The sequence below is a fragment of the Methylococcus capsulatus genome, assembly GCF_036864975.1.
In the GTDB taxonomy this organism is placed as follows: domain Bacteria; phylum Pseudomonadota; class Gammaproteobacteria; order Methylococcales; family Methylococcaceae; genus Methylococcus.
In genome coordinates this window covers 173,014-229,588 of the sequence record NZ_CP104311.1, presented here as the reverse complement: position 1 = coordinate 229,588, position 56,575 = coordinate 173,014, and the positions used below count along the sequence as shown (strand labels likewise).

The 56,575-nt window shown below is 64.1% G+C and carries 49 protein-coding genes, 1 tRNA gene and 1 pseudogene (2 of these 51 running past the window's edge); 30 read left to right on the top strand and 21 right to left on the bottom strand.

Going from position 1 to position 56,575, the window contains the following annotated elements; translation table 11 throughout:
• The 5 genes from N4J17_RS00980 to N4J17_RS00960 form a co-directional block, all read right to left on the bottom strand.
• A protein-coding gene (locus N4J17_RS00980; protein WP_232470681.1) for a glycosyltransferase crosses the window boundary here: on the bottom strand, positions 1-567 show its 5' portion. 558 nt of this gene lie to the left of the window's left edge; the window shows 567 of its 1,125 coding nt (coding positions 1-567); it begins with the start codon at positions 565-567; its stop codon lies beyond the left edge, outside the window.
• 11 nt (positions 568-578) lie between these two features.
• A complete protein-coding gene (asnB, locus tag N4J17_RS00975; protein WP_198323888.1) occupies positions 579-2,393 on the bottom strand; it encodes an asparagine synthase (glutamine-hydrolyzing) in 1,815 nt (604 codons plus the stop codon).
• A gap of 89 nt (positions 2,394-2,482) precedes the next feature.
• Complete coding sequence (locus N4J17_RS00970; RefSeq protein WP_198323887.1) at positions 2,483-2,845, bottom strand: hypothetical protein; 363 nt, start codon at positions 2,843-2,845, stop codon at positions 2,483-2,485.
• A gap of 182 nt (positions 2,846-3,027) precedes the next feature.
• Entirely contained in the window at positions 3,028-5,112 is a 2,085-nt protein-coding gene (gene fusA, locus N4J17_RS00965; RefSeq protein ID WP_198323886.1) for an elongation factor G, read from the bottom strand.
• A gap of 157 nt (positions 5,113-5,269) precedes the next feature.
• Positions 5,270-6,409 (bottom strand): calcium:proton antiporter, encoded by a 1,140-nt coding sequence (locus N4J17_RS00960; RefSeq protein ID WP_198323885.1) that lies wholly within the window; start codon positions 6,407-6,409, stop codon positions 5,270-5,272.
• 107 nt (positions 6,410-6,516) lie between these two features.
• Between N4J17_RS00960 and N4J17_RS00955 the strand changes: the two genes are divergently transcribed.
• Together N4J17_RS00955 and N4J17_RS00950 are read left to right on the top strand one after the other, a co-directional pair.
• Positions 6,517-7,542, top strand: coding sequence for a hypothetical protein (locus N4J17_RS00955; protein ID WP_198323884.1), 1,026 nt, complete (start codon positions 6,517-6,519; stop codon positions 7,540-7,542).
• Between the two features lie 38 nt (positions 7,543-7,580).
• The gene (locus N4J17_RS00950) at positions 7,581-11,372 is read left to right on the top strand and encodes a sensor domain-containing protein (RefSeq protein WP_232470679.1); all 3,792 of its coding nucleotides are present in this window, start codon (positions 7,581-7,583) and stop codon (positions 11,370-11,372) included.
• On the opposite strand, the gene N4J17_RS00945 is transcribed toward N4J17_RS00950, so the two are convergent.
• A complete protein-coding gene (locus tag N4J17_RS00945) occupies positions 11,335-11,931 on the bottom strand; it encodes a pseudouridine synthase (RefSeq protein ID WP_198323882.1) in 597 nt (198 codons plus the stop codon). The two genes, N4J17_RS00950 and N4J17_RS00945, sit on opposite strands and share 38 nt — an antisense overlap.
• A 6-nt stretch (positions 11,932-11,937) precedes the next feature.
• Between N4J17_RS00945 and N4J17_RS00940 the strand changes: the two genes are divergently transcribed.
• Entirely contained in the window at positions 11,938-12,798 is an 861-nt protein-coding gene (locus N4J17_RS00940) for a TrmH family RNA methyltransferase (protein ID WP_198323881.1), read from the top strand.
• A gap of 19 nt (positions 12,799-12,817) precedes the next feature.
• On the opposite strand, the gene N4J17_RS00935 is transcribed toward N4J17_RS00940, so the two are convergent.
• The gene (locus tag N4J17_RS00935; RefSeq protein ID WP_277458506.1) at positions 12,818-14,329 is read right to left on the bottom strand and encodes a hypothetical protein; all 1,512 of its coding nucleotides are present in this window, start codon (positions 14,327-14,329) and stop codon (positions 12,818-12,820) included.
• A 15-nt stretch (positions 14,330-14,344) separates the two neighbouring features.
• On the opposite strand from N4J17_RS00935, the gene N4J17_RS00930 reads away from it, so the two are divergent.
• A complete protein-coding gene (locus tag N4J17_RS00930) occupies positions 14,345-14,566 on the top strand; it encodes a hypothetical protein (RefSeq protein WP_232470677.1) in 222 nt (73 codons plus the stop codon).
• 29 nt (positions 14,567-14,595) lie between these two features.
• Here N4J17_RS00930 and N4J17_RS00925 read toward each other — a convergent pair whose 3' ends face one another.
• The gene (locus tag N4J17_RS00925) at positions 14,596-15,159 is read right to left on the bottom strand and encodes a putative lipoprotein (protein WP_198323880.1); all 564 of its coding nucleotides are present in this window, start codon (positions 15,157-15,159) and stop codon (positions 14,596-14,598) included.
• Between the two features lie 147 nt (positions 15,160-15,306).
• Between N4J17_RS00925 and N4J17_RS00920 the strand changes: the two genes are divergently transcribed.
• From N4J17_RS00920 to rbbA, 3 genes are read left to right on the top strand one after another with little or no spacing between them, the layout of a single operon-like run.
• On the top strand, positions 15,307-18,492 hold the full coding sequence (locus tag N4J17_RS00920) for a discoidin domain-containing protein (protein WP_198323879.1): 3,186 nt from the start codon (positions 15,307-15,309) through the stop codon (positions 18,490-18,492).
• 45 nt (positions 18,493-18,537) lie between these two features.
• Positions 18,538-19,503, top strand: a complete 966-nt coding sequence (locus N4J17_RS00915) for an HlyD family secretion protein (protein WP_198323878.1) — start codon at positions 18,538-18,540, stop codon at positions 19,501-19,503.
• On the top strand, positions 19,500-22,223 hold the full coding sequence (gene rbbA / locus N4J17_RS00910; protein ID WP_198323877.1) for a ribosome-associated ATPase/putative transporter RbbA: 2,724 nt from the start codon (positions 19,500-19,502) through the stop codon (positions 22,221-22,223). The genes N4J17_RS00915 and rbbA overlap by 4 nt, the downstream gene beginning before the upstream one ends.
• A 45-nt stretch (positions 22,224-22,268) precedes the next feature.
• Here the strand turns inward: rbbA and N4J17_RS00905 are convergent, their stop codons facing one another.
• The gene (locus N4J17_RS00905) at positions 22,269-22,535 is read right to left on the bottom strand and encodes a hypothetical protein (RefSeq protein ID WP_198323876.1); all 267 of its coding nucleotides are present in this window, start codon (positions 22,533-22,535) and stop codon (positions 22,269-22,271) included.
• A 174-nt stretch (positions 22,536-22,709) separates the two neighbouring features.
• Between N4J17_RS00905 and N4J17_RS00900 the strand changes: the two genes are divergently transcribed.
• From N4J17_RS00900 to ald, 8 genes are all read left to right on the top strand, one after another.
• Positions 22,710-23,846: an ABC transporter permease gene (locus N4J17_RS00900; RefSeq protein ID WP_198323875.1), complete on the top strand. Its 1,137-nt coding sequence runs from the start codon at positions 22,710-22,712 to the stop codon at positions 23,844-23,846.
• A 37-nt stretch (positions 23,847-23,883) separates the two neighbouring features.
• Positions 23,884-24,300, top strand: coding sequence for a YbaY family lipoprotein (locus N4J17_RS00895; RefSeq protein WP_198323874.1), 417 nt, complete (start codon positions 23,884-23,886; stop codon positions 24,298-24,300).
• A gap of 141 nt (positions 24,301-24,441) precedes the next feature.
• Positions 24,442-25,068: a DUF1826 domain-containing protein gene (locus N4J17_RS00890; RefSeq protein ID WP_198323873.1), complete on the top strand. Its 627-nt coding sequence runs from the start codon at positions 24,442-24,444 to the stop codon at positions 25,066-25,068.
• Positions 25,069-25,127: 59 nt separating this feature from the next.
• The gene (locus tag N4J17_RS00885; protein ID WP_198323872.1) at positions 25,128-25,547 is read left to right on the top strand and encodes a secondary thiamine-phosphate synthase enzyme YjbQ; all 420 of its coding nucleotides are present in this window, start codon (positions 25,128-25,130) and stop codon (positions 25,545-25,547) included.
• A 26-nt stretch (positions 25,548-25,573) separates the two neighbouring features.
• Entirely contained in the window at positions 25,574-26,032 is a 459-nt protein-coding gene (locus tag N4J17_RS00880; RefSeq protein ID WP_198323871.1) for a DUF411 domain-containing protein, read from the top strand.
• A gap of 5 nt (positions 26,033-26,037) precedes the next feature.
• Complete coding sequence (gene glk, locus N4J17_RS00875) at positions 26,038-27,039, top strand: glucokinase (RefSeq protein WP_198323901.1); 1,002 nt, start codon at positions 26,038-26,040, stop codon at positions 27,037-27,039.
• A gap of 126 nt (positions 27,040-27,165) precedes the next feature.
• Positions 27,166-27,597 (top strand): host attachment protein, encoded by a 432-nt coding sequence (locus tag N4J17_RS00870; RefSeq protein WP_198323870.1) that lies wholly within the window; start codon positions 27,166-27,168, stop codon positions 27,595-27,597.
• Complete coding sequence (gene ald / locus N4J17_RS00865) at positions 27,594-28,694, top strand: alanine dehydrogenase (protein ID WP_198323869.1); 1,101 nt, start codon at positions 27,594-27,596, stop codon at positions 28,692-28,694. The genes N4J17_RS00870 and ald overlap by 4 nt, the downstream gene beginning before the upstream one ends.
• Positions 28,695-28,702: 8 nt before the next feature.
• On the opposite strand, the gene N4J17_RS00860 is transcribed toward ald, so the two are convergent.
• The 3 genes from N4J17_RS00860 to map are packed head-to-tail and all read right to left on the bottom strand — an operon-like array spanning position 28,703 to position 32,458.
• Positions 28,703-29,020, bottom strand: a complete 318-nt coding sequence (locus N4J17_RS00860; protein ID WP_198323868.1) for a DUF6763 family protein — start codon at positions 29,018-29,020, stop codon at positions 28,703-28,705.
• Between the two features lie 41 nt (positions 29,021-29,061).
• On the bottom strand, positions 29,062-31,695 hold the full coding sequence (gene glnD, locus N4J17_RS00855; RefSeq protein WP_198323867.1) for a [protein-PII] uridylyltransferase: 2,634 nt from the start codon (positions 31,693-31,695) through the stop codon (positions 29,062-29,064).
• Positions 31,673-32,458, bottom strand: a complete 786-nt coding sequence (gene map, locus N4J17_RS00850; RefSeq protein ID WP_198323866.1) for a type I methionyl aminopeptidase — start codon at positions 32,456-32,458, stop codon at positions 31,673-31,675. The genes glnD and map overlap by 23 nt, the downstream gene beginning before the upstream one ends.
• Before the next feature lie 233 nt (positions 32,459-32,691).
• On the opposite strand from map, the gene rpsB reads away from it, so the two are divergent.
• The 9 genes from rpsB to N4J17_RS00805 all read left to right on the top strand — a co-directional run bounded on the left by rpsB (position 32,692) and on the right by N4J17_RS00805 (position 41,019).
• A complete protein-coding gene (gene rpsB, locus N4J17_RS00845; protein WP_198323865.1) occupies positions 32,692-33,465 on the top strand; it encodes a 30S ribosomal protein S2 in 774 nt (257 codons plus the stop codon).
• Between the two features lie 93 nt (positions 33,466-33,558).
• A complete protein-coding gene (gene tsf, locus N4J17_RS00840) occupies positions 33,559-34,440 on the top strand; it encodes a translation elongation factor Ts (RefSeq protein WP_198323864.1) in 882 nt (293 codons plus the stop codon).
• A 95-nt stretch (positions 34,441-34,535) separates the two neighbouring features.
• Positions 34,536-35,255, top strand: a complete 720-nt coding sequence (pyrH, locus tag N4J17_RS00835) for a UMP kinase (protein WP_198323863.1) — start codon at positions 34,536-34,538, stop codon at positions 35,253-35,255.
• A 7-nt stretch (positions 35,256-35,262) separates the two neighbouring features.
• Entirely contained in the window at positions 35,263-35,820 is a 558-nt protein-coding gene (gene frr / locus N4J17_RS00830) for a ribosome recycling factor (RefSeq protein ID WP_198323862.1), read from the top strand.
• Between the two features lie 13 nt (positions 35,821-35,833).
• Positions 35,834-36,622, top strand: a complete 789-nt coding sequence (locus tag N4J17_RS00825; RefSeq protein ID WP_198323861.1) for an isoprenyl transferase — start codon at positions 35,834-35,836, stop codon at positions 36,620-36,622.
• A 45-nt stretch (positions 36,623-36,667) separates the two neighbouring features.
• A complete protein-coding gene (locus N4J17_RS00820; protein WP_198323860.1) occupies positions 36,668-37,654 on the top strand; it encodes a phosphatidate cytidylyltransferase in 987 nt (328 codons plus the stop codon).
• A gap of 37 nt (positions 37,655-37,691) precedes the next feature.
• A complete protein-coding gene (gene ispC, locus N4J17_RS00815) occupies positions 37,692-38,876 on the top strand; it encodes a 1-deoxy-D-xylulose-5-phosphate reductoisomerase (protein ID WP_198323859.1) in 1,185 nt (394 codons plus the stop codon).
• Positions 38,876-40,234 (top strand): RIP metalloprotease RseP, encoded by a 1,359-nt coding sequence (gene rseP, locus N4J17_RS00810; protein WP_198323858.1) that lies wholly within the window; start codon positions 38,876-38,878, stop codon positions 40,232-40,234. The genes ispC and rseP overlap by 1 nt, the downstream gene beginning before the upstream one ends.
• 35 nt (positions 40,235-40,269) lie before the next feature.
• Positions 40,270-41,019, top strand: a complete 750-nt coding sequence (locus tag N4J17_RS00805; RefSeq protein WP_198323857.1) for a DsbC family protein — start codon at positions 40,270-40,272, stop codon at positions 41,017-41,019.
• A 46-nt stretch (positions 41,020-41,065) separates the two neighbouring features.
• Here N4J17_RS00805 and mutS read toward each other — a convergent pair whose 3' ends face one another.
• The 3 genes and pseudogenes from mutS to N4J17_RS00790 all read right to left on the bottom strand — a co-directional run bounded on the left by mutS (position 41,066) and on the right by N4J17_RS00790 (position 45,800).
• Positions 41,066-43,630: a DNA mismatch repair protein MutS gene (gene mutS, locus N4J17_RS00800; RefSeq protein ID WP_198323856.1), complete on the bottom strand. Its 2,565-nt coding sequence runs from the start codon at positions 43,628-43,630 to the stop codon at positions 41,066-41,068.
• A 563-nt stretch (positions 43,631-44,193) separates the two neighbouring features.
• Positions 44,194-45,354 (bottom strand): annotated as a pseudogene (locus N4J17_RS00795) (IS256 family transposase).
• Between the two features lie 32 nt (positions 45,355-45,386).
• Positions 45,387-45,800 (bottom strand): hypothetical protein, encoded by a 414-nt coding sequence (locus tag N4J17_RS00790; protein ID WP_198322398.1) that lies wholly within the window; start codon positions 45,798-45,800, stop codon positions 45,387-45,389.
• Positions 45,801-46,020: 220 nt separating this feature from the next.
• Between N4J17_RS00790 and N4J17_RS00785 the strand changes: the two genes are divergently transcribed.
• Together N4J17_RS00785 and N4J17_RS00780 are read left to right on the top strand one after the other, a co-directional pair.
• Positions 46,021-46,398, top strand: a complete 378-nt coding sequence (locus N4J17_RS00785; protein ID WP_198322399.1) for a cupin domain-containing protein — start codon at positions 46,021-46,023, stop codon at positions 46,396-46,398.
• Positions 46,399-46,489: 91 nt separating this feature from the next.
• Positions 46,490-46,565: transfer RNA gene (locus N4J17_RS00780), tRNA-Thr, on the top strand.
• A gap of 250 nt (positions 46,566-46,815) precedes the next feature.
• Here N4J17_RS00780 and N4J17_RS00775 read toward each other — a convergent pair.
• Positions 46,816-47,346 (bottom strand): DUF29 domain-containing protein, encoded by a 531-nt coding sequence (locus tag N4J17_RS00775; RefSeq protein WP_232470351.1) that lies wholly within the window; start codon positions 47,344-47,346, stop codon positions 46,816-46,818.
• 579 nt (positions 47,347-47,925) lie between these two features.
• Between N4J17_RS00775 and N4J17_RS00770 the strand changes: the two genes are divergently transcribed.
• From N4J17_RS00770 to N4J17_RS00755, 4 genes are all read left to right on the top strand, one after another.
• On the top strand, positions 47,926-48,378 hold the full coding sequence (locus N4J17_RS00770) for a CBS domain-containing protein (RefSeq protein ID WP_198322400.1): 453 nt from the start codon (positions 47,926-47,928) through the stop codon (positions 48,376-48,378).
• 30 nt (positions 48,379-48,408) lie between these two features.
• Positions 48,409-48,969 (top strand): methylated-DNA--[protein]-cysteine S-methyltransferase, encoded by a 561-nt coding sequence (locus N4J17_RS00765; protein ID WP_198322401.1) that lies wholly within the window; start codon positions 48,409-48,411, stop codon positions 48,967-48,969.
• 306 nt (positions 48,970-49,275) lie between these two features.
• Positions 49,276-50,790 (top strand): protein adenylyltransferase SelO, encoded by a 1,515-nt coding sequence (locus tag N4J17_RS00760; protein WP_198322402.1) that lies wholly within the window; start codon positions 49,276-49,278, stop codon positions 50,788-50,790.
• A gap of 96 nt (positions 50,791-50,886) precedes the next feature.
• On the top strand, positions 50,887-51,201 hold the full coding sequence (locus N4J17_RS00755) for a Rieske (2Fe-2S) protein (RefSeq protein WP_198322403.1): 315 nt from the start codon (positions 50,887-50,889) through the stop codon (positions 51,199-51,201).
• 198 nt (positions 51,202-51,399) lie between these two features.
• Here N4J17_RS00755 and N4J17_RS00750 read toward each other — a convergent pair whose 3' ends face one another.
• From N4J17_RS00750 to N4J17_RS00730, 5 genes are all read right to left on the bottom strand, one after another.
• Entirely contained in the window at positions 51,400-52,959 is a 1,560-nt protein-coding gene (locus N4J17_RS00750) for an alginate export family protein (RefSeq protein WP_277458338.1), read from the bottom strand.
• 383 nt (positions 52,960-53,342) lie between these two features.
• Positions 53,343-53,777: a hypothetical protein gene (locus tag N4J17_RS00745; protein ID WP_198322405.1), complete on the bottom strand. Its 435-nt coding sequence runs from the start codon at positions 53,775-53,777 to the stop codon at positions 53,343-53,345.
• A gap of 84 nt (positions 53,778-53,861) precedes the next feature.
• Positions 53,862-54,437 carry an ANTAR domain-containing response regulator gene (locus N4J17_RS00740; protein WP_198322406.1) on the bottom strand — a complete coding sequence of 192 codons (576 nt, stop codon included), beginning with the start codon at positions 54,435-54,437 and terminating at the stop codon, positions 53,862-53,864.
• Positions 54,434-55,738 carry a CmpA/NrtA family ABC transporter substrate-binding protein gene (locus tag N4J17_RS00735; RefSeq protein WP_198322407.1) on the bottom strand — a complete coding sequence of 435 codons (1,305 nt, stop codon included), beginning with the start codon at positions 55,736-55,738 and terminating at the stop codon, positions 54,434-54,436. The genes N4J17_RS00740 and N4J17_RS00735 overlap by 4 nt, the downstream gene beginning before the upstream one ends.
• A gap of 39 nt (positions 55,739-55,777) precedes the next feature.
• Positions 55,778-56,575, bottom strand: partial view of a nitrate reductase gene (locus N4J17_RS00730; RefSeq protein WP_198322408.1) — the 3' portion only. The gene runs 1,851 nt beyond the window's last position; the window shows 798 of its 2,649 coding nt (coding positions 1,852-2,649); its start codon lies off the right edge, out of view — the gene reads right to left on this strand; the stop codon is at positions 55,778-55,780.

Here is a 56,575-nt window from a genome sequence, read left to right as displayed (position 1 = left end):
GGCCTGCCGTTCCAGTGCCGGGGTGATGACGGGATTGCGGATGACCCGGACTCGCTCGGAGGGCAGGCCGGTGATGGCGAGGATGTCATCTTTCACGCCCTGGGAGACAGCGACGATTGCATCCAGGTACGGATAAAACAAGCGCATGCCGGCATACCGGGTCAATTCGCGCATCCAGCCTTTGCCTTTGAGGGCGGCCGACACCGTGGTGCCCAGCCGTCCCACCAGCGGGGCATGCGAGCCGGCTAGCTTGCGGGCGAGCAGTGCGACCCGGATGGCTCGGTCCTTGGCGGCGAGGATGGCGTCCGGTTTCTCTGCGCGGAGGTATCGGACCAGACCCGGCAAGGCGGTGGAGGTGTGGTGGACGTTCAACCTGACGATACGCACGCCCGTCGGGATCGACTCGAGATGCTCGCCCTCGGCGCGTGCCAGCACCAGATCCACGGTGACGCCGGCATCGAGAAAGCCCGCAGCCAGGTTCGTGATCATCTTCTCGACGCCACCCTGGCCGGAGAACGAGGCGAAGACGGCCAAGCGGCGAGAAATGGACGTTCCGGAAACACTCATGGACTTCGGCTCTACAGGAATTCCAAGGGGTCGGTCAAGGGCGCCGGCCGCTCTCCGGAGCCTGCAATGAACAGCTGGTGCCAGATCGCGAACTGGAGGATGGCCCAGAGCATGGCGCTGCCCTGTCGCTCTTCGCGGCAGTCGGCGATCAGCATGCGGATGCCGTCGGGCTTGAGCCACGGGGTGAGTGCGGGGTGTTCCGGTAGGATTTGAGCCAGCCGTTTGAGGAAAGGCTCGTCCAGCCATTCGCTCAAGGGGACGTGGAAGCCGCGCTTCCTGGCGTAGAGCTGTTCAGGTGGCACCAGCCGCTCGCCCCAGCGTTTGAGGAACAGCTTGCCCTGGCGTCCCGCGACTTTGAGCCGGTCGGGCAGGCCCAGGCCGAATTCGACGATGCGGTGGTCCAGGAACGGCAGCCGACCCTCCACGCCCCAGGCCATCAGCATGCGGTCGGCCTTGACCAGCAGGTTGTCGGGCAGCGCGTGGCGGAGGTCGACGTACTGCATCCGCTGCAGATCGCTCCAGCCATGCGGCGCTTCTCGCCAGGATTCCAGCACGGGGCGTCGGGCATGTTGCGAGGCCGCCAGCAGCGTCGGGCCGAACAGCGTCTTGGGCCAGTGCCCGCGGAAGCTGCCGCGGGTCCGGAAACCGCCCGAGCCGGGTGCCAGCAGGCCCTTGAACAGGCGCTCGAGGGGTGATGTCCGGTAACGCCCGTAGCCGGCGAACACCTCGTCGCCGCCCTCGCCGGAGAATACCACCTTCAGCTCTTCGCCCGCGGCCCGCGCCAGCAGGGAGGTCGGCAGGTTGGCGTTGTCGCGCATCAGATCGTCCGCTGCCCACACGGTCAGCGGCAGGCTGTGGAAGATGTCTTTCGGATCGGGCCGGATCTCGCGGTGGCGGCTGCCAAAACGCCGGGCCAGGTCTTTGGCCAGCGGAAGTTCATTGGTCAGCGAGGTGCCGGGAAAACCGACCGAGAAGGTACGGATGGGCTGGTCGGAATAGCGGCTCAGGAGGGCGAGCAGCAGTGAGGAATCGACGCCGCCGGACAAAAACAGACCGACTGGCACGTCCGAGCGCATGTGCTCGACCATCACCCGCTCCATCAGCGTATCGAAGCGCGCTGCCGCTTCGTCGAAATCCAGCGGCTCCGTGCGTATGGCGAGCGGCGACCAATAGCGGAAGCGGCGGGCCACTCTGCCGGCTTCGATGATCACGGCTTCGCCCGGCAGCACCCGCTCCACGCCGCTGAAAACCGTCGTGGCGCCGGTGGAAAACTGGTTCTGGAAATACTGGGCCAGCCCTTGCGGATCGATCGCCGGGGGCTGGTCGAGCAGAGGCAGCAGGGCCTTGATTTCGGACGCGAAGGCGATGCCGTCCGGAAGCCATGCCAGGAACAGCGGTTTCATCCCCAAGCGGTCGCGGGCCAGGATCAGGCGTCCTTCGGCCGCATCGTACAGCGCAAAGGCGAACATGCCGTGAATGCGTTCGAGAAAGCTGTCGCCGAAGGCCAGATAGGCATGGAGGATGACTTCTGAGTCCGAATGGGTCTGGAAACCGTGCCCCAACGCTTCCAGCTCGGCGCGCAGTTCGACGAAATTGTAGATTTCGCCGTTCGCGATCAGTGCCAGTCCGCGGTCTTTGGAAAACAGCGGCTGGTGGCCGCCCGCCAGGTCGATGATAGCAAGGCGGGTATGCCCCATGCCGAAGCGGCCGTCGAGGAAGAGGCCCCGGTCGTCGGGGCCCCGGTGGGCCAGCTTGGCCACGGCTTGGTCGAGCCGGAGCCTGTCGGCGGGGAGATTGCAGTTGAACAGGCCGGCGATGCCGCACATGGTGGCAGGTTCTCGAACAGTCGGTATGGAAAGAGAGTGTCGCAGCCCCGTCGGGTCGGTGCGAGCAGGATTTGCGGCCGGTCGTGTTTTCAGTCCGAATTGCCGAACGGCAGTCCGAGCCATTCCGGACCGCTGTCGGATTTCACGCCCATGGCTTTTTCCAGAGCGCCCAGGCGGTTTTTCACGACGTTGGATTCATGGGTTTTGCGCAGTATGTCCAGCACATAGGCTAGGCGGGTGCCGTCGTTGCAGTCGATCCGTCCCGCGCGCATGTCGCGGTAGACTGCGGCCAGTTCCTTGCGGATCGCCTCGAGCGAGGCGTCCACCGCCGGTTCCCGGCCAAGCCGGTCATACAGGGCCTCGACGTCCTCGAAGTCGGTCCGTCCTGCCTTTTCCCTTTCCTCGTTAGCGCGCTTCTCCTTCCACCAGTCGGCCATGCTCTTTTTGCTCATGAAATCCCCCCTTGCATCATTCGTGGACAAGCCAGTACCGCGATTAGATTAAGTTATAACGGCCATGCGCCGAAGGATAGGGAGTTCTTGTGGCCGCCGAGCGCGCCGGGGAATCAAAAAAACGGGCCGCGAAAGGCCCCAGGGGAGCCTTTCGCGGTGCAACGCGCATGTGTGGGAGGCCGTTATTTCCTGGCCGCACGCTCCTGGGCTTCCTTGATGACTTCGTCCGCCACGTTCTTCGGGCAAGGCATGTAGTGCGAGAACTCCATGGAGAACTGGCCGCGGCCGGAAGTCATAGTGCGCAGATCGCCGATGTAGCCGAACATTTCGGACAGCGGAACCTCGGCCTTGATGCGCACGCCGGTCACGCCGGCTTCCTGGGATTTGATCATGCCGCGGCGACGGTTCAGGTCGCCGATCACGTCACCGACGTGGGCGTCCGGGGTGAACACGTCCACCTTCATGATCGGTTCCAGCAGCTGCGGCGCCGCCTTCGGCACGGACTGGCGGAACGCCGCCTGGGCCGCGATTTCGAAGGCAATCGCCGAGGAATCCACCGCGTGGAAGCCACCGTCGGTGAGGTTGACCTTGAAATCGACGCATGGGTAGCCGGCCAAAACGCCCTTGCCGAGCATGCTCCTGAAGCCTTTTTCGACCGCCGGCCAGAATTCACGCGGCACGTTGCCGCCGGTCACCGTCGATTCGAACGCGAACCCCGACCCCGGCTCGCCGGGTTCGATGACGTAGTTGATCTTGGCGTATTGGCCGGAACCGCCGGTCTGCTTCTTGTGCACGTACTCGTCTTCGACGCGCCGGGTGATGGTCTCCCGGTAGGCCACCTGTGGCTTGCCGACGTTCACCTCCACCCCGTGGGTACGCTTGAGGATGTCCACCTTGATGTCGAGGTGGAGCTCGCCCATGCCTTTGAGGATGGTTTCGCCGGATTCCTGGTCGGTCTCGACGTGGAAAGACGGATCCTCCTGCACCATCTTGCCCAGGGCGATGCCCATTTTCTCGTTACCCGCCTTGTCCTTGGGCGTTACCGCGATGGAAATGACGGGGTCCGGGAACACCATCGGCTCCAGGGTGGCCGGCTTGTCCGGGTCACACAGGGTGTGGCCGGTCTGGACGTTCTTCATGCCCAGCACCGCCACGATGTCGCCGGCCTGAGCCGAATCCAACTCGTTGCGCTGATTGGCGTGCATTTCGACGATGCGGCCGATGCGCTCGGTCTTGCCGGTCGCGGTGTTGAGGACGGTGGTGCCTTTTTCCAGCCGGCCCGAGTAAAGGCGCAGGAAGGTCAGGGCGCCGTAACGGTCGTCCATGATCTTGAAGGCCAGAGCGCGCAACGGGCGGTCCGGGTCGACGATGGCGAATTCGCCGGTTTCATGGCCTTCCAGGTCCACTTCGGGCTGCGGCTTGACCTCGGTCGGATCGGGCAGATAGTCGACCACGGCGTCCAGCACCAGTTGCACGCCCTTATTCTTGAACGAAGAGCCGCAGTAGGTCGGGAAGAAGTCCAGTTTGATGGTGCCTTTGCGGATCAGTCGCTTGAGGGTCTCGATATCCGGTTCTTCGCCCTCGAGGTACTTTTCCATGACCTCGTCGTCCTGCTCGACGGCTTTTTCCACCAAGTCGGAGCGCCATTTTTCGACTTCGTCGATCATGTCGGCGGGAACGTCCTTGATCTCATATTTCATCGGGTCGCCGGAGTCGTCCCAGATCCAGGCTTTGCGGGTCAGCAATTCCACCACACCGACGAAGTTCTCTTCGCGGCCGATCGGCAGGGTCATGACCAGCGGATAAGCCCCCAGGACGTCTCTGATCTGCTTGACCACGCGGTAGAAATCGGCGCCGACCCGGTCCAGCTTGTTGACGTAAATGATGCGCGCGACCTCGGAGTCGTTGGCATAGCGCCAGTTGGTTTCCGACTGTGGTTCGACGCCGCCGGAACCGCAGAACACGCCGATGCCGCCATCGAGGACCTTGAGCGAGCGGTAGACTTCGATGGTGAAGTCGACGTGTCCCGGGGTATCGATGATGTTGAAGCGGTGATCCTTCCAGAAACAGGTGGTGGCCGCGGACTGAATGGTGATACCGCGTTCCTGCTCCTGCTCCATGAAGTCGGTCGTCGCGGCACCGTCGTGCACTTCGCCGATCTTGTGGATCTTGCCGGTGAGCTTCAAAATCCGTTCGGTGGTGGTGGTCTTGCCCGCGTCGACGTGAGCGAAGATGCCTATGTTTCGGTAACGCGATAAATCAGTCATGTCGATACTTCTGGGGGTTGGAAAAAAATTCATCAATTATAGAATGCCGGTGCGGTGTTTGTCTTCCCCTCCTCGGGTGCCGCATCCGTCTGCCCCGGCCGGGGCCGATTGTACAATGGTCTGGTTGACGCCTTATTTACGGCCTGCCGCTATCCATTCAAGGGACGAACACCAAAAACAGGTAGGCGACGAACAGCATCAGGTGGACCACGCCTTGCAGCACGTTGGCGAATCCGCTGACGAAAGTCATCACCGAGACCAGCAGGGTGGCATACAACAGAGTTTCCTCCGCGCCGCTGAGGCCGAGGGTCAGGGAGTGCCGCTGTAGGCTGGCGGCGAGCAGGATGATTGGCACCGTCAGGCCGATGGTGGCGAGTGCGGATCCCAGGCAGATGTTGACCGCCCGCTGCATCAGATTCAGCGCCGCTGCCCGCTGTGCACCGACGCCTTCCGGCAGCAGCACCAGGGCGGCGACCACCAGGCCGCCGAGCGCGGGAGGGGTGTGGGACTCTTCGATCGCTAAATCGATGACCGAACCGAGGTGCTCTGCGAGGAGAATGATGGGCAGGAGTGCAGCCAGCAGGTGAAACGAGGCCCGGACGATCGCGCTGCGGCGTGGGCGAAGCCGAGGGGCGGTGTTGCCATTGGTCTCGGGATCTTCGTCGAGGACGGCGCTCATGTTGGCGAAATAGGACCGGTGCCTGCCGGTCTGTATGATCAGGAACACTCCGTACACGAGCAGACACAGCATTCCCAGGAACGCTCCCTGGACGGGGGCCAGGGTCGGTCCGTCCGTGCTGCTCGTATAGTTCGGGAGTACCAGGAGCAGCAGCGAGAGCGGGGCGATGAGGTGCAGGAAGGACAGGGCGCCGCGCAGGTTGAACGACTGTTCGACATTGATCCAGCCGCCGCTGACCAGGGAGACGCCGACCATGCCGTTGAGTACGACCATCAGGGTGGCGAAGATGGTGTCGCGCAGCATCGATGGGTTTTGAGCGCCGCCGGCCATGACCATCAGCATCAGGCTGACCTCGATGGCGGTGGCCGACAGCGTCAGGACCAGCGTCCCATAGGGTTCGTCCATCAGTTCGGCCAGTTGGTCGGCGTGCCGGACCACCGCGAAGACGCATCCCAGCATGGTGCAAAACGTCAGCGCCGAGCCCGCGGCCAGTACCGCAAGGCTGTCGGCTGGCCCGAACTTGTGGCCTTTGATTTGCAGGATGATCCAGATGAGCCAGCCCAGGATGACGAAAACGTGATCGCGGAACAGTTTTTGGAACTTTGAACGTTTGGGCACGGTTGTGATGCACTTTCATTGTGTTCTTTTGTCTTAAGAATACCATTCGCGGGCAGCGTCCCTGTCTCGGTGGTGCGGTCGGGCGGCGAAAACGAGGATCGAACGAAATGCCGGTATTTTGGAAATGTCATTGGCTTAGGCGGCTGCCCGCGTTGGTGCTGTTCGTCTTGCCGGCGATTGCCGCCACTGCCGGAGCTACTCCGCCGCCGACAGCGGTGCTGGGCGTCGCCGACCTCGCCGGTCTCGATCGGGGCGAAATCGTTTCCTACGACGTTAGCGAGCCGACCGACAAGACGCTGGCGGCCGGTTTGGCCATGTACGTCGTAGCACCGCCCGAGCGGGCGATCGCAGCGGTTCGGAATGGCGTGCTTCTGGTGGGCGATCCCGAGGTGATCGCCGCGGGCATCTTCCTCCCCGCCAGCGGTCCGCAGGCACTGGAAGGGTTCGAATTCGGCCCTGCCGATCTCGACGAGGCGGACGCCTTGAGCGAAGTCGAGCCCGGCTCGGAATTCAATTTCTCGGAGGCGGAAATCGCTGGATTCAGGATGCTGGGCCGGACCTTGGCGCGAGCGTCCGAGACGGAGAAACTGCGCCTCTTGTCGCGCCGGTATCGGGAGGTTTTGTGGCAACGGCTGGACGGCTATCGCAAAAACGGCGCGGCCGCCATCGCGCCGTATGCCCGCTCCGGCGGCAACAGCGTGGACGTGGCAGCAGAACTGAGGACGTTTACGGAGCAAAGTGCGCTGTTGCGGCACTACGCGCCCGAATTGCAGGCGGCTTTGCTGCAATTTCCGGCGCAGCCGCCTTCCGCCGCAGCCAGCACGCTGCAGTGGGTCGAGCGCAAGGTGGAGGGGAGGCCCACCGTCATCCTGGTCCACCAAATGATCCAGCCCACGTGCGGTGGGGCCCTCGTCGTGGTGCGCGATTTCTATGTCGGCCATTCTTTCAATTCCAGCCAGATGGTGTTTGGCATCCTGCCTTACCGAGAGGGAAGTCTGGTGTTTTACAGCCATAGCACGTCGACGGATCAGGTCGCTGGCATCGGCGCCGGCCTCAAGCACGCGATAGGGCGGGATCGGCTGCGGGCGGTCATGTTTGCGCGGATGGAGCGGTTCAGGGCGTCGGTGCGTTGACGCCGGCATTTTCCAGGTAGCGACGGAATTTGATGGGCATGGCTTTGCCATACGGACAGCCGGATCTGATTTATTTTTTCTATGGCCTGTCGTTCATTCTGCTGGCGGCCATCTGCGGGGCGATCCACGACAGAAGCCGCCAGCGTCTGCCCTGGCTGTGGCTGGGGATGTTCGGCGTGGCTCACGGTGCCAACGAATGGCTCGATTTGTTCGCCGCCTCGCTGGGGGATCATCCGGTCTTCGCCTGGGCGCGGTCGCTGGTTTTGACGATTTCCTTCCTCTGTCTGCTCCATTTCGGTGTCCATGGGCTGGTCAGCCAGGGTGTCCGGCTGCCCGTGCGGCGGGTTTATCTGGTCCTGGCGATCCTGTTCGCCGCCGCGGCAGGTGGGCACGCCGCGGCGGGGTTTACCTCGAACCCGACCGAAGGGTTGAATGGCATCGTGCGTTACGCCCTGGGGCTCCCCGGCGCCCTGGCGGCGGTCGGAGCGCTTGGCCTTGCGGCAAGGACCGAGCAAGGCCGGTACGACTTCGCCCTGGCGGCGGCGGCTGTTGCAATGGCGCTCTACGCCCTGAGCCTGGGGGGCGCCGTGACCGGCGCGCCGCCGTTTCCCCCGGCCTTGCCGCCCCTCCCCCTCCTGCGGACCGTCTGCATGTTGTCCCTGGGGGCGGGCATCTGGCTCCATTACCACCGCTCGGGCGAACTTCCGGTTCCCGCAGAAGAACTCAGCTCCGGCATCGGATTCGGCCTCAGGCTGGTCTTGATCTCATCGTTTGTGCTCGGGGCGGCGTTCGTATTGACGGAGCTTTTCGGGGATGCCGCCGATCGCGGTGTCCGCCGCGAATTGTCGATCCAGGCCGAAACCGTGGCTGCGTCGATCAACCCGGAGCGGATTCGCCACCTCCACGCGGAGAATGCGGATCTGCGGGAAAGAGACAAGCATTGGCTCGCCACCCAGCTCCGGCGCATCGATGCCGCGGATCCCAAACTCAAAGGCCTTTACCTCCTCGTTCCGGAGGAGGGCGGGGCGATGCGCTCCATCGGTTCCAGCGTAGACGACACCGGGCGGCCCCGCCGCGACGCCGACGGAGGGAGTTGGCCGAAGGCCGAGCATACGGAAGCCCTGGCCGGTCTCTTCGCCAGCGGCCAGTCGTCGGTGGTCGGTCTGTCCGGCGCGGACAGCCACGACACGGTTTCCGCGTTTGCAGCGGTGCGGGATACGGAGAGGGGGGAGATTCTCGCCGCCTTGGGCCTGGAGATCGATGGCACGGTAAGGCGGGAGCGGGTCGCGGGCTACCGCCTGATCGCCATCGCCATTGCCTTGCTGATCGCCATGGGTACGCTCGGCTTCGAGGTGAGCCGCCAGCGGCTGTGGTTGTCTTCACGGATCGCCAAGGCCGAGCGGCGGCGGTTGGCGGAGGCTCAGCGCCTCGCCCGGGTGGGGAGCTGGGTCTATGATCCGGCGAAGGACCGCATGACATGGTCGGAAGAAACCTGCCGGATTTTCGGCCTTCCCCCCGACGGTGAGGTTCCCCACAGGTATCAGGAGTTCGCGGCCCTGTTCGTGCCGGAAGACCGTGAGGTGGTCGGAGTCGCGCTGCGCGGGGGATGTGACGATGCGCTCGGGGTGGAACGGCCGCTGCGGGTCAAGCGGACGGACGACACGGTCCGGCATGTGAATTTCAAGGCCGAGCGCCTGGGACGGCGCGGCGATCGTGGTCCTGTGCTGCAAGGTACCTTGCAGGACGTTACCGAACTCTGGGAAGCCGGGCAGGCACTGCGACAATCCGAGGAGAGGCTGCGCCTGCACGTCGAACACCTGCCCCTGGCGGTGATCGAGTGGGACCTGGATTTCATCGTCAGCCGCTGGAATCCCGCAGCGGAAAGAATTTTCGGCTACGGCGCGGAGCAGATGATAGGCCGTTCCGCCGGCATCCTGTTTCCGCAGGACGTACTGGAGCAGGTGGAAGAGATCTGGCGGGATGTATCGGGAGGGGCCGGTAACCATGTTGTCACCGCCAATTTGACGGCGGACGGCCGCATCATACGTTGCGAATGGTACAACACCCCGCTGACGACTCCGGACGGCACGGTGATCGGCGTAGCCTCCCTGGTGGACGACATCACCCAGCGCGAGGCAGTCGAGGCCGAGCTGCGGTTGGCCGCGACGACCTTCGAGACCGACGAAGCCATTCTGATCGCCGCCGCCGACGGCAGGATTCTGAGAGTCAACGCGGCGTTCAGCCGGATCACGGGCTACCGGGAGGAGGAAGTGGTCGGCCGGAATCCTCGGTTGTTCAAGTCCGGCCTGCATGGCGCGGAATTCTACCGGGAGGTCTGGCGCAGCCTCGAGCAGACGGGGCGCTGGCATGGCGAGATTTGGAATCGCCGGAAAAACGGCGAGATTTATCCCGAGCGCAAAACCATCACTGCGGTTCGGTCGGCCGACGGGACAGTCACGCACTATGTCGCGATTTCTTCGGACATTTCCGAACTCAAGCGCACGGAAGAAAAAATCCGCCAGCTCGCCTACTACGATTCCCTTACCGGCCTGCCGAACCGGAGTCTGGTTTTCGAGCGGCTCACGCAGCAGATCGAGGCGGCGCGGCGCAGTGGTACCTACGGCGCGCTTCTGTTCATGGATCTGGACTATTTCAAGACCCTGAACGATTCCCTCGGCCACCACATGGGCGACCGGCTGCTGGTCCAGGTGGCCGAGCGCCTGAAAAACTGTATGGCGGACGAGGAAGCAGCGGCCCGCCTCGGGGGGGACGAATTCGTCATCGTGCTTGCGCCGGTCAAGCCCAGCGCCTCGGTCGCGGCCGGCCAGGCGATCGTCCAGGCGCGACGAGTGCGCGAGTTGCTCTCTGCGCCGTTCCAGCTCGACGACTACGTGCACTATGTCTCCGTGAGCATCGGCATCGCGCTGTTTCCCGATGGCGCGAACACCGCCGAGGACGTGCTCAAGCAGGCCGATACGGCCATGTATGTGGCCAAGAATGAAGGACGCGATGGCATCCGTTTCTACGAAACCGCGATGGAAACCGTCGTCCGCGGCCGGCTGGAGCTGGAAAAGGCCTTGCGGAAGGCGCTGGCCAACGATGAGTTCGAGGTCTACTACCAGCCGCAGGTGCTCGGCGACGGGCGGGTGGTCGGGGCCGAGGCTCTGATCCGCTGGTTCCACCCTGAACGCGGTGCGATCTCTCCCGATCAGTTCATACCGGTCTGCGAGCAGAACGGCATGATATTGCGGGTAGGCGCCATCGTGCTCAGGCGGGCCTGCGCCTGTCTGGCCGAGATCCGGGCCCTGGGGTTGGCTCTGCCCAAGCTTTCCGTGAACGTCAGTCCGCGCCAGTTCATGCGCAGCGACCTGATGACCCAGTTGGAGCAGCTCTGCGTGGAGAACGGCGTTTCGCCGGCGGACCTTTGCCTCGAACTGACGGAAGGTGTGCTGCTCAACCATACCGAGCTCGCCGTCGCGCAGATCGGCCGTTTGAAGAACCTCGGCGTGAGGTTTTCCATCGATGATTTCGGAACGGGCTATTCCTCCCTGGCCTATCTGAAACACCTGCCGCTGGACGACCTCAAGATCGCCTCGGCGTTCGTCCGCGATCTGGAACGGGACAGCAACGACGCGGCCATCGTCGAGACTATCGTCAGCATGGCGCGCCATCTGGGGCTCGACGTCATCGCCGAAGGCGTGGAAACCCAGGGCCAGGTCGAGATTCTGGAGCGCTACGGCTGCCGCCGGTTCCAGGGCAACTACTTCGCCCGGCCGCTCCCCAAGGACGACTTCATCCGCTTCGTCGCCGAACGTCAGCGCCTCGCTTGAGGCTTTTTCCGAGTGGGGGTGGCAGTTCCCGCCATGCCCCCGGCGCCAGTCCTTCCAGCGTCCAGGTGCCGATGGCCCAGCGGATCAGGCGCAGCGTCGGAAAGCCCACCGCCGCCGTCATGCGCCGTACTTGGCGGTTTCGGCCTTCGCGGATGACCAGTTCCAGCCAGGTGGTGGGAATGGTGGCGCGGAAGCGGACCGGCGGATCGCGCGGCCACAGTCCGGCCGGTTCGGGGATAATGCGCGCCTCGGCCGGAAGGGTGAGGCCGTCGTTCAGCCGCACCCCTTGTCGCAGCCTGTTCAGCGCCGCTTCGTCGGGCAGCCCCTCGACCTGAGCCCGATAGACCTTGGCCATCTTGTGGCGGGGATCGGCGATCCGGGCCTGGAGCCGGCCGTCGTCGGTGAGGACGATGAGCCCCTCGGAATCGCGGTCCAGCCGGCCGGCGGGATAGACTCCGGCGATGGGAATGAAGTCGGCCAGCGTCGCCCGGCCATGTTCACGGTCGGTGAATTGGGTGAGGACATCGTAAGGCTTGTTGAAGAGGATGATGCGGGACATGATCAGATGATACGGAAAACCAGGCCGCCCCGGGCGGGAGGTGCCCCCGGAAAACGCGGAGCCGATGCCGCAGTGCGGGCGGCGCGGCGGGGGGATGCCGGCGTGGCGGAAGAGAAGCTTAGCAAGATCGCCGGCCTGCCCGCCGTGGCTGCCGTGTTCCGGCATGAGGCCGAGCGCGTCGTGCGGCTTTACTACGATGACTCGATGAAAACGGTGGCCGGCCCCTTCTGCGCCGAACTGGCGCGGCTGCGCCGGCCGTACCGCCTGTTGTCGCCGGAGGAAATGGCGCGGGTCGCCGGCACCGTGCTGCACGGCGGCATCGTCGCCGCCGTCAGGCCGCGCGAGGTGCCGGAGCTCTCTCTCGAAACCGCGCAGCAATGGGCGAAAGCGGGCGCCGGCATGGTCCTGCTGGACGGCGTGGGCAATCCCCACAACCTCGGCGCCATCGCCCGAACTTTGGCTTTCTTCGGCCTGGGTCATCTGCTCCTGTCGAATCACCCGGCCCAGGCCGGCCTGTCCGACGCGGCTTACCGAGTGGCCGAGGGCGGACTGGAGTTCCTGGACGTCCGTCGCCTCACAGGTCCGGCGCAAGCCCTGAAAAAGCTGCGCTCTCATTTCCATGTCGTCGGTACTGCCCTGCATGCCAGAGGCGTTTCCCCGGAAGCCGTGCCGCTGGACCGACGTCCCATCCTGCTGGTGCTGGGCAACGAGGAAAACGGCCTGCCGCCGCCGACCCTTGCCGCCTGCGAAACCATAGTCACTCTCCCCGGCTGCGGCCAGGTCCAGTCCCTGAACGTCTCGGCCACGGCGGCAATCCTGACGTATTCGCTGCTCCTGCGGAAACCGGAGGCGCGTGGTCGCCAATGACGACGCTCTGGAAGTCGTCTCAGCGGAACGTCCCCTTGCGGATGTTGAAGAACGCCAGTTCCGGCAGGCTGACCAGCATGCCGCGGAGACCGTGGTGGAGGGTGCGGCCGGCGTCGAAGGGGAGGGTCAGGATACCGGCCAGGGCTTGGGCGGTACCGACGGCCAGATTGGCGGTGCCGAACAGGGGACGCGGCCACACTGGGGTATCGGTGAAGAACAGGAACAGCGAGTCCTCGTCGTTGCTACGGTAGATTGCGGAGCTCAGGGGGCTGAGTTCAGCGAGGTAAGCTTCGCTGTCGAGGATTTCGAGGAAAAGCTTGCGGCGCGAGGCGAGTTCGAGGGATTCCGTGACGCGGTAGTGATGTTCGACGCTTTGCGCCGAGACGAAGGGGATGGCGTCGGCCGCCGTCAGCTCGATGTGTCCGCCCAGCGCCCGGGTGTCGCTCTCGTTCAATCCGGCCAGGCCGTCGTGCAGCGTTCGGAACAGCTCGGTGACGCAGTTCCGCTCCACCAGGTGATAGCGGTAGATCTGCGCCAGCCGTTCCCGCTGGGCGCTCTCGGCTGCCAGGGAAGCCGCCGCGGCGTTTTGCAGTTCTTCCGTCGCCAACTCCGGGCGGACGATTTCCGTGGGGGATCCGGGACGCGAGGGCAAAAGTCCGGCGGGAATGCGCAGGCGGAACGGCGCCCTGCCCGCCAGCGCCGCGAGTGCCTCGAGCCGGCGGTTCGCTGCGTTTTCCAGCAGACTGTAACCGACTTCGTCGAGCTCTTGGCGGCTCGTCAGTTCCCGCCTGGCTAGGCGGAAGTCGGCGTCTGCGGTGGTGAAGGCCGGCGAGGCACTGCCCCAAAGGAGAACGGCCGGTTCCGGTTCGCCCAGCGTGTCCAGGAATACCAGCCGGCCGTAACGCAGGGTCTTGGCCAGAGCTTCCAGGCGGGCGAAGGCGACGAGGAGGCCAGGGCCCTGGTCGGGGCGGGGCCGGTCCAGCGCCGCCAGCACCGAATCTTCCAGTTTGCCGGCGAAGGTCCGCAGTGTCTCGATTTCGCCCGCTTTGATCGCAAATTCACGGCCGGCCGGCACGTGGCAGGCATCGCGCCGGAGCGGGGCGGCGCGTTCCAGCAGCCGATAGGCTTCCAGCAATGCGTGGAAGTCGTGGTAACGGTCGGCGAAACGGTAGCGCCAGGGCGGGGAGTGGTTGGCGTCGCTCGGCAGCGGGTCGTCCGGCGGGTCCGGGCGCAGCGCCAAGATAGCCTGACGGACTGAAGCCATGCGCATCCGAAGGCCCTCGACCCCATAACGGGCGAGGGCGCGGGTACGCAGGTCGGCGAGTGCCGAGTCTTCGGGACGGTCCGTCCCGGCCGGTTCGAACAGGCCGAGGGCTTTCACTGGGAGCGCCGGCGGGGGGGCGGGGCGTGCCAGCAGCGCCAGGAGTTCGGCGTCACGGTGGAGCGCTGCCGGCACCTCGAACTGGGCGTTCTGCCGGCGCAGCCGGTTCTCGAAGCTCTCGCGCAGAGCCGTATAGACGTCCGGCGTCACCGCGATCCGGCTGATGTGGAGGGTGCGGTTCTCGGTTTCGGTGTAGAGCCGGCGGAACGGTTCGAATCCCTGGCGGGCGACCCGGATCAGGCCGCCTTCCGCGTATTCGAAATGGTAGACCTCGTCGCCGAAGCGCAGCGCCGCATGGCCTCCCGCCGCCTGACCCTCGTTGGCGTCGAGATAGAGATAGTCGATCCGGGCGGAATAGGCTTCCTCGGCGCGGAGCGTGGCCGGTAGAGCCAGCAGGGCGAGAACGGCGAGCCGGATCAGCGGTAACCCTCGTCGATGTACTGCATACGGGTCGGATCGGCATTCGCCAGTAGCCTGCGCAGCGCCTCGTATTGCGGCTGGCCCAGCCTGGCGCCGGCGAGTCCCTTGCCGATGGCGACATAGGTGTCCTTGTCGCCGTCCCAGCCGGTGATGCCGTATTCCTGCGCCAGCTGGCTGACTCGGGCATAGAACGCCACGCTGTCGCTGCTGCCGGATTTTGCGAATTCGGTGGTGTATTCGGCGACGCTTTTCTCGTAACGCGCCTTCTTGTTCTGCGACGACTTCGAACTCGACGAGCTGGATTCGGAAATCGAAGCCGACGAGGTGAACGGGCTGGCGGAAGTCTTGACCGAGCTTTCCGAGCTGTAGGAGAAGGAGCAGCCTTGTAGCGCCAGGCCAACGAGCAGGGCGGCCAGTCCCGGCAGATGAAAGCGCCGGCTGGCCATGATCGTTTCCTCAGCCCCGCCCGTTCCCGCTGGCGGAAGAGTGGTGCGGCGCAACGCTCCATGTTGTTTCACGTTAATGACGGGGACGCGCAGGATCTTGGTTTTGAGTGGCATGGTCTGAACGGGTTCCGTGCGTGGGTCGGGAAGCTTTGCTCTCGCAAGATGTGATTCAATCATATGCCATGACCTCGCTCGATGCCCAATCGATCGCATGGAGCGTTGCGTCTCACTCAAGGGATTCGTTACCGTCTGGGAGATCGGATGATTGAAGTATCGCGCCGTCCCGCCTGGTTCTGGGGACTGGTGTTGTGGTGGGGGCTGGCGGGAGGTGGCGAGATCAGGGTGCTGGATGATTTCGAGACCCTGTCCGGCTGGACGGCGGAAGGCTCGCCCGGCACCCGCTTCGAACTGAAGCAGGACAGTGGCTTCGAGGGCAAGGGGCTGCGGCTGGATTACGAGTTCGCCGGCGGTGCCGGCTACGTGATTTTGCGCAAGCGTTTCGAACTGCCTTTGCCGGAGAACTATGCCTTCAGCTTCCGCGCCAGGGGCAGGGGGCCGGCCAATACCCTGGAGTTCAAACTGCTGGACCGGGGGGCGCAGAACGTCTGGTGGCACCGGCGTGAGGCCCAAGGTCTGCCTGCCGACTGGCAGCTCCAGCCCATCCGCAAGTCGGCCATCGATTTCGCCTGGGGGCCGTCGGGCGGTGCGCCGCTGCTGGCGCTGGGCGGCATCGAGTTCGCGCTGACGGCCTCCGCCGGCGGCCGGGGTACGCTGTGGCTGGACGACCTCCGCTTCGAGCGGCGCGATGCGATGGTCGACTACCGTGGCCAGCCCCGGGTTTCCGCGTCTTCGTTCACTGGCGAGGACCGTGCGGAGAATGCCTTGGATGGGCAGGCGCGGACCGTCTGGCGCAGCGCTCCCAGGCCGGCGCGCCAGTGGCTGGAGGTCGATTTCGGCCGGCTTCGCGAATACGGCGGGCTGGTCCTCGAATGGGACGGGGATTGCGCCGCACGGAGCTATGCGGTCGAGCTTTCGGACGATGGCCGGCGGTGGCGCGGTGTCTACCGGGTGGCCGAGGGCAACGGCCGGCGCGACTACCTGCCGCTGCCGGAGACCGAATCGCGCTACCTCCGCCTGGATCTACGCCGGAACGCCTGCAGCAAAGGCTATGGACTGCGCGAGCTCACCGTCGAACCACCCGATTTCGCCGCTTCCGCCAACCGCTTATTCGAACACATCGCCCGCAATGAGCCGCGCGGCGTTTACCCGCGCTATTTCCAGGGCGAGCAGATGTACTGGACGCTGGTCGGCGCCAACGGTGGCCACCGCAAGGGCCTCTTGGGGATGGATGGGGCGCTGGAGACGGAGCGCGGCGGCTTCACAGTGGAGCCGTTCCTGTATACGGACGGCCGCTTGCTGGGTTGGAACGAGGGGCAGATTTCGCAGTCGCTGGAACAGGGCGATCTGCCTCTGCCGACGGTGGAGCGCGACCACGGCGATCTGAGCCTAAAGGTGACGGGCTTTGCCGGTAAGCTCGGCGACGCTCCGCTGCTGCTCGCCCGCTACCGGGTGGAAAACCGTGCAGCGACCACCCGCCGGCTCAGGTTATTTCTGGCCATACGTCCGTTCCAGGTCAATCCGCCCTGGCAGTCGCTCAACATGAAGGGCGGGGTGAGTCCGATCCATCGGATCGAGACTTCCGGCCGCGTGCTCGAAGTGGATGGCGCCGATGCGCTGGTGGCGATGAGTCTGCCGGGCGGCTTCGGCGCCGCTGGTTTCGACCAGGGCGACATCACCGATTTCCTGGGCCAAGGCCGGCTGCCGCCGCGCACCGTGGTTTCCGATTCCGCCGGTTTTGCCTCGGGGGCCTGGGTGTTCGACCTGGCGCTGGCGCCGGGTGCGGCACGGGAGGTCTTCATCGCCGTTCCCGAACGCAAAAAGGATTCGTCCTCGGCCGTCGAAACGGCGCTGAAGGCCGAAGGCGAGACGCTGGGCAAGCGCCTGTGGCAGCAGGCCGTCCGTGACTGGCGGGAGATATCGGCTGGGCCTGATTTTCTGCTGCCGGAATCCGAACAGAGTTTGGTACAGAGTCTGCGCGCCAATCTGGCATACATCCTGGTCAATCGTGACGGTGCCGCGCTGCGGCCGGGTTCCCGGACCTATGCCCGCAGCTGGATTCGCGACGGCGCCCTGATGTCCTCGGCCCTGCTCATGCTGGGACGCGGAGGGGAAGTGAAACGCTTCATCGACTGGTATGCCGGGTTCCAGACGCCGGCCGGCGCCATTCCCTGCTGCGTCGACAGCCGCGGTCCGGACAGCGTGCCGGAGAACGACAGCCACGGCGAATTCATCTACACCCTGGCCGAGTACTACCGCTACAGCCGCGATCTCGCCACCGTGCGGACGCTGTGGCCGCACGTGGTTGCCGCTGTGGCCTACATCGAAACCCTGCGGCAGCAGCGAATGACGGCGGCTTACCGGAGCGGTGAGGGCAAGGCGTTCTACGGGCTGATGCCGGCCTCGATCAGCCACGAGGGCTATGCTTCGCAGCCGGTGCACGCGTTCTGGGACGATTTCTGGACCCTACGTGGCATCCGCGATGCAGTGATGCTCGCGAAGGCGCTGGGCGATCGGTCTCACGCGGAGCGTTGGAGCCACATGCTGGCGGAGTTTCGTGACCATCTCCATAGCGCGCTGCAAGCGACCATGCTCCGCAAGGGCATCGATTACATCCCGGCCTCCGCCGACCTGGGCGACATCGACCCCAACGCCGTTGCCATCATGGTGTCGATCGCCGGCGAAGCCGGAAGGCTGCCACAGGCCGCGCTGGCCAAGACCTTCGACGATTATCTCGCGCATTTCCGCAAGCGCCGCGACAACGATGGCGACGACGGTTATACCCCTTACGAGGTGCGCATCGTCGAGGCGCTGGTGCGGCTGGGACGGCGTGAGGATGCCTGGGAGGTCCTGCGCTCCCTGCTGCGCGACCAGCGGCCAGCCGCCTGGCGTCAGTGGGCCGAAGTGGTCTGGCGTCATCCCGAGGCGCCACGGTTCATCGGCGACATGCCGCATTCCTGGATCGGCGCCGAGTTCATCCGGTCGCTGCGCAGTTGCTTCGCCTACGAGGACGATGCCGACGAGTCCCTGGTGCTGGCGGCCGGCATCCCGGCCGAGTGGCTGTACAATAAGGCCCAGACCGAAATCGGTGTCCGCCGGCTGCCGACCGCCCACGGTCCGCTCGACTACCGTTTGCGAGCCGAAAGTGCCGATACCCTGAAGCTGCACGTCGGCGGACGCCTGACCCTGCCACCCGGCGGCATCCGTATCCGGCTGCCGGTGGCCAGGCCGATCCAGGCGGCGAAGGTGAACGGCGTCGCAGTTGCCGGATTCACTGGCGCTGAGCTCAGGATCGCGGCTGTGCCGGCGGAGGTCGAGATTCGGTATTGAACCGGCGCCATCCCGTCACTGATCACAGACATCGGACAGTTCCAAGTGAACAAAGTCATCCTTGCGCTGCTGACAGCGTTCCTGCTCGCGGGTGCCGTCGGGTTCGGCGTCTGGCGCGACCGCTATGTCCGTGAGTTGCCGCCCGGCATCGCTCGCGGCAACGGGCGCCTGGAGGCCATCGAAATCGATGTCGGCGCCAAGTATGGCGGGCGCATCACCGAGGTATCGGTGCGTGAGGGCGACGACGTCGTTGCGGGTCAGCCGTTGGTCCGTATCGATACCAGCGAGGAACAGGCTCAGTTGCAGAGTGTCGATGCCGAGCTCAAGCGGGCGCGGGAATCGCTCGATTACGCCGGCCAGATGCTGCGGGTGGCCCGGCACGATCTGGAGTTGGCGCAGAACATTTTCAGACGCTCGTCCCGCCTGGTCGCCCAGGCGGCGGTTTCGGCCGAGAAACTGGATCACGACCGCACCGAGCTGAGCAACGCCGTGGCCCGGCTCGATGCGGCCCAGTCACGGATCGGCGAGGCCGAAGCCGGGATCGACGCCGTCGCTGCCGAAAAGCGCCGGATCGAATCAGTGATAAGGGAGAGCGTGCTCGTGGCTCCCAAAGAGGCCAGGGTCCTGTACAAATTGTCGGAGCCGGGCGAAGTGCTCCCCCGCGGCGGCAAGGCGCTGACCCTCATCGATCTGAACGATGTCTACATGGTGCTTTACCTCGGCGAAGCTGAAGCGGGCCAGGCAGAGATTGGCGGTGAGGTGCGCATCGTGCTGGACGCACTGCCGGATCTGCCGCTGCCGGCGCACCTGGTATTCGTCTCGCCCAAGGCGCAGTTCACCCCCAAGCAGGTGGAGACTTCGAGCGAACGGCAGAAGCTGATGTTCCGCTTGAAGGCCCAGGTCGATCCAGAATTCCTCCGCGCCCATCGCGGATTGGTCAAGCCGGGCATGCCCGGCGTGGCTTACGTCAAACTCCGGCCGGAGGCGTCCTGGCCGTCTTTGCAGCGATGAACGCCATCGTCCGGGTCGAGGCGTGTCACCACCGCTACGGCAGGGTCGAAGCGCTCGCCGGCCTCTCGCTGGAATTATCGGCCGGCGGGCTGACCGGGTTCGTCGGTCCGGACGGGGTGGGGAAGTCGACCCTCCTCGGGTTGATCGCCGGCGTCCGGGCGATCCAGGTGGGGCGTGTCGAAGTGTTCGGCGCGGACATCGCCGATCCCCTGGCGCGCCGGCGCTTGTGCTACCGAATCGCCTACATGCCGCAGGGACTGGGGCACAACTTGTACGCGACGCTCTCGGTGTGGGAGAACGCCGAGTTCTTCGGGCGTTTGTACGGTTTTGGCGGAGACGAGCGCCGCCGGCGGATCGAGCGCCTGCTGGCGGCAGTGGGAATGGCGCCTTTCCGCGATCGTCCGGCCGGCAAGCTTTCCGGTGGGATGAAGCAGAAGCTTGGCCTCTGCTGCGCCTTGTTGCATGAGCCCGAGCTGTTGATCCTCGATGAGCCGACCACCGGCGTCGACCCGCTGTCGCGGCGGCAGTTCTGGGAGCTGATCGACACGCTGCGGCAGGAGTGGTCGGGCCTGAGCGTCCTAGTCGCCACGGCCTACATGGAGGAGGCCGCGCGCTTCGACCGTCTGGTCGCCATGGACGCCGGACGCGTCCTCGCGATCGGGACCGCGGCGGAACTGCTGGAACGCACCGGCACCACTGACATGGAATCGGCCTACGTGGCTTTGCTGCCGCCGGAGAAAAGGCGGGGGCACGAGGCACTGATGATTCCGCCGCGCCGGAACGGCCGGGGTGAGACGGCGCTCGAGGCCAGCGGACTCACCCGCCGCTTCGGCGATTTCGTGGCAGTGGACGGGGCCAGCTTCCGGATCGAGCGCGGCGAAATCTTCGGCTTTCTCGGTTCGAACGGCTGCGGCAAGACCACGACCATGAAGATGCTCACGGGGCTTTTGCCGGCCAGTGCCGGTTCGGCCTCGCTGTTCGGCCAGCCGGTGGCGTCGGGGAATGCGGCGATGCGCCGCCGCATCGGTTTCATGTCGCAGGGATTTTCGCTCTACACCGAGCTGACGGTCAGGCAAAACCTGGAACTGCATGCCCATATCTTCGGACTGGCGCCTTCCGCGCTCGAAGCCCGGATCGCAGAGCTGGTATCCCTCATGGACCTGGCCGCGCACCTGGACGCTCCGGCCGAATCGCTGCCGCTGGGTATCCGTCAACGTCTGTCGCTGGCGGTGGCGCTGGTCCATGAGCCCGAGCTGCTGATTCTGGACGAGCCCACGTCGGGCGTCGATCCGGTCGCCCGCGACCGCTTCTGGGAGATTCTGGCCGAGCTCTCGCGCGAGAAATGCGTGACGATTTTCATCTCGACCCATTTCATGAACGAGGCGGCGCGCTGCGACCGCATCTCGCTGATGCACGCAGGGCGGGTGCTCGCCCAAGGTGCACCCGCCGATCTGGTACGGGAGGCAGGGGCGGCCTCGCTGGAGGACGCCTTCATCGCTTGCCTGGAGCGGGAGAGTGTTCCTTTGGTCGGCGCGGCTGAGACCGTTCCTGCCTTTGCTCCGGGAGGGGCCGGCACGGCGTCCGATGCCAATCCCTGGTTCAGTGTTCGCCGCTTCCAAGCCTATGTCTGGCGTGAGACCATGGAACTGGCGCGCGACCCGATCCGCCTGGCTTTTGCGCTGATTGGGCCGATGCTGCTGATGGTGGTCATGGGTTACGGGATTTCGCTGGATGTCGAGCATCTGCCTTATGCGGCGCTCGACTACGACCGCACCCCGGAAAGCCGCCGGTATTTAGAGCACTTCGCCCATTCTCGCTATTTCGAAGAGCGGGAGCCGCTGCGCGACGATGACGATCTGCTGCGGCGGATGGCACGCGGTCAGCTCAACTTCGCCGTGGAGATTCCGCCGGGGTTCGGGCGTGACCTCAAGGCGGGGCGTCCGACCGAAGTGGGCATCCACATCGACGGCGGCATCCCGTTCCGCGCCAACACGGTACAAGGCTATGTGGAGGCCGTGCACGCCCGCTTCCGCAGCGACCTGATCGATGAGAGCCCCAGGCGCGGGGGAATCCCGCCGTTGCGGGTGGAAATCCGGTTCCGCTATAACCCGGATCTGAAGAGCGTCTATGCCCTGGTGCCAGGGGTGATTGCGGTCATGCTGGCGGTGATTCCGCCGATTCTGACGGCGGTCAGTGTAGTGCGGGAAAAGGAGACCGGTTCGATCACGAATTTGTATGCCACGCCCTCGACTCGCCTGGAGTTTCTGTTGGGCAAGCAGCTTCCCTACGTCGTGATAGGCCTGGTCAATGCTTTGTCCTTGATTGCGCTGGCGTTATGGCTGTTCGGCGTGCCGGTGAAAGGGGACCTGTCGGCCCTCCTGGTGGGGGCCGCGCTCACGGTAGCGGGGACCACCGGCTGGGGGCTGCTGATTTCGGCATTCACGCGCTCCCAGATCGCCGCTCTGTTCGCCGCGTTCCTGCTGTCCATCGTGCCCGCCATCAATTTTTCCGGTTTCCTGTCGCCCGTGGCTTCGCAGACGGGCGCAGCGGCCGTGATGGGCTATGGCTTTCCGACCTCCTGGTTTTTGACCATCAGCGTCGGGGCGTTCACCAAGGCTTTGGGTTTTTCCGAACTGTATCTCAACCATGCGGTGTTGCTGGTGTTCGTGCTGGCTTATCTGGGGCTCAGTCTCGTGCTGCTTCCCGCACAGGGTCGTTGAGCCCGCCGGGCGGACGGCGGTTCCGCCCGACGGCAGTATGCTCGGTCAGCCGGCGGCGGCCTCCGCGGCTGCTTTCGCCTCCAGCGACAGCACGGTGTCCCCGGTCTCGGTGGCTGCCGGTTCCGGTTCCTCGGCGGTGGTTTCCGCCGGTTCTTCGGCGGTTTGGGCCAGGATCGGAGGTTTGTCAGGCGTAGTGGTTTCCGCCGCGCTGGCGGGTGCCGCTGCCTGGTTCCCGGCGGCGGGCGATGAATAGACGGCATAGAGCACATAGGCCAGCAGGCCCACGGCGATCGCGATGACTGAAAGGTCCATCGGTCCTCCTGATAGAGTTGTGTATCGACGTGTGAACGATGCGCCGTATCGTGTCTTACTGGAGAAACACGGCGTCAATCGTGCGGCAATTATGGACCAGACGGAAAAACCACACCATCTTTATGTGAATGGGGCTCCCCCCGGCCTGGCTGGAGTTCCGACCGGAATGCCGTGATGAACAAAAGGGGGCGTCTGCGTACCATTTTCCATCTGGGACTGAAGGAGCTGGCCAGCCTCCGCCGCGACCTGGCCATGCTGGTCCTGATCGTCTACGGATTCACCGGGATGATCTACGTCCCCGCCAGCCGCGGTTTGCTGGAGCTACGGAACGGTGCGGTGGCGGTGGTGGACGAAGACCGTTCCGAGCTTTCCCGGCAGATCGTCGCCGCCCTGCCGCAGCCTTATTTCCTGCTGCCCGAGCCGCTGCCGCTGGACCAAGTGGACAGCATGCTCGATGCCGGGCGCTATGCCTTCGTGATCGACATCCCGCCGCGTTTCCAGGCCGGCTTTCTGGCCGGAAGACAGCCGGAAATCCAGGTCAGCGTCGATGCGACCGCGATGAGTCAGGCCGGCATCGGTGCCGGCTACATCGAACGGATCATCCGCGAAGAGGCCGCTGGTTTCGGCCGCGACGGCGTGGCTCCCGCGGATGCCGGCGTTAATCTGGCGATACGTACCCTGTACAATCCCAACGCGCAAGAAAGCTGGTTCGTCTCGGTGATGGTGCTCATCAACGTAATCAACCTGCTTTCCATCATCACCTCCGGTGCCGCGCTGATGCGGGAACGGGAACGCGGTACCGTCGAGCATCTGCTCACTCTGCCGCTCGGCCCGTTCGAAATCGTGTGCGCGAAGATCTGGGCCAACGGCCTGGTGGTGGTCGTGGCGGTCGGCCTGTCTTTGATTTTGGTCGTAGAAGGCGTGCTCGGCGTCCCCCTGGCGGGATCGTTGCCTCTGTTCCTGGCCGCCACGGCACTGTATCTGTTCACCTCGACCGCGATTGGTATCTTTCTCGCCACGGTGGCTCATTCGATGCCCCAGCTCGGGCTGTTGTGCATTCTGGTGGTGTTCCCGATCACCACGCTGTCCGGCAACACCGTCCCGCTGGACAGTATGCCGGAACCGATCCAGCGAGTGATGGCGTTCTTCGCTTCGACGCATTACGTCAAGATCGCCCAGGCCGTGCTTTACCGCGGTGCGGATTTCGCCGCCGTCTGGCCGCAGTTCCTGATCATGGCCGGCATCGGGGCGTTGTTTTTCTCGATGGCTTTGGCCCGCTTCAGGCATACCGTTGCGCGGCAGGTGGGCTGAACCGTGTTTCTGCTATCCCATGTCCCAAGGAGTCCCGATGAAAGGCCTGGCTTTCGCACTGATCGCACCGCTGTACCTGTCCGCCTGCAGCCTGTTTCACAGCGATGAAACCAATCCCCATTTCGCCAAAGTCACCGGCACGGTGAATTGGCACGATCGCGTGGAGCTGAACCCGGATGCCGAATTGATCGTCAGCCTGGAAGACGTCACCCGCCATGACGTCCGGCCAGTGCTGGTCGGGCTGGCCGAGGACACCTGGCCCGGCTCCTCGCCGGTTGCCTTTGAAATTTCGTTCGACCGGCGGATGGTGGCCGAAGACCGGCATTACCAGGTGAAGGCCGTGGTCAAGCAGGGCGGCGAGACGGTCCTCGCAAGCCGGCATGGCGTGCCGGTGCTGACTTTCGGCCATCCCGACCGCGCCGATTTGGAACTGCACCGTGTCGCCGGCCCCTAGGGGAGGGTCCGAAACACGCCGTTTCGCCGCGGTGGAATACCAGTTGTCATATGGCCCGGCTATGCTTGTTTTCAAGCTGGAGCGAACCTTGCTTGAAAACAAGTACGCGCTCGAGCGGTTCCGGTTCGATGGAGGCAAGACATGGCGGCATTGGCGAGAGTCATCGCCCAGGGCGATGCAGATCTGGTGGCTGCAATAGCCGATGATGCGGATGAGCTGTTCCGTGAGATCAAGCCGGGGGTGGACCTGCGGGTCTATCGCCGTGAGCCTGATGCGGCCACGGCCGGTTTCGTCGATACCGTGCTGCGACAGATGGTACGGTTAGACGTGACGCGCAGCATCGACTTCGAAAACTTCGATTTCCGTTCCCTGCTCGCCTGGGCCCAGGGCATTCCGGGTTACCGGGCATGGGTGTGGGACGTCACCCAGTTGACGTGCCGCTGGTGCGACTGGCACCGGACCGAGTATGCGGTGTTGCGGCTCCGCATCCCAGACGCCGGTGCCATCAAAGAGGATACCGGCGGGTTGCAACTGGCCTGCCTCTATGGAGGTGTTCCCAGACTGCGGCATATCGATTTGGCTTGGGGAGAAGGGGATACGGAGACCTCCGATGGTATGTACCGCGTCGCCGCGTCCCCCGATCTGGTGCCGCCCTATGCCGTCGCCATCACCACTCCGAAAGCGAGGCAGGTGCTGGATTTCCCCCGCGGACTGGGTCAAATGCCCCGGCGTTTGCTGCTGACCGTTCACGGCCAGCACGACATCTGACCCGCCTCCTGCCGTCCTGTGGTAGATTACGCCGGGTCTAAGGCGGCAATGACGCATTCATGTGGTTTCAGAAGACGATCGTTCTCAAACCCCGCTCGCGAGGGTTTCATCTGATCACGGCGGAAATCACGGCGAACCTGCCTGAGTTGGAGCAGTTTCGCCAGGGCCTCGCCCATTTCTTCATCCAGCACACCTCCGCTTCCCTGACCATCAATGAAAACGCCGACGCCGACGTGCGCCGCGATCTCGAGGCCTACCTGCATGCCCAGGTGCCGGAGTGCGCCTCCTATTACCGCCATACCCTGGAAGGGGATGACGACATGCCGGCCCACATCAAAGCCACTCTGGTCGGCAACAGCATCACCATTCCCGTGCGGCAGGGCCGGCTGGCATTGGGAACCTGGCAGGGAATCTATCTGGGCGAACACCGGACCCATGGCGGCGCCCGTTCCCTCGTCGCCACCTTGCACGGCGACTGACCCACGCATCCGACACCGAGGCCGATATGCGCAGAACGATACTTTGGGGGCTGGCACTGTATGCCGCCCTTCCTTTGTCCGCCAAGGAACAGCCCGCGCCGGTCGATGCGACGGTATTCCGCAGCCCGGCCTGCGGCTGCTGCAAGAAGTGGGTGGAACATCTCCAGGCGAACGGTTTCGCCGTCAAGGACATCGTCAAGGACGACATGGCTGCGGTAAAGCGCGAACTCGGCGTACCGGAGCACCTCGCCTCCTGCCATACCGCGGTGATCGGCGGCTACCGCATCGAGGGCCACGTGCCGGCGGCGGACATCCACAGGCTGCTGGACACCAAGGCGCCCCTTTTGGGGCTGAGCGTGCCTGGGATGCCGGTCGGTACACCGGGGATGGAAGCAGGTGGACGGAAGGACGCCTACAGCGTCCTCGGTTTTGGGCCAGGTGACAGCGTCCAGTCCGTGCACGATTACGCGGGGACTGATCCTTGAACGGGGTGAAGAGCGTCCTGCTGGCGGGCGACATCGGTGCCACCAAGACGGTTCTCGGGCTGTTCGATTGTTGGGACGACAGGCTGGTCTGCCTCAGCGAAGCGGTTTTCGCGAGCGCTGATTATGCCTCGCTGGAGGCGGTCGTGGCGGAGTTCCTGCAGGGCGAGGGCGGACAGATCCCCGAAGTCGCCTGCTTCGGTGTGCCGGGACCGGTGAGCGAAGGCCGCTGTGAAATCACCAATCTGCCGTGGGTTCTGTCCGAGCAGGAGCTGGCGGCGGCGACAGGGGTGAAGGCCGTCCGGCTGCTGAACGACGTCCAGGCCATGGCTCTGGGTATGCTCTACCGGCTGGGCGAGGGTGACTGGGTGGAACTGAACCCCCATGCGACCCGGTCGCGGCCCGGAAACATCGCGGTGATCGCCGCCGGGACGGGGCTGGGCGAGGCAATCCTGTATTGGGATGGCAAGCGCTACCACGCCCTGCCGACCGAAGGGGGGCACAGCGATTTCGCGCCCAACGGAATGCTGGAAGAAGGGTTGCTCACCTTTCTGCGGGACCGCTTCTGTGGCCACGTCAGCTATGAGCGGATCCTCTCCGGCTCAGGGCTGGCCAACCTGTACGACTACCTGCGCCATGCCGGTGTGGCGCCGGAAACCGAGGCGCTGCATGCGGCCCTGGCCAGCGCTCCCGACCGTGCTCCGATCATCACCGAGTGGGCACTGGAACGGCGCGATCCCCTGTGCACTGCGGTGCTCGAATTGTTCGTGGCGATCTACGGAGCGGAGGCGGGGAATCTGGCCCTCAAGTCACTCGCGCTCGGCGGCGTGGTCCTTGGTGGCGGTATCGCGCCAAAAATCCTTCCCCTCTTGCAAGAGGGGAGGTTCATGGCCGCGTTCACGGCAAAGGGAAGGCTTTCCTCCCTCCTGGGTGGGCTGCCGGTGCGGGTGGCCATCCATCCCCACCCGGCCCTGCTGGGAGCAGCGCATGCCGCCACGGCCATGCTTTGAGTTGTCGCAAGGACGCTCCAAATCGGATCGATTATGGCAGAATGAAGTCAAGCGGAGCCGGCGAAGGCCGGAAATGATCCGTTTGCGATTGCACCCTTTATTCACCATCGGAACATGGAGGACACTATGTTCAAAACATGGGTGGTTGCCGCAGAGAGCAGCCGTGCGCGAATCTTCGCCATCGACAATCGACTGAGTCCTCTCAAGGAAATCGACGATCTGGTGCATACGGAGGGGCGAGCCAAGGAGCGGGATCTGACCACCGACCGCCCTGGCCGGATGCTGAACAGTGTGACCGAAGGGCGCCACGACTACGAAAAGCCTCAGGATGCCAAACAGCATGAGGCGCAGGTATTTGCCAAGCGGGTGGCCGAGCGCCTCGAACAAGCGCGGGTCAACGGCGAGTGCCTCTCGCTCATCCTGATCGCGGCCCCCGAGTTCTTGGGACTGTTGCGACAGGCATTGAGCGGTCCGACCGCCAAGCTGGTCAGCAAAACACTGGATAAGAATCTGGTTCAGAAAACCGAACAAGAAATCCGTCAGTATATTTTCTCATGAAAATCGGCGTACCCAAGGAAATCAAGGATCTGGAAAACCGTGTGGCCGTCACTCCGCAAGGGGTGGCGGCCCTGGTCAAGGCCGGGCACGAAGTGCTGGTGGAAGCCGCGGCCGGTCTCGGCTCGGGGTTCGCCGACGAGGAATATCTGGCGGCGGGAGCGCGGCTGGGGAACGCGGCCGATGCCTGGGCGGCCGACCTCGTGGTCAAGGTGAAAGAGCCGGTGCCCTCGGAATATCCTTATCTCAAGCGGCAGACGGTGTTCACCTTTTTCCATCTGGCCGGCGTCGATCCCGGCCTGACCCGGGCGCTGCTGGACAGCGGTACTACGGCGGTGGCTTACGAGACGCTGGAGGACGCGCAGGGGCGTCTGCCGCTGCTCGCGCCGATGAGCGCGGTGGCGGGCAATATGGCCGCCCAGGTCGGCGCTTACTATCTGGCGCGCTTCAACGGCGGCCGGGGAGTTCAGCTCGGCGAGGTCATGGGCGTGCGCCATGGCAAGGTCGTGGTGATCGGCGACGGCGTGGTCGGCTCACATGCCGCCCTCACTGCCTGGGGCATGGGCACCAACGTTCAGGTCATGGGGCTGGTCCCGGAAAAGGGCGAGGCTCTGTGCCGGCGGGCGCCTGGGCTGGAGTTCTTCCTGTCGGACAGCGCGCGCCTGGCCGAGACCCTGCGTGACGCCGACCTGGTGGTGGGCGCAGTGCTGCAGCCGGGGGCACGTGCCGATTACATCGTCACCGATGCCATGGTGAGGTCGATGCCGATGGGGTCGGTGATCGTCGACGTCAGTATCGATCAGGGCGGTTGTGTGGAGACTTCCAGGCCGACCTCGCATTCGCATCCGGTTTACGTGGAGCATGGCGTGATCCACTATTGTGTAACCAATATGCCGGGTGCTTATCCGCGCACTTCCACCCTGGCGCTGACCGATGCCACCCTGCCATATCTGCTGCGCCTGGCCGATGAAGGCGAGGCCTGTTTGCGGGCCGACCCCGGCCTGGCCAAGGCGGTGAATACCTACGATGGCTATATCACCTGCCGGGCGGCGGCGGAAGACCTCGGACTGCTGGATCGCTACCGCCCGTTTCCGGGCTAGCCGCTTCCTCAGTACGGCTCCTTGTCCTCTTCCTCCAACAAGTCGTCCAGCGTCAAATCGCCCGTGTCGGGGCGGTGCAGATCGGGGTCGCTGTAGCCCAGATCGTCGGTTTCCACGTCGTCGAAAGGCGCGCTCCAGTCTTCCGGGGCTTCGATCGCGGCGATCGCCCCCTGCTCCCAGGACGCCCGGTCCAGCTCGCTCAGCTCTCCCTCGAGATATTGGATCTCAATGGTGTCGCTCGCATCGTCCACGGCCACGACCCGGAATTGCCGGCCGGTGTCCTGTTCTTCGTACCAGTTGTCTACCAACGGTGTTGCGATTGCCATGGGATTCTCCTGGTTGTTATGTCGGCAGTGAGTCGCCGCGGTCAGTGATCGCCCACGAATTCTATCAATGTCTGCCGCAGAGCCTGCCGGTCCGTTTCTCCGGTCAGCGGCCGGTCTTCCCGGTCGGTGATGAAGAAAATGTCTTCGGCGCGGCTGCCGATGGTGGAAATTTTAGCATTGTGCACCCGTATCCCCGTCTGCATGAATGCCTGTCCGACTTTGGACAGCAGACCGGGGCGGTCCGTGGCGATCAGCTCAAGCACGCTGAAGCGGTTCTGCGGATCGTCGTGGAAGAACACTTTGGTCGGCACGGTGAAGTGCCGGATCTGGCGGGCGGGCAGACGGCTGACCGCGGGTGGCGGCGTGCCGCCGCCGCTTAGCACCGCCTTCAGCCGGTCGCAGATCTGAACCAGGCGGAACAGTCCCTCCGGCGCAGTGCCGGACTGTTCCAGCACATTGAAACTGAGCAGCGCGAATCCCTGGCGCGAGGCGATTATCTTAGCGTCCAGTACGGTGAGGCCGAGCTGGTCGAGTACAGCGGTGGTCTGGGCGAACAGGAAGTCGCGGTTGCGGTCGTAAATGAACACCTCGGCACTGCCGCGCAGACTTTCTGGGCGCAGCAGCACCAGCGGCAGGTGTTCCGGCCGGCAGGCGGCAATGGCGGTGGTGTGCCAAGCGATTTCCTCGGGCAGGAAGCGAAGGAAATAGTCGTCGCCGATGTTCTCCCACACTGCGGTGATGGCGTCTTCGGCCAGGCCGAAGCGTTGCAGGAGTGTCCGCGCTTCGTCCTTGGCCGCCGAGATCTGTTCGGCATAGTCCGGCGGGGTGTCCAGTCCGCGTCGCAGAGTCCAGCTGGTGCTGGTATAGAGTTCCTGCAGCAGCGCGCCCTTCCAGGAGTTCCACAAGGAAGGATTGGTGGCGCGTATGTCGGCGACGGTGAGCAGATAGAGATGGTTCAGCGTATTTTGATTGCGCACGATCCGGGCGAATTCGTGGATGACCTCCGGGTCGCTCAGGTCTTTGCGCTGAGCCGTCATCGACATCACCAGATGATGCCGTACCAGCCATTTCACCAACTCGGTTTCACGTCGCCCGATGTGGTGGCGCCGGCAGAATGCCTCTGCGATCTTTTCACCCACTTCCGAATGGTCGCCGCCCGAGCCTTTGCCGATGTCGTGCATCAGCGCGGCGATGTAGAGCAGCTCCGGTTTTTCGATGAGCGGGAACAGTTCGTAGCACAGCGGATTCTCGTGCTGGAACTCTTCCAAGGCGAAGCGCCGCAGATTGCGGACCACGAACAGCGTATGCTCGTCCACCGTGTAGACATGGAACAGGTCGTACTGCATGCGGCCGACGACCCGGCCGAATTCGGGCAGGTAGGCGGCGAGCACGCCATAGCGGTTCATCCGCCGCAGCTGGTGAGTGATGCCGCCGGGCTGGCGCAGAATGGCCATGAACAGCCGACAGGCTTCGGGGTCGTTGCGGAAGGTGTCGTCGATCAGATGGGTGTGCTGGCGGATGAGGCGGATGGTGGCGGCGCGGATGCCTTCCAGCGTGCTGTTTTTCTGCAGGACCAGGAACACTTCCAGCAGGGCTAGGGGGTGGTCGCGGAAGACCGCGGGACGCACGGCTTCGAGATAATCGTTGACCGCCTGGAAATGGTCGTTGACGGGTGTGGGCGAGAACGCTTCCTCGCGGTGCAGAACGGCTTCGTTGAACAGCTGCAGCAGCAATTCGTTCAGGCGCTCCACCCCGGTGACGGTGCGGAAATAATCCTGCATGAAGCCTTCGACGACCTCATTGCTGGTTTCGCCCCGGTAACCGAAGAGCTCTGCGAGTTCGCGCTGGTAATCGAACAGCAGCCGGTCTTCGCAGCGGCCGGTGAGTGCATGCAGGGCGAAGCGGATACGCCAGAGAAACTCCTGGGCCTCTTTCAGTTCACGGTATTCGGTGTCGGTCAGCCAGCCGTATGCGACTAGGTCCTGCAGCCCACGTGCATCGCTGTGGCGGCGGAGGATCCAGCCGATGAGCTGGATGTCGCGCAGGCCGCCCGGGCCTTCCTTGACATTGGGTTCGAGGTTATAGGCCGTGTTGTGGTACTTGGCGTAGCGAATCCTTTGCTCGGCCATCTTCGCCTCGAAGAACGCGGCCGAAGACCACATGCGTTCGGGGGCAATTTCGCTCTTCACCGCCTCCCACAGCGCCGCCGAGCCGGCCAGCAGTCGGCCCTCCAGCAGGTTGGTGATGACCGTCTGGTCGGCGCGCGCTTCTTCCGCGCATTGGGCGGGCGATCGCACGCTCTGGCCCAGTTTCAGGCCGACGTCCCAAAGAAAGCGCAAGAAATCCGACAGCTCCTGCTGGCGCGACGGCGGCACGGCCTCGTCGAGGAGTACGAGCAGGTCGATGTCCGAATGCAGCAGCTGTTCACCGCGTCCGTAGCCACCGACGGCCACCAGTGCGACGTCTGTGGCGTCCCCCCCAAGGCGATGGTCCCAAGCTTCGGTGAGCAGGTGGTCGATGAAAGCTGTGCGCTCTCGGATCAGATCGGTGACGGGAGCGCCGGACCAGAACCGCTCAGCCAGCTCCGCGGTGTTGTGCTGGATCTGCGCCTTACAGGCCGCGATCCGATCGGAGGCATGCAGGCCGCGCGTGCTATCCGAGTTCGGTCCGCCCAAAATCTTCCTCTTGCCGCAGTGTCAGTACCTCGTAACCCGTCGGTGTCACCAGCACAGTGTGCTCCCATTGCGCGGAGAGCTTGTGATCCTTGGTGACGGCGGTCCAGCCATCGGAGAGCATCTGGACGTGACGCTTGCCCTGGTTGATCATCGGCTCGATGGTAAAGATCATTCCGGCTTCGAGCCGGATGTCCAGCTTCGGTTCGAAATAGTGGAGCACTTGCGGTTCCTCGTGGAATTCGCGGCCGATGCCGTGGCCGCAGAATTCCCGCACCACGGAGTAATTGTATTTGCTGGCATGCCGTTCGATGACGGCGCCGATCCGGTTCAACGCGGCGCCGGGCCGCACTTCACGTATACCCAGATACATGGCCTCGCGGGTGACGTCGACCAGTTGCCGGGCATAGGGTTTGACCTGGCCGACCAGGAACATCTTGCTGGTGTCGCCGTGGAAGCCGTCCTTGATGACCGTGATATCGATGTTCACGATGTCGCCGTTCTTGAGCTTCTTGGGGCCTGGAATGCCGTGGCAAACGACGTGGTTGACCGAGGTGCAGATCGACTTCGGGAAGCCCTTGTAATTCAGCGGAGCAGGGATGGCGCGCTGCTCGTCCACGATGAAGTCGTGGCAGATCCGGTCGATTTCTTCGGTGGTGATGCCGGCCTTGATGAAAGGCGCGATCATGTCCAGGACTTCCGCGGCGAGGCGGCAGGCCAGGCGCATGCCTTCGATTTCCTCGGCGCTTTTGATGCTGATGCTCATGAAATTACGGCGGAAACGGGAAGGCTCCCGGTCCGTGGAAGGAGGGAGGGTCGATTGTCCAAACGGTACCGCTATGGTATAAAGCACAGCTTTATTTGGCAACACACCACACATGCATCGTCACGGCCGGTGGGGTGCCGTCCCGTCGGGGACGGTCGTCGGCCGGGATGCGTGGAGGCGCAACCCTACCGCCGGGCTCTGCCAGTCCGGCAAGACATTATACGGAGAAACCGATGACCTCAGTTACCATGCGCCAGATGCTCGAAGCGGGCGTTCACTTCGGGCACCAGACGCGTTACTGGAATCCGAAGATGGCTCCTTTCATCTTCGGCGCGCGCAGCAATATCCACATCATCAATCTGGAGAAGACGCTGCCGCTGTTCAACGATGCCATGAAATACCTGGAGCAGGTCGCAGCCAACCGCGGTAAGATTCTGTTCGTAGGCACCAAGAAGACCATGCGCAAGGTCATCGAAGAAGAAGCCCGGCGCTGTGGCATGCCTTACGTCAATCACCGCTGGCTGGGCGGCATGTTGACCAATTTCAAGACCATCAAGGCATCCATCGCCCGGATGAAGGATCTGCAGGCCATGCGCGACGATGGCCGTCTCAACCGCTTCAGCAAAAAGGAAGCGCTCGGCATGATGCGTGAGCTGGAGAAGCTGGTTTGCAACGTCGGCGGCATCGGCGACATGGATCGTCTCCCCGACGTGATGTTTATCATTGATACAGGCTATGAGAAGAACGCCGTCAGCGAAGCGCATAAGCTGGGCATCCCCGTCGTCGGCGTGGTGGACACCAACAACAGCCCCGTCGGCATCGACTACGTGATTCCGGGCAACGACGACTCCATCCGGGCGGTCCAGTTGTATGCCCAGAGCGCCGCCACGGCGATTCTGCGTGGCAAGGCGTCCGGTGTGGATTTCGGCACGGGGGCGGCGGACGAATTCGTGGAAATGGAGCCGGAGGCGGAGCAGGGAGCCACGGGCGAGAGTCTGGGTGGTTGACGGCCCGCACCCGGCAGTGTCGTGAAGAACGCCTCCGCCTGGAGGCGTTTTTTTGGGATTGATCAACGGTTTTCATTCGAGAGGTTGGCTGTAATGAGTATTACTGCGGGAATGGTGAAGGAGCTGCGCGAACGTACCGGCTCCGGCATGATGGAGTGCAAGAAGGCTCTGACGGAAACCGGCGGCGATCTGGAGGCCGCGGTCGAACTGATGAGGAAGCAGGGTTTGGCCAAGGCCGACAAGAAGTCCGGCCGTACCGCCGCCGAAGGCCGCATTTGCGTCAAGGTGAGCGAGGACGGCAAGGCCGCGGCCATCGTCGAGGTCAACTGCGAAACCGACTTCGTCGCCAAGGGCGATGACTTCGTCAAGTTCGCCGACGACGTCGCCGCTGCGGTCCTGGCTTCCTCCGCGACGACCGTCGAAGATTTCCTGGCCGGCGAGATGCGGGCAGGCGCGACGGTGGACCAGGTGCGGCGGGAGATGATCGCCAAGATCGGCGAGAACATCAATGTGCGCCGCTTCGAACGCCTGATCAGTCAGGACGGGTGGGTGGCCAGTTATCTGCACGGCACCCGGATCGGCGTGCTGGTCGAACTGGTCGGCGGCGACGCCGAACTGGGCAAGGATATCGCCATGCACATCGCCGCCAGCAAGCCGCTGTGCTGTGACGAGAAGGGCGTGCCCGCCGAGGTGATCGCCAAGGAAAAGGAAATCTTCAGTGCTCAGGCTCAGGCCAGCGGTAAACCGGCGAACATCATCGAAAAGATGGTCGAAGGCCGGATCAACAAGTTCCTGGGTGAAATCACCCTGCTGGGACAGCCCTTCGTCAAGGATCCCGACCAGACGGTGGGTAAGCTCCTGCAATCCAAAGGTGCCTCGGTGGTGCGTTTCGTCCGCTTCGAAGTCGGCGAGGGCATCGAAAAGGAAGAAACCAATTTCGCCGAGGAAGTGATGGCGCAGGTGCGCGCTTCCTGAGGCATCCATGCCCGGCGCCTCGGCGCGCCGGGCAGGCTCTCCCGGGCCGGGTGTGGCCCGCGCTCAGAATGGATTAACCAGCTTCCGACGAGTTTATGACAGAACCGGTATACAAACGTATCTTGCTCAAGCTCAGCGGCGAAGCCTTGATGGGAGATCAGGGAGCAGGCATAGCGGCCGAGATCCTGATGCGGCTCGCGACGGAAATCGATGAGCTGTGCCGGGCTGGCATCGAGGTCGGCCTGGTCATCGGTGGCGGCAATATCGTCCGTGGCGCCGAGAAAGCCTCCGAAGGACTGGATCGCGTGACCGGCGATCATATGGGCATGCTCGCCACGGTCATCAATGCCCTGGCCATGCAGGATGCCCTCGAGAATCTGGGGCGGCCGGTGCGAGTGATGTCGGCCCTCAAGATCAATCAGGTCTGTGAAGACTATATTCGCCGGCGCGCAGTCCGGCATCTGGAAAAAGGCCGGGTCGTGGTTTTTGCCGCGGGTACGGGCAATCCGTTCTTTACCACCGACTCCGCTGCCAGCCTCAGAGCCATCGAGATCGGTGCCGACCTGCTGATCAAGGCCACCAAGGTCGATGGTGTCTATTCGGCTGATCCCTTGAAAGATCCAGAAGCGAGATTCTATTCGCGCCTGACGTATGACGAGGCGCTGAATCAGCGCCTCAATGTCATGGATACGACGGCCCTGGTGCTGTGCCGCGATTACAAGATGCCGCTGCGGGTCATGAACGTTTTTCGTCCAGGCGCGGTGATGCGCCTGATTCGGGGCGAGGACATCGGATCTTTGCTGGTAACGGGGTGATGAACAGATGATCAATGACATACAGAAACGTACTGCCGAGCGGATGCAGAAAAGCATCGAGGCTCTGAAGCATGAATTCGCAAAGATCCGCACCGGGCGTGCCCACCCGAGCCTGCTGGAGCACATCCGGGTGTCTTATTACGGTAATGAGGTGCCGCTGACCCAGGTCGCCAACGTTGCCGTCGAGGATGCTCGCAGCCTGGCGGTCACCCCGTGGGAGCGGAACATGGTGCAGGCCATCGAAAAGGCGATCATGACTTCGGACCTGGGGCTGAACCCTTCCACCGCCGGTTCTGTGATCCGGGTGCCGCTGCCGCCGCTGACCGAAGAGCGCCGCCGCGACCTGATCAAGGTCGTGCGCCAGGAGGCCGAGAACGGACGGGTAGCGATCCGGAACATCCGTAGAGATGCTAATAACGAACTCAAGGCCGCGCTCAAGGAAAAGCTGATTTCCGAGGACGAGGATCGCCGCAGTCAGGAGCAGATTCAGAAGATCACCGATCAGTTCATCAAAGAGATCGACAAGCTTCTGGAGCAGAAGGAAGCCGATCTGCTTGCCGTTTGACACGCTGCGATCCATGATTTTTTTGCCGGACAAAGCCAAGCCTGTGGCGTCTGCCCCGGACGATGGCGCCAGCGGACGCAGCTTGCCCCGCCATGTCGCCATCGTCATGGATGGCAACGGCCGCTGGGCGCAAGAGCGCTATTTGCCCCGGACCGCTGGCCACCGTGCCGGTGTCGGCGCGGTCCGCAAAGTGGTCGAGCACTGCGCCAAGCGGGGAGTGGAGGCGTTGACGCTGTTCGCATTCAGCAGCGAAAACTGGCGCCGTCCCGAGCAGGAAGTCTCGGTACTGATGGAGCTTTTCCTCTCGACGCTGGAACGGGAAACGGAAAAGCTGCACCAGAATGGCGTACGCCTTCGCATCATCGGCGACCGCACGGCCTTCGGGGAAGCGCTGCGCGAACGGATGGACGCCGCCGAGTCGCTGACCCGCAGCAATACCGGCTTGCAACTGGCCATCGCGGCGAATTACGGCGGACGCTGGGACATCGTCCAGGCGGCTCAGACCCTGGCGGCGAAGGTCCGGCAGGGTGAGTTGTCGCCCGAACAGATCACGGCGGAGAGGCTGCAGCAACAGCTTGCCCTGGCCGACCTCCCCGAGCCGGACCTTTTCATCCGCACCGGCGGCGAACGCCGGATCAGTAACTTCCTGCTCTGGCAGCTTGCCTATACCGAGCTGTATTTCACGCCGGTGCTGTGGCCGGAGTTCGACGAGGATGCGCTGGATCTCGCCTTCGAGGACTATGCCGGCAGGCAGCGCCGGTTCGGTTATACCGGGGACCAGGTCGCGGGCCGGATGCCCTGATTTCATGCCACCAACATTTTCCAACTCACCCAATCCGAGTCCGCCATGTTCAAAAATCGCTTGATTACCGCGCTGATTCTGGCGCCTTTGGTCATCGCGGCGGTCCTCCTGCTCAAGCCCACTGCGTTTTCGGCAGTGTGGGGGGGCGTGATCCTGCTTGCCGCCTGGGAATGGGCGGGGGTCGCCGGTGTGGACGGCCGCCTCGGGCGGATCGCGTTCCTGGCCGCCCTCGGACTGCCCATGGTCTTCGCCAGTTTCTGGGCACCCTACACGGTCGACTGGCTGATGTGGCCGGTGGTGGCGTGGTGGGTCGCCGTTGGCCTGCTGCTGCGGGCCAGACCGGACAAGGCGCTGGCGATGCGCCTGCCGGTCGGGCTGAAGCTGGGGCTGGGCTGGTTCATCCTGCTCACCTCCTGGATCCTCTTCATCTGGCTGCGTTTCAATTTTGGCGCCGCGCAGGCACTGTACCTGCTGGTGCTGGTTTCTTTCGCGGACATCGCCGCCTATTTCGTCGGGCGCAGATGGGGCTTCACCAAGCTGATGCCGGAAATCAGCCCAGGCAAGACGGTCGAGGGATTGTACGGCGCGCTGGCGGTATCGCTCGTGCTGGCGGTCGCCGTGGGCCTGTGGTTCAAACTGGAGCCTTTGACCATTGCCGATTTCGTCATCCTTTCCCTCGTCACCGTCGTGATTTCCGTGGGCGGCGATTTGTTCGAGAGCCTGCTCAAACGGCAGCGCGGCGTGAAGGATAGCGGATCGTTGTTGCCCGGCCATGGCGGCGTGCTCGACCGGATCGACGCATTGCTGGCGTCGGTCGCTGTCTTTTACGCCGGATCCATGCTGCTCGGGTTGTTCCTGCAGACTGCAGAGCCCGTGACGATCGAAGTACCGTCCGAAATGGAGGGTGCCCCGATCCAGGTCGAGCCGATCCAGCCGGGCGGCGATGAAAGTGCTCCGGAATCGATGGAACCGGAACAGGCCGAGCCCGAGGCCAGCGATGCCGGAACCGATGATCCGGCTCCGGAAGAGTAAACCGCAGCGCCTGCAGACATCCATCCTGGAGAGTTCCGTGAAAGGCATATGCATACTGGGTTCCACAGGCTCGATCGGGGTCAGCACGCTCGACGTGGTGGCGCGCCATCCCGACCGCTACCGTGTGGTGGCATTGACCGCTAACGGCAACATCGACCGCTTGTTTGAGCAATGCCGTGCGCACCGGCCGAGCTACGCGGTGACAATCCGGGCCGAGGCGGCGGCGGATCTGCGGCAGCGGCTGGCGGCGGTGGGGCTGGGCGGCATCGAGGTCCTCTCCGGTGCGGAGGCGCTGGCGCAGGTCGCCTCCCTCCCGGAGGTGGACAGCGTGATGGCGGCGATCGTCGGTGCCGCAGGATTGCTGCCCACCCTGGCGGCGGCACGGGCCGGCAAGGAGGTGCTGCTGGCCAACAAGGAAGCGCTGGTGATGTCCGGCCAGCTGTTCATGGCCGAAGTGGTACGGTCGGGGGCCAGGCTGCTGCCGATTGACAGCGAGCACAACGCGGTGTTCCAGTGCATGCCGGCCGCTTACCGCGCCGGCACTGAGGCCGTCGGGGTGCGCCGTATCCTGCTCACCGCTTCCGGCGGGCCGTTCCTGCATATGCCTGTCGCCGAGCTGGAGTCGGTGACGCCGGAGCAGGCGGTGGCGCACCCCAACTGGGTGATGGGCCGGAAGATCTCGGTCGATTCGGCCACCATGATGAACAAGGGATTGGAGGTGATCGAGGCCTGCCTGCTGTTCAACATGCAGCCCGACGACGTGCAGGTCGTCGTGCACCGTCAGAGCGTCATCCATTCCATGGTGGACTACGTCGACGGCACGGTGCTGGCCCAGATGGGCACGCCCGATATGCGCATTCCGATCGCCCATGCGCTCGCCTGGCCCGATCGTTTCGAATCGGGCGCGGAACCTCTCGATCTGTTCGCTGTCCACCAATTGAACTTCGAGCGTCCGGACCTCGCCCGGTTCCCCTGTCTGGGTCTGGCCTACGAAGCGGTGCGGGCGGGCGGCACGGCGCCGGCGATTCTGAATGCGGCCAACGAGGCCGCGGTCGCGGCGTTCCTGGACCGACGGCTGGCTTTCACCGGCATACCGCGGGTGATCGAGCATTGTATGGCGACGCTCTCCCCCGCTGCGGCGGATGCGATCGAGTCGGTCTTGCAAGCGGACTCGGAAACCCGCAAGGTAGCGCAGAAGTACATTGATGACTTAAGGGTTTAATGGCTCTCATCCATACGGTTTTCTATTTTCTCGTCGCTCTGGCGCTGCTCATTGCGGCCCACGAGTTCGGCCATTATTGGGTGGCGCGCAGACTCGGCGTGAAGGTGCTGCGATTCTCGCTGGGTTTCGGTACGCCCCTCTTGCGCTGGCAAAGGAAACCGGACGGCACGGAATTCACGGTGGCCGCCATTCCCATCGGCGGCTATGTTCGCATGGTCGACGAGCGGGAAGGGCCGGTTGCTCCGGCCGATCTGCCTTACGCTTTCAACCGGCAGCGCCTCCCGGTCCGGTTCGCCATCGTTGCCGCGGGGCCGGTTTTCAATTTCCTTCTGGCCATTCTGCTGTACTGGGGCGTGTTCATGGTCGGCGAGACCGGCATACGGCCGGTGCTCGGGCCGGTGGAAGCTGGCACCTTCGCCGCCGAGGCGGGATTCGAGCCGGAGGACGAGATCATCGCCGTGGACGGCGATCCGACGCCGACCTGGGGTCTCGCCGTCGGGCGGATTTTCGAGCGGGTGATGGACGAGAGGGTCGTGGAGGTGGAGGTGAGGACCGGCGGGGGTGGACAGGCGCTCCGTAGGCTCAGCGTCCCGGCGCATGTCCTCGATGCGCCGGAAGTCCTGGGGGAGCGGCTCGGTCTGCAACCCTGGGAGCCCGAACTGCCGCCAGTGGTTGAACGGACCGAGCCCGGCAGTCCGGCGGAGCGCGCCGGTCTGAAATCCGGCGACCTCTTGCTTTCGGCGGACGGTGAGACCCTGCGCAGCTGGCGTCAGTGGGTCGACGTCGTGCGTGCGCATCCCGGCCAGAACATCAGCGTGGTGGTCGAGCGCGACGGCGTACACGTTTCCCTGGAGATTCGGCCGGACGCCATCAACGGCCCGAAGGGTCCGGTCGGGAGAATAGGTGCGGCGGCCCGGATCCCGGATTCGGTGCGGGCCGCGATGGAAGTGGAGTATCGGCTGGGTGTGCTGCCGGCCCTGATGGCGGCGGTGGAGCGCACCAGCGATTACGCCTGGCTCTCGCTCAAGATGATCGGGCGCATGCTCATCGGCAAGGCGACCGTGGAAAACCTAAGCGGCCCCATCAGCATCGCCCAGTATGCCGGGCAGTCCGCCAAGGCGGGCCTCGCGCAGTTCGTCAAGTTCCTGGCCTTGATCAGCGTCAGCCTCGGCGTACTCAATCTGCTGCCGGTTCCGGTGCTGGACGGCGGCCATCTGATGTTCTATCTGATCGAAGCGGTGAAAGGCGGTCCGCTCTCCGAAAGGACCCAGATGCTGGCGCAGCAGGTCGGGCTTTTCATCCTGATCGCGTTGATGGCGCTGGCTTTCATGCTCGACATCGAACGCTTGTTCTCCTAAGCTCCCCATTCCTTCCCATCCCGAGGTATTCCCTGATGAAACCAGCGTTCCGTTCCGTGCTGTCCGTGGTCGCGCTCCTGGCCGTGCCCGTCGCATCCGTCATGGCGGATACCAAAGCCGTGGAGGACGCGATCGGGCAGGCATTGCCCGGGGTGAAGCCCGATTCCATCAAACCGTCGCCGCTGGTCGGCATTTCCGAGGTCATCGTCGGTCCCAAGCTGTTCTATGTGTCCGACGACGGCAAATACCTTTTCCAGGGCTCGCTGATCGATCTCAAGAACCGGGAAGACCTGACCGAACCCAAACTCGCCACGGCGCGGATCGGGGCGCTGGAAAAGCTGGGCGAAAAGAACATGATCGTGTTCAAGCCGAAGATCGGCAAGTACGTAGCCTACGTGTTCACCGACATCGATTGCGGCTACTGCCGCAAACTCCATTCGGAGATGGACAGCTATCTCAAGGAAGGCATCGAGATCCGTTACCTGTTCTTCCCGCGGGCGGGGGAAGGCTCGGAGTCCTGGGACAAGGCGGTCAGTGTTTGGTGTTCCAAGGACCGCAATGCGGCTTTGACCAAAGCCAAGAAGGGCGAGAAAGTGGAAGAAAAATCCTGCGATAATCCCGTGCAGGAGCAGATGGCGCTGGGAACGGCCATCGGTGCCCAGGGCACGCCGATGATCGTCACCGGTGGCGGCAACGTGTTGCCGGGCTACGTTCCGGCCGAGCAGCTTGCCCGCATGCTCAAGCATGAAAAGGACGAGGGCGGCAGGCAGGCGAGGACGCCCTGAGCCTCTGCCCCGACGGGACGGGGATACGTCCGCCGCCGGTCCGTTCTCACAGCGACTGCTTCAACTCGAACAGCAGATTCAGGGCCTCGCGCGGGCTCAGGCCATCGACGTCCAGGGACTCGAGCCGTTGCACCACCGGGTGCGGCTCCGGGGGCAGGAACAAATCGAGCTGGGCCACCGGCGCTGCTTGCTGATGGGCCGAACGCGCCTGCCGTTCGAGCTGCTCCAGTTTCCGCCGCGCATTGTCGATCACCGTCTGCGGAACCCCCGCCAGCGCGGCTACCTGCAGCCCATAGCTCTGGCTCGCCGGCCCTTCCCGGACCGTATGCAGGAACACCACCTTGTCGCCGTGCTCCACGGCGTCCAGGTGTACGTTGCCGACGCCCTCGCATTCCTCGGCCAATGCCGTCAGTTCGAAATAATGGGTGGCGAACAGCGTGTAGGCGCGGGTTTCCCGCGCGAGGTGCTCGGCACAGGCCCAGGCCAGCGAAAGCCCGTCGAAGGTGCTGGTGCCCCGGCCGATTTCGTCCATCAGAACCAGGCTTTCCGCCGTGGCGTTGTGCAGGATGTTGGCGGTCTCGGTCATTTCCACCATGAAGGTGGAACGGCCACCGGCCAGGTCGTCGGAAGCACCGATACGGGTGTAGATGCGGTCGATCGGGCCGATTTCGGCTTCCGCCGCCGGGACATGGCTCCCGATGTGAGCCATCAGCACGATGATCGCGGCCTGCCGCATGTAGGTCGATTTGCCGCCCATGTTTGGGCCGGTGATGACCAGCATGCGCCGGTCCGGACCGAATGCCAGGTCATTGGGCACGAACGGTGTGCCGCCGACCTGCTCGACCACGGGATGGCGTCCACCGACGATGCGGATGCCCGGGGCGTCCGCCAGTCGCGGCGCCACCCAGTTCAGCCGCTCGGCGCGCTCCGCCAGAGTCGCCAACACGTCCAGTTCGGCCAGCCCCGCCGCGCAGTCTTGCAGCGCGGGCAGCCAGGTCGCAAGCGTTTCCAGTAATTCCTCGTAGAGGGCTTTTTCGCAGGAGAGCGCTTTTTCGCGGGCGCTCAACACTTTGTCCTCGAAGGCTTTCAACTCCAGTGTGACGTAGCGCTCGGCGTTTTTCAGCGTCTGACGCCGAGTGTAGTGCGCCGGCGCCCGGTCGGCCTGACTCCGCGGCAGTTCGATGTAGAAGCCCTGCACGCGGTTGTAACCGACCTTGAGAGTGCCGAGGCCGGTGCGCTCACGCTCCTTCTCCTCCAGATCGACCAGGAACCGGTCGGCGTTTTCACTCAGGAGGCGCAGTTCATCGAGCCCGGCGTGGTAGCCCTCGGCGATCACACCGCCGTCGCGGATCAGCAGCGGTGGGTCATCGACGATGGCTCTCCGCAGCAGGTCGCTCAGCTCGGGCTGGTCGACGAGGCGCCGCCTCAGTTCATCCAGCAGTGCGCTGTCGGTGCCGTCAAGGCTGGCCTGCACGGCGGGCAGGGTCCTGAGAGTCTGGCGCAATGTGGAAAGATCGCGAGGTCTGGCCGATTTCAGAGCGATCCGGGCGGCGATCCGCTCGACGTCGCCCACGCCACGCAACAGCTCATGCAGAGCTTCGAAGCGGCGGTCCGCCAGCAGCTCGCCGATCGCTTGCTGGCGCAGCCGTAGGCTCGTCCGGTCGCGCAAAGGCTGATGCAGCCAACGCCGCAGTAGCCTCCCCCCCATCGCCGATCCGGTGCGGTCCAGCAGGCCCAGCAGGGTGAACTCGGTGCGGCCGGAAGGATGCCAGTCCAGCTCCAGATTGCGCCGGCTGGCGGCGTCCAGGCCGATGTAGTCCGAGCCGGTCTCGGCACGGATGCTGCGGATGTGAGGCAGGGCGCTGCGTTGGGTGTCGCGCAGGTATTGCAGCAGACAGCCGGCGGCGCCCTGCGCCAGGCTCAGATGCTCGCAGCCAAAGCCCGCCAGGTCTTGGGTGCCGAACTGGTTCAGCAACTGGCGGCGGCCGCTCTCCGGGTCGAAATGCCAGGGGGGGCGCCGGGTCAGGCTCTGCCGTCCGGCCAGCTCCTCCGCCAGCGGTTCGTCCTCGCTGACCAGGAGCTCGGCCGGATTCAACCGATCCAGCTCGTTCAGAAGCTGCGCCGCCGACTCCGGCTGTTGCAGAGTGAAACGCCCGCCGGACAGATCCAGCACCGCCAGCCCGAACACGGAGCCATCGCGGGCGACCGCCGCCAGCAGGTTGTCGCGGCGCTCTTCCAGCAGCGCCTCGTCGGTCACCGTGCCGGGTGTCACGATCCGCACCACCTTGCGCTCCACCGGCCCTTTCGATGTGGCCGGATCGCCAACCTGCTCGCAGATAGCCACCGACTCGCCCAGCCGGATGAGGCGCGCCAGATAGCCGTCGACTGCATGGTAAGGAATGCCCGCCATGGCGATGCGTTCGCCGCCTGATTCGCCCCGGCTGGTGAGGGTCAGATCCAGCAGCTTTGCTGCCCGCCGAGCGTCTTCGAAGAACAATTCATAGAAATCGCCCATCCGGTAAAACAGCAGCCGGTCCGGATGCTCCGCCTTGATGCGCAGATACTGCTGCATCATCGGCGTGTGTCGGGACAAGTCGGATAGATCGTTCATCGGATGGAACTTCCGGCGGGGCAAAGCGCCTTGGAGTAGAGCCAAACCGGGGATTCTAACCGAATCATAAGGTCATGGCTGGTTTCAGCCTCGCCGGCGATTCTTTGGGACCCGCAATCGGGGTTGTAGGCTCTGGCCTGAAGTGCGACATCGAGGAAAAGGTCACGGTTTTGGAATGGGGCCGGCGTATGAGCAGTCGAGCCCGGCAATCGGCCCCCCCTCCAGCGCGGTCGGTCGGAAGGGTGAGCCCAAGGGCGATCGTAAAGCGGCCGGGGAATCCTAGCCTTGACATCTACGAAGACTGGTAAACTTCTTGGGCTCGAAACCGCTGAAACAAATCGAGAATGAACGTCTTCGAATTCAGGAAAAAACTGGTCGCCGACTATTCGACTTTCACATGCAGCTTCACCCGCATCAAGGCGCCGGATATCGGAAAGTATGTCGAGTCGGAATACCAGTCGCAAAGATACTGGCCAGCCCCTCTCATCCAGGTCAACCCGAATTTTGAGGATTGTGCAACCCCTTTTCTGTAAATTTTCGTGGCGGGTGTCATGACGCCGGGGTTACGGGTTGAGGTTGAGATAGACCTTGTGGGTCTGACTCATCATCGAGTTCGGCAAGCAGAGCCGAGACCAGGCGCAGGCAGGATGCAGCATTCGGGAAGATGCTCGCCACGCAGGTGCGTCGTCGCAATTCCCGGCGGATAGCGCTCCAGGCCATGGGGTGCGCAGCCGGATGCGGTGCACCGCCGGGAAGTCGAACACCGTGAGGCTCTCGGGAATGGACTCCTCGGCCCAGTGGGCGAGCTTGGGGCGTTCCTTGCGCCAGGCTTCCAAGGCGGCCTTGAGCAGCCGCCCGGCTTCCATCTTGTCCGGGGCATTGAAGAGGGCGCGCATCTGGGCGGCCACCGTTTTCTTCGCCTCCTGGGGGTGACGAACTGGCCGGCATTCTGCTGCGGATGGAACTGGCAGCGCTGCCAGGGCGCCGCGGGCAATACCGCCCGGCGGGCAGCCTTGAGCCGGCGTGATCGTCGGCGACGATGAGCCTGACCCCTTTCAGGCCACGAGCCAGGAGGCTTTCCAGAAAGCGCCGCTTTTTTGTCTCGGCCTCCGCGGTGGCAATGTCACAGCCCAGCACCCGGCGCTTGTTTGATGCCTTGATCCCCACCGCGATGAGCACGGCGCAATCGACGATCCTGCCCTTGAGCCTCACCTTCTCGTAGCGGGCATCCAAGAAGAGGTAGGGCGTCTCGCCCAAGGGCCGCTCACGCCAAGCTTTGAGTCCCTCGTCGAGCTTTTGGGCGGCACGGCTGACCTGGGCGCTGGAGAGGGCAATCTCGGGGCCGAGCAGGCGTTGCAGGAGGTCGATGACGTGGCGGGTGGAGATGCCCTGGACATACACTCGGCCAGAGCGAGATGGACCGCCTGATCGGTGCGCGTCCCCTTCTCCAGGGCAGCGGGGTAAAAGTCGCCGGAACGCACTTGCGGCACCTCAAAGGTCACTTCACCCAGGCGGGTGAGCAGGGTCTTGGGCTTGAAACCATTGGCATAATCACGCCGGGTTGCCGTGCGCTCGTAGGGTGCGGCGCCCAGGAACTCGGCCCGCTCGATCTTGGCCGCTTCATTGACGAGGATGCGCAAGGCCTCGCCCGCGCCATCCAGCCCGTGCTCGAGCAATACCGCATAGGCTGCCTCCAGAGGGTTCGTTTCGACTCGCATCGCCATGAGGGATACACTCCTTTCTCGAAGTCATGGCGTCAGACTCGCCATCGCGCCGCCTGCTGGGCGGGAACCTCCGGCGCTATGCGCCTGCGCTCCCCGCCCAGCAAGCAACGGGCAAACTGGAATTTACAGAAAGAACGATACACAACTAGCAGTTCCCGATTTTTCCGCCCGACCGCTACACCGCCGCCGATCTCGCCTACATCGTTCCCCGCGTTCTGGAACTGAGCTACACAGCCCACGACCTTCAGCCCTGGGCGGCCGACCTCGGCCACGCCGGCCCACCCTTCGCCTGGGACACGGAGCGCCGTGCCATACTGCGCGCCGAGCTGGACGCCTCCTACGCCCGCCTCTACGGCCTGACCCGCGACGAGCTGCGCTACATCCTCGATCCGGCCGAGGTGATGGGCGGGGACTATCCTTCCGAAACCTTCCGGATGCTCAAGCACAACGAAATCCGCGCCTTCGGCGAATACCGCACGCGCCGGCTGGTGCTGGAGGCGTGGTATCGTCTGGAGTCCTCCGTAACCGGGCAGTAGAGACGACCCCGCCTGCTACAATGTGGTCTTCTTCCTGCGGGGGGCGGGAACCCGCGATGGTCTGCGGCGCCGCCTTCCGGGGGAGGGGTAAAGCAATGCTTCGCTTCGTTTCACGCTGAGAGCAACTGTCATGACTCAGGCAGGTATCCATCACCGATCTGCGCGCGAATACTATTTCGACGAACGCTGCTATATCACCGAATGGTGGAATTCCGCCGCCGATGCCGAGGTTTCCGTCGCCCGCGCCCGCGTCGAACCCGGCGTCACCACCCGGCTGCACCGACTCCGCGACACTACGGAGCGCTACCTGATCCTGGAGGGGCAAGGCCGGGTCGAAATCGAAGGGCTGGCGCCTTCGGCGGTCGGGCCGGGGGACGCGGTGCTCATACCGCCGGGTGTATCCCAGCGTATCGCCAACACGGGCGCCGGCGACCTGGTATTTCTCGCCATCTGCACGCCGAGATTCACGCCGGCGGCCTACGAAGACCTCGATGCCGAGGTCCGGTAACGCCGATGAGCCTTGCAGCGGGATGCTTCCGGTCCTGTCCTGGTTGTGTCGGCTGGCTTCTGCGCCTATAATGCGCCTCCCAGCGGACGAAGCCGGTGTAGCTCAGTCGGTAGAGCAGCACATTCGTAATGTGCGGGTCGTAGGTTCAAATCCTATCACCGGCTCCAATGAATCAAGCACTTATGCGAAAGCAAGGTGCTTTTTTTCACCGCCGTCTGGCACCAGCGACCGGAGAGTCTTCCTCTCCACAAGCTGATACCGTGGAACTCACGGCCATATTCTTCGGGGCGGGTGCCGCGGTCATGTGCAACCCTACACGACGGGCACGCTCACTCGCGCACCCCCCGGATGCAAGCGCTTCCGCCCGCTTACCGGGCTCTATGGTGATGGGGGTTCCGATGGTTCATCCTCACTCGGTCATTCCGGCCGGTAACCCGGACTCATGACCTGGTCGACGCTGCAAGGCGGATTGGCCGGAAAGGCGCGTTCGCCGAGGCCGGCTTGGTTGGCTGCCGGCAGCCGGGGCTTGGCGTAGGCTTTGCCGAAGATCGCCCCCGGCTCCGGCCGCAAGCCGTGGTTGTCGTCCAAAACGTCCGCCGCGTCGCTCCGCTGAATCTGGATCGTCCGCCACCAACCGTTACCGCGCCAGTCGGGCTGGCGGGTCCATTCCAGCAGGTGCGCCAGCAGCACGGTCAGCCCGTTTGCCAGTTCGCGCCGCTCCCGTGCGCCCCTCGCTTCAAGCGCCTCGAGCAATTGCGCCGTGTCCAGTTCAGCACGTCGCCCTTGCCGCAGCAGGCCGGCTTGAGTGCCGGTCCAGGTATGGAAGTCTTCATCATGAAGCCGTGCGTTGATGGGCTTACCTTCCGTCGAATGGCGATGATTTGCGCCGGCTCCTCGAAGCCGCCGGCGGCAAACATCGCCGCCGTGGCGGAGGCCACGGACTGGCATACCGGGGCTAGGTCCAGCCGGGCATAAATCGCGGAGACCTGTGATAGGCTGCCCACGCACCCTTTGCGGCAGCGGTGACGGGCGTTTCGCCTTCGCCACGCGGTGGTGCGGCTTGGGCGAAGCAAACTGCGGGGCGGCTTCACCGGCTCCGCCGTCGGGGGTGTCGCCTGGCGGGGTCGGCCGGCTTGGCCGTTCCGGTGGCCGGCGGTACCGGGCTGATCGCTTCGGTCAGGTCGGACAGCGAATCCTGGATGATTCGCGACAGATCCTGGCCGGCGCAAAAGGTGCTTCCGGGAACGCTTGAAGGGCCATTTGCCGCATCATCAACGGGCGATGCGCCCTCGCTTTCCGGTCGGCTGATGATGTAAGGTGCTGTTTTGACTGAGTCCATATCGTACCTTCGGTTGTCTGTCCGGGTGTCCGGCATGACGGCATGGATGCAGGATGCGTGCCGTATCTTTTTCCGAATCCGACGGTTGCTCCTTCGGATGGGAATCGCCGACAATCGGTTTCGGAAAGGGGCGTTTGCCTCCTCTTTTTTCAGGCAGTTTCACTACAGCGACTCAGCGAGGAGCAAGTATGTCCATCGGTCAGTTCTGCATTCGGGATACCGTCATCGTCAACAAGGACGATACGATCGTGGAGGCCGCCAAGGTGATGCGTGAGCATCATGTCGGCAGCGTGGTGGTGGTGGAAGAGGCGGAGGGCGGTTGCAAACCCCTCGGCATCCTGACCGACCGGGATCTGGTGGTCGAGATTTTGGCGGAAGAAGTCGCCCCCGAGGCCGTAACGGTCGGCGACATCATGAGTTTCGAGCTTGTCACGGTGCGCGAACAGGACGGCTTTTGGGAGACGCTGCAGCGCATGCGTGTGAATGGCGTGCGGCGCATTCCCGTGGTCGATGAGCGGGGGCTGCTGGCGGGTATCATCAGCGCCGACGACTATCTGGAAATCCTTTCCGCCGAACTGGGGGAACTGGCTAAGCTGCTGGTGCGGGAAAAGGGAAAGGAGGAGCAGAGGCGCGGCGCTTGAAGGAGAGCCGCCTGAAGGACACGAGACAGTATGCGTAACCCCAGGCTGACATACGCAGGGTCCCAGGGCCATTGCCTGTTCGATACCGGTTTCGGTGTCTGCGGGATCGCCTGGCGCGCGGTCGAGGGAAAAGACGAGGCGCCGGTGGTCACCCTGTTCCAGCTTCCCGAGGCGACGGCGGCAGAAACCGGTGCGGCCATGGCCCGGCGGTGTGGGCGATCGCCGGCGGTGCCGCCACCGGCGATCGCGGAGGTGATCGAGAGGGTCCGGCGGCACTTCCGGGGTGATCTCCAGGACTTCAGCATGGTTCCGGTGGAACCGGAGGGCGCGGGCCCGTTCGCCAGGGCCGTCTACTTGGCCGCGCGGGATGTCCCCGCCGGTCAGGTCCGCACTTACGGCGAACTGGCCCGCGCCTTGAACCGCCCTGCCGCCGCCCGTGCGGTCGGCCAGGCGCTCGGACGTAACCCCATCCCCCTTATCATTCCCTGCCACCGGATTCTGGGGGCGGGCGGGAAGCTCGGCGGATTTTCCGCGCATGGCGGCGTCGCCACCAAGGCCCGAATGCTGCAGCTCGAAGGCGTCGTCGTATGAGCAGGGAGGACGAGCCAGCCGGCTGCGCCGGGTCGGCTTTTTGTCCGGTTCGAGACAAGTTCTCCTTCCGATTTACGCACTAAATCAATTAGTTATCGTTAGCTCTCGTTGGCGTGCGAATTGCTTAGGATAAGGAAATCCCTCCACCCTTATCCGGAAGCGAATAGACGATGAGCATGGCTGCAACCGCTTGGGACGCCTGCCCGGATTTCCACCGGGCGCCGGTCACCGCTCCCGATGCGTACCATGATTGCCCTGCCCGGGCGGATGACGCAGTGTCTCCCGCCAGCGCGGAGGACTGAGCGTATGTCCACCGTGATGCCAAGAGCACTCCCCGCGCCGGCTGGTCTGGCCGATCTGCCGCTTTGTCCTGTCTATGCGCGGCTGGGAAGACCATTCCACCAGCCGGTCACGGCCACGCCCTTGCCGGAACCTAGGATGGTGCACTTCAATGCCGCGCTGGCCGGTGAACTGGGTTTCGGCCCGGAGATAGTGACCCAATGCCTCGAAATCCTGGCCGGCAACCGGCCCTGGCCGGGATACGCGTCTTCGGCTTCCGTCTATGCCGGCCATCAGTTCGGCGCTTGGGTGCCACAGTTGGGCGACGGCCGCGCCCTGCTGATCGCGGAAGTGCGCACGCCGGCCAAGGAGCGGGTGGAGCTGCAGCTCAAGGGCGCGGGGCCGACGCCCTATTCGCGCGGGCTGGACGGTCGCGCTGTGCTGCGTTCGTCGATCCGGGAATACTTGGCGTCGGAGGCCATGCACGCCTTGGGAGTCCCGACCACCCGCTGTTTGAGCCTGGTGGCATCGCCGCAAGCGGTGGTGCGGGAAACCGTGGAGAGCGCCGCCGTGGTCTGCCGCGCCGCCGCCAGTTTCGTGCGCTTCGGCCAGTTCGAATACTTCGCCGGGCGGGGACAGATGGAACCGATGGCCAAGCTGGCGGATCACGTGATCGCCGAGCACTTCCCGCATCTGCAAGGCCGCCCGGACCGCTATGCCGCCTGGCTGGGCGAGGTGGTCGAACGCACCGCCCGCCTCATCGCGCAATGGCAGTTGCTGGGCTTCTGCCACGGGGTGATGAACACCGACAACTTCTCGGTGCTTGGTCTGACTCTGGATTACGGCCCGTTCGGCTTCATGGACCGATTCCGCTGGTACCACGTCTGCAACCATTCCGATTACGAAGGGCGTTATGCCTACCATGCTCAGCCCGAGATTGGTCGCTGGAATTGCGAGCGCTTGTTGCAGGCGGTGTCGCCACTCTTATCAGACGATCCGGAGCAGGCGGCGGAAATCGGCCCGGACTTGCTGCGGCGCTATACGTCCGTCTATCACCGGTCGGTGATGCGCGGCTGGGCCGACAAGCTGGGTCTCCGGGAGTTCCGCGAAACCGATGCCAGACTGATCGAGGAATTTCTGGGGCTGCTGCAAAGAGGCCGGGGTGATTTCACCCGCAGCTTCCGGCTGCTCGCCCGGATCCGCGCCGGCAGCGACGCGCCCGCCAGGGGGGTGCGGGAGGAGTTCGCCGACATCAAGGCCTTCGATGCCTGGGCGGCAGACTACCGGGCCAGGCTGCGCGGCGAGCAGAATACCGATGACGAAGCGAGGGCCAGGCGCATGAACCGGGTGAATCCGAAATACGTGCTGCGCAATCATCTGGCGCAGATCGCCATCGACAACGCCATGCTGGGAGACTATTCCGAGATCGCCAGGCTGGCCGAGCTGCTGCGCCGGCCCTACGACGAGCAGCCCGGCATGGAAGCCTATGCCGCCGAGCCGCCGGACTACATGCGCAACATCGAGGTGAGCTGCTCCTCGTGAGAGTCGGGGCCGCGCAGCCAACCAAGGTACCGCTGCCCCCTACGGATGTCGGCTCAGCCAGAATTTCTGACCAAACCGTGCAAAGAGGAAACGCCCGTGGCTTTCGAAGACGTCTGTAAACAAAGTCTGCTCGGCGAGGGCGAGCTGGTGCCCTTGACCGTGGGCAAGAAGGAAATCGTCATCCTGTGGCCCGACGGCGGGGTGCCGAACGCTTACGATGCCCGTTGTCCCCACGAGGGGGTGTCGCTGGGGCGTGGGGACTTCAACGGCCGGATTCTTTACTGCATCGCCCACGGCTGGGTTTTCGACGGCCGTAGCGGCCAGTGCCTGCAGCCCGCCGGCTGGTGCATGAAGGAATATCCGATGCGGATCGAGAACGGCATGGTGCAAGTGGACGTGTCAGGTGTCTGAGCCGCAACCCCAGGTCCTGTATCGGCGGCGATTTCACCGAACCGTAGGAACAGAATACACAGCAATCGCCCGGTTTGGGGCGCGGCACTGTGCCAAAGCCGGTACCTTGGCAGACGTCTCGGTCGGCATGGTTTCCGGTTTGGCAGTGCCGCAGCGCGGGCAGGGCAGAAGGGATTGCAGGGTCATTGGTGCTGACGCTCAGAACGAAACGATGGTTTCCAGGAAACCGTAGTTGCCCTGTTTACCGTCGTACTGGTTGTTGATGATGCTCTGGCCGAAAGCATGGCCGTAAAACAGGTTGAAGGCCAGATGGTCGATCGGCTTCAGGTTGATCATCACGTGGGTGAGATAGGCCAGGTTGCTGGCACCGCCCGTCGGTGTGCCCACATAACCGAACACGGTGTCGTTGGTCGCGCCCGAGCCTGAATAAACGAAGTCCTGGGGAGCATTGACCCGTAGCGCGTGGAAGTCCAGCTTCAAGCTGAGCTTGGGGTCGGGGGTCAGCATGCCCTGCACGAAGATGTCCTGGTTGTTCATCATGTTGTAGAACGGGAACTGGGCATACAGCCAGGCCGTGGGCAGCATCTGGAAAAAGGTGCCGTGGGTATCGTCACCTGGATTGTCGTCGCCCGAGCCGCTGTTGATGCCCGCCCGCAGCCAGGGGGATGCCCACACCTCCTTGAACTGGTAGCCAGCCTCGATCCCGAAGGCCCAGGCCCGCTGATTCTGGCTCTGCCAATTGCCGACCTGGCCGAAGGCATAGACCGTCCCGTCCGCTACGCCGGGGCCGATTTCCTCGATATGCGCCAAGTGGCCGCCGATGGTGTGGATCGCCGAGCCTTGGCCCACTGCTTTTTTGCGCGCCGCGAGGGGGCGGTTGTCGACGAATAGGATGTCCCTGTCGTCCGAGTAGTAGTACCAGGACAGGCGCCCTATGGTATTGCCGACGTTTTCCGAATCCCGGAGGCTGAGGCTCGCACCGGCCACGTTGACTTTGCCGATGGTCGGCATGCCGTTGGACTCGAAGCCGCCGAAGGTAGGCATGAAGCCGAAACCGGTGACCTCCAGGTCATCCGTCAGAAAGCCGATGCTGCCGCCGTCGAAGCTGCGGCCGGCGTGGGTGTACTCGAAGGGGCCGATAAGACGCTGGGCGATGCGGTAGTCCTGGATCCAGCGCAGATTCTTGTGGCGGGCGAGGCCCTGCTGGCCGTCGGAAAACAATTGGCGGCCGCCGTTGAGATACAGGCCATTGACGCCGAACATGTCCTTCAGCCGCAGCCAACCTTGCCGCAGAAAGGCACCGTTTTGGGTGCTCAAGGGGGTGCTGGTGTAATACGCGGCGCCTATGCCGACGCCATGGGTCGGCAGGCCGCCGATATAGGTGTCCTGGAACTGGGCGAAGGCTTCGAAGGGTTCGGCGGTCACTCGCAGGCCCAACTGGAACTTGTTGCCCACGAAGCTGTAGTTGTAGTCCTTAGGAAGGGGCTTTCCCTTGACCCAAGGATTGCCGAACCAGTCGGCGAATTCGCCACGGGCGCGGTCGAATACTTCCAGTTTGATTCGGGTGTCCGCCGGCCCGGCCCATTCGGTGGGCAAGGTGCTCGGGGGCTTGGTCTGTTTGTCCGCCTCCGCGCCCCAAGCGGCCTCAGACAAGGCCAGCAAGGCACTGAACAGGGCGGTGCCGGCGGTCTTCGACCGGCGGGTGATGGCGGCGGCCGCTGCGGGCTCTGCCTTGGTCTGGTCCTGGTTCGAATTCATCTGAGCCATTTTCGTGTCCCCTCGGATTGGATGCGTGACGTTGGCGCACAAAAAAAGGCGTCTGCGATTTCCGGAACATTCCGAAAACCGCAAGACGCCTTTGTCTCAAAGGTCCGCGCCGCCGTTGGCGCGGGATACCGCTTTATCCAGTCATTACCAAAGCACTATCGATGCCAATGGAGTCGAATAGATATAACTATATGTTTTTTAATGGGGTTAGAGTGGCAGGGCAGAATCGCCGCGCGCGACTGGAGCACGATATCGGGGCGTCGCGCCGCCATTTGTGGCGATCACCGTTCCCAGGAAGTGAACGGTCTTTTGCTTGTGCAGGCTTGGTGCCGGGGGAAAGGGGGTAGAAACTCCGAGAGGAGGAGCTATCTGCGCTAGGGATTTGGCATGTGGGCGAGGAACCATTCCAGCAGCCGGATCATTCCCACGACCGCACCGACGGAACCGACCACCCAGAGGGTCTGGCGATGGATGGCCTGGGTCAGACGCACTTCCACCTCCTTGATCTCTTTCTGGAGCTTCAATTCGACTTCCTTGATCTCCTTCTGCAGTCTCGCTTCGACTTCCTTGATCTCCTTCTGCAGTCTCGCTTCGACTTCCTTGATCTCCTTCTGCAGTTTCCCTTCGACTTCCTTGATCTCCTTCTGCAGCCGCAATTCGGTCTCGCGCACCTGGCCGGCGGTCGCCACGTCCTTCAACTGGGGATAGCGGTCCTCCAGATGCTCGAAGGCTTCCGCGATCAGTTTGGCGCGCGTCTTGTCCTCGCCCGCCTCGGTCAGTTGTTCGTACAGTCGTAACGCTACGCTCATGGTCGCCCCGGGGAGTCTGGGAGCCGCAGTTTACCATGGGGCGGTTCCGGCACCGACTGTCGGGTACGCGAGCGGTCCTACGCATCAGAGAAAATCTTCTAGCGCCAGCAGAGTGCGGGCGACATCGACGATACGCTGGTTCCGCGCCATCGCGGTCTTGCGTAACGACTGGTAGGCCTCGTCTTCACTGAGGCCGCGGTGCTTCATGAGCAGGCCCTTGGCTTTCTCCACCAGCTTGCGGTCGGCGAGCTGGGCGCGGGTGTCTTCGAGTTCGCGCCGCAGCACCTGGAATTCGCTGAAGCGAGCCATGGCGACCTCGACGATGGGTAGTATCCGTTCCCGGCTCAGTCCATCGACGACGTAGGCGCTGACGCCCGCCCGCACCGCCTGGCGGATGAATTCGCTGTCGCGGTTGTTGGAAAACAGCACGATGGGTTTGGGGTTGTCCCGGCTGACTTCGCGCATTTGTTCCAGTGTATCGCGGCCGGGGGCTTCCATGTCGATGATCACCATGTCCGGTTTGTATTCGCCGACCGCGAGCGCCAGGTTTTCCTCGTTTCGCAAGCGGGCCACGACGCGGTAGCCGGCTTCGGCCAGTGCCTCCTGCAGGACGGCGCTGCGTTCGTCGTCCTCGTCGACCAGCATGATGCGCAGGCTCACTGCGAATTCACCCCTTGTGCGAGATAGTCGGCCTTCAACCCCATGCGGTGAAGCCCGAAGCCGGCGAGATAAGCGATGGGGTCCGCCGGGTCGAAGGCGGTTCCATCGCAGAACAGGTCCGGCCCCATGACCAGGGATGAGGTGCCGGCGTCCAGGGTCCAATGCTCGGTATGGATGCCCTCGCGCTTGTAATCGCCGGACGGGCAGGGCAGGCCCAGGGCCGTCGCGGCCTCCCGATAGAGGTCGGGGCGATACACTTGCGCCGCAACCGCGTGCAGGTCGAGGGGTTCGGCGATCTGCCCCCAGCGCAACATCTGGGTCAGGAACCACACCGCGTGGGAGCGCCAGGGGAAGGTCGCGGCGTAGCGGTGAAACACGTTGAAGTCGGGCAGGGAGACGGTCTTTTCGCCCGTCGCGTATTGAAACGAACCCGTCATCGACATCTGGAGGATCTCCGCCGGAACGCCGACATAGTCGGGATTCGCAAGGAGGGCAGCGGCTTCCGTCCGGTTTTCGGGCCGATCGAGCCATTGCGCCGCTTCGAGGAGCGCCATGAGGAGGGCCCGCAGGGTATTGGGATGGCGTTCGGCCCAATCCTGGTTGACGCCCAACACTTTTTCGGGACTGTTGTTCCAGATTTCATGGCCGGTGATCAGCACCCGGCCGATCCTCTGGGCCACGGCATAGGCATTCCAGGGTTCACCCGCGCAGTAGCCGGAAATCTCCCCCGCCGCCAGGCAGCGTGGCATCTGCGGCGGCGGAATGACTGTCATGCCGATGTGGCGGTCGGGGTCCACGCCGGCACATGCCAGCCAATAGCGCAGCAGGTAGTTGTGCGAGGAGAAGGGGAATACCGTGGCGAACCGCACGGCCTCGCCGCCGGAGTCCAGTTCCAGCAAACGCCGAAGGCAGCGGGCCGAAACCGGCCGCTGGGCAGGCTCGGCGCCTCCTACGGCGGTGAGGCGCTGGTACAGCGCGTTGGATACCGTCACGGCGTTCCCGTTGAGATCCAGCGACATCGGCGCGATGGTGGCCTTCCGTACCCCACCCAGGCCAAGGGTGGTGGCGATCGGCATCGGTGCGAGCATGTGGGCACCGTCCAGCAGGCCGGTCGCGACCTTGTCGCGGATGGCCGCCCAGGATGGCTGGCGTGACAGTACGACGTCCAGGCCGTGTCGTCGAAAGTAACCTTTTTCCAGGGCGATGACGAACGGGGCGCAGTCTGTGAGTGGAATGAAACCCAGTGTCAGCCGGGGTTTCTCGATGTCGTTGCCGAAGGCGGTTTCCTGAGCGTTGTCCATACGATTCGATCGAAGCGGTGTCCCCGGATATCCTGCCCGTCAGCGCTGCGCTTCGGCAAGGAGGGAGCGGATTTCCGGCAGACAGGAACCGCATTGGGTGCCGGCTTTGAGTGCCGCTCCGACTTGCTCCGGTGTCCTCAGTCCTTCCGAAGCGATGACCCGGCAAAGCGTCTTGTCGCCGACTCCGAAGCAAGCACAAACGATCCTGCCCCGATCGTCTTCGGCCGAAAGCGGCCGTCCCGCCAGCAGGCTGGCACGCGCTGTCTCGGCCAGGGCTTCCTGGTCGAACAGCCCGGCCAGCCAGTCGCGGGGCGGCAATTCATGGCTGGGGCTCACGAACAGGGCGAACTCGATCCGGCCCTGCACGATCCATGCGCAGCGGTAGCGGCCGGCGCGCGGGTCGGCGAATTCCAGCCAGTCGTCCCAGTCATCGCTTTCCAGGCCGAGCCGTTCCCGCGTCCAGCGCCGCCAGTCTTCCGGGAGGGCTTCGCCGGCCAGTTCGTGGCGCCAGCAGTTGCGGGCGGGAATCACCACTCGATAGGCGGCCTCGGGGAATTCGATCCGCCGCCGGGCGATGGCGAATCCGTACCATCGGGGCCGGTAAGGCATGAGCTGCACCGGGGTGTGCTTGAACTCGGGTTCGCCGGAAATGGGGTCGACCGCCGGGTTCACCAGGGCGTTGGCCAAGCTGTGCCGGCTATTGCTCTCGCTCCAGTGCATGGGGATGAACACCGTGCCCGGCTGCTGGCCGGCACTGAACCGGACCCGCGCCAGGGCACTGCCGTAGCGGCTTTCCAGCCGAGCTAGGGCGCCGTCGGTGAGTTCCAGGCGCTCGCC

What these genes read in the sequence shown, in the direction of transcription:
- asnB (WP_198323888.1), bottom strand. Translation starts at nt 2,393, where the DNA reads ATGTGCGGCATCGCCGGCCTGTTCAACTGCAATCTCCCCGCCGACAGG.
- N4J17_RS00970 (WP_198323887.1), bottom strand. Translation starts at nt 2,845, where the DNA reads ATGAGCAAAAAGAGCATGGCCGACTGGTGGAAGGAGAAGCGCGCTAAC.
- fusA (WP_198323886.1), bottom strand. Translation starts at nt 5,112, where the DNA reads ATGACTGATTTATCGCGTTACCGAAACATAGGCATCTTCGCTCACGTC.
- N4J17_RS00955 (WP_198323884.1), top strand. Translation starts at nt 6,517, where the DNA reads ATGCCGGTATTTTGGAAATGTCATTGGCTTAGGCGGCTGCCCGCGTTG.
- N4J17_RS00950 (WP_232470679.1), top strand. Translation starts at nt 7,581, where the DNA reads ATGGCTTTGCCATACGGACAGCCGGATCTGATTTATTTTTTCTATGGC.
- N4J17_RS00945 (WP_198323882.1), bottom strand. Translation starts at nt 11,931, where the DNA reads ATGTCCCGCATCATCCTCTTCAACAAGCCTTACGATGTCCTCACCCAA.
- N4J17_RS00940 (WP_198323881.1), top strand. Translation starts at nt 11,938, where the DNA reads ATGATACGGAAAACCAGGCCGCCCCGGGCGGGAGGTGCCCCCGGAAAA.
- N4J17_RS00925 (WP_198323880.1), bottom strand. Translation starts at nt 15,159, where the DNA reads ATGCCACTCAAAACCAAGATCCTGCGCGTCCCCGTCATTAACGTGAAA.
- N4J17_RS00920 (WP_198323879.1), top strand. Translation starts at nt 15,307, where the DNA reads ATGATTGAAGTATCGCGCCGTCCCGCCTGGTTCTGGGGACTGGTGTTG.
- rbbA (WP_198323877.1), top strand. Translation starts at nt 19,500, where the DNA reads ATGAACGCCATCGTCCGGGTCGAGGCGTGTCACCACCGCTACGGCAGG.
- N4J17_RS00905 (WP_198323876.1), bottom strand. Translation starts at nt 22,535, where the DNA reads ATGGACCTTTCAGTCATCGCGATCGCCGTGGGCCTGCTGGCCTATGTG.
- N4J17_RS00900 (WP_198323875.1), top strand. Translation starts at nt 22,710, where the DNA reads ATGAACAAAAGGGGGCGTCTGCGTACCATTTTCCATCTGGGACTGAAG.
- N4J17_RS00895 (WP_198323874.1), top strand. Translation starts at nt 23,884, where the DNA reads ATGAAAGGCCTGGCTTTCGCACTGATCGCACCGCTGTACCTGTCCGCC.
- N4J17_RS00890 (WP_198323873.1), top strand. Translation starts at nt 24,442, where the DNA reads ATGGCGGCATTGGCGAGAGTCATCGCCCAGGGCGATGCAGATCTGGTG.
- N4J17_RS00885 (WP_198323872.1), top strand. Translation starts at nt 25,128, where the DNA reads ATGTGGTTTCAGAAGACGATCGTTCTCAAACCCCGCTCGCGAGGGTTT.
- N4J17_RS00880 (WP_198323871.1), top strand. Translation starts at nt 25,574, where the DNA reads ATGCGCAGAACGATACTTTGGGGGCTGGCACTGTATGCCGCCCTTCCT.
- N4J17_RS00870 (WP_198323870.1), top strand. Translation starts at nt 27,166, where the DNA reads ATGTTCAAAACATGGGTGGTTGCCGCAGAGAGCAGCCGTGCGCGAATC.
- ald (WP_198323869.1), top strand. Translation starts at nt 27,594, where the DNA reads ATGAAAATCGGCGTACCCAAGGAAATCAAGGATCTGGAAAACCGTGTG.
- N4J17_RS00860 (WP_198323868.1), bottom strand. Translation starts at nt 29,020, where the DNA reads ATGGCAATCGCAACACCGTTGGTAGACAACTGGTACGAAGAACAGGAC.
- map (WP_198323866.1), bottom strand. Translation starts at nt 32,458, where the DNA reads ATGAGCATCAGCATCAAAAGCGCCGAGGAAATCGAAGGCATGCGCCTG.
- rpsB (WP_198323865.1), top strand. Translation starts at nt 32,692, where the DNA reads ATGACCTCAGTTACCATGCGCCAGATGCTCGAAGCGGGCGTTCACTTC.
- tsf (WP_198323864.1), top strand. Translation starts at nt 33,559, where the DNA reads ATGAGTATTACTGCGGGAATGGTGAAGGAGCTGCGCGAACGTACCGGC.
- pyrH (WP_198323863.1), top strand. Translation starts at nt 34,536, where the DNA reads ATGACAGAACCGGTATACAAACGTATCTTGCTCAAGCTCAGCGGCGAA.
- frr (WP_198323862.1), top strand. Translation starts at nt 35,263, where the DNA reads ATGATCAATGACATACAGAAACGTACTGCCGAGCGGATGCAGAAAAGC.
- N4J17_RS00825 (WP_198323861.1), top strand. Translation starts at nt 35,834, where the DNA reads ATGATTTTTTTGCCGGACAAAGCCAAGCCTGTGGCGTCTGCCCCGGAC.
- N4J17_RS00820 (WP_198323860.1), top strand. Translation starts at nt 36,668, where the DNA reads ATGTTCAAAAATCGCTTGATTACCGCGCTGATTCTGGCGCCTTTGGTC.
- rseP (WP_198323858.1), top strand. Translation starts at nt 38,876, where the DNA reads ATGGCTCTCATCCATACGGTTTTCTATTTTCTCGTCGCTCTGGCGCTG.
- N4J17_RS00805 (WP_198323857.1), top strand. Translation starts at nt 40,270, where the DNA reads ATGAAACCAGCGTTCCGTTCCGTGCTGTCCGTGGTCGCGCTCCTGGCC.
- mutS (WP_198323856.1), bottom strand. Translation starts at nt 43,630, where the DNA reads ATGAACGATCTATCCGACTTGTCCCGACACACGCCGATGATGCAGCAG.
- N4J17_RS00785 (WP_198322399.1), top strand. Translation starts at nt 46,021, where the DNA reads ATGACTCAGGCAGGTATCCATCACCGATCTGCGCGCGAATACTATTTC.
- N4J17_RS00775 (WP_232470351.1), bottom strand. Translation starts at nt 47,346, where the DNA reads ATGCCAGTCCGTGGCCTCCGCCACGGCGGCGATGTTTGCCGCCGGCGG.
- N4J17_RS00770 (WP_198322400.1), top strand. Translation starts at nt 47,926, where the DNA reads ATGTCCATCGGTCAGTTCTGCATTCGGGATACCGTCATCGTCAACAAG.
- N4J17_RS00765 (WP_198322401.1), top strand. Translation starts at nt 48,409, where the DNA reads ATGCGTAACCCCAGGCTGACATACGCAGGGTCCCAGGGCCATTGCCTG.
- N4J17_RS00760 (WP_198322402.1), top strand. Translation starts at nt 49,276, where the DNA reads ATGTCCACCGTGATGCCAAGAGCACTCCCCGCGCCGGCTGGTCTGGCC.
- N4J17_RS00750 (WP_277458338.1), bottom strand. Translation starts at nt 52,959, where the DNA reads ATGAATTCGAACCAGGACCAGACCAAGGCAGAGCCCGCAGCGGCCGCC.
- N4J17_RS00745 (WP_198322405.1), bottom strand. Translation starts at nt 53,777, where the DNA reads ATGAGCGTAGCGTTACGACTGTACGAACAACTGACCGAGGCGGGCGAG.
- N4J17_RS00735 (WP_198322407.1), bottom strand. Translation starts at nt 55,738, where the DNA reads ATGGACAACGCTCAGGAAACCGCCTTCGGCAACGACATCGAGAAACCC.